Origin of the sequence: Bacillus thermozeamaize (genome assembly GCA_002159075.1) — a bacterium.
GTDB classification, from domain to species: Bacteria; Bacillota; Bacilli; order ZCTH02-B2; family ZCTH02-B2; genus Bacillus_BB; species Bacillus_BB thermozeamaize.
Window position 1 is genome coordinate 57672 of sequence record LZRT01000010.1, and the last position, 57671, is coordinate 115342.

The following is a 57671-nucleotide window of genomic DNA, read 5'->3' on the forward strand; positions in this document are numbered from 1 at the left end:
TTCCCTCGGTATGATACCATTAACCGAGAGGTGATAGAATGACCGCTCAGCGAATCCAAGGGCTCGTCTGGAACGAACAGGATGAAACATTTATCCCCGGAAGCCTGCAGATTGCCGGGGAACAGATCACCCGCTTGGAATGGGAAGAAAATGCTATGCTGCCCACAGCCCCCTATATCCTCCCAGGATTTTTCGACGCTTCCTGGACCGACGAGAGCAACCTGTTCGAAAACCGCCTGGCACAGGAGGAAAAGCTATCCAACGGGATCACGACGCTGGAGATGTTGACGCCCTCCGATCCGGAACTGTTGAAATATCTCCTGGAGTGGTACCCCGATTCCGGGCAGGAGTGGCAACACGTGCGGTTGATCCTGCACGTTGCCAATCCCAGCCTGGACACCTTGCGGCGGCTGTTACAGGAAGGGATGCGCGCCGGCTGTGGCAATCGCTGGGTGCGCATCGGCGGGGTTTACCTGGATGCGGATTCACCGGCCGGGGAATGGCTGCGTTCCCCCGATGAGCTGAAAGCGCTGAGCCAGATGGCGATTGCGGCCAGTTTTCCGCTATTGCTCCGCGTCCGCAACCCGAGGCATTTGCCGGAAGCCATCCGCTGCTATCCGCAGCCAACCGTAAACCGCAAAGCCTCTCAGGCCTGTTGTCACCGCCTGATCGAACCGCCGGTGATCAATGAATCGCTCCTGGCCGTCACCTGCCATTTGCAAGTGACCTTGCAACTGGCGGGAACATGGATCCAGCGGCGCTGGAAACCTTTACGCCAAAAAAAGCCCGACGGACATTACCTTTCCCTCACCCAGTGGCTGGCCAGCGGCCGCTGCCAGCTGGTCTCCGGAGGCGACTACCCGACAGGACTCGGCCTCTGGAAGACCGCCGTGGAACAACTCTTCCCCCTGATCCTTCAGGAGACAGGTTCGGATGAACCTGCCCGGCTGCTCCGCTGGGTGAAAGCCAAATGCCTCACCGCCATGACGCAGACACCCGCACGCCTGAACCAACAAGGCCACCTTCTGGGAACCCCTCGTCCCCAGGCAATCGCCGATCTTCTCCTCCTGGAGAGCGATCCGCTGGGAGATAACGAACAACTGAACCTGTACCCGCATCTCCAGCAGGTCATCATCGGCGGCCAAAAGGTGGACTTCTGGTGATGACGGCTGCCAATTACACCTTGCCGCCCACGGAGCAAAGCTGCCGAAAACGCTCATACAACAGCACAGCCGCCGCTGTCGCGACATTGAGCGACTCGGCCTCTCCGCCCATGGGAATCTGCAAGCAAACATCCGCACGCTGGCAAAGTTGGGGAGACACCCCCTGAGCCTCATTGCCGACCAGAAAAACGGTGCGCGCAGGAAACAAGCATCGGTCCAGACGTTCTTTTGCCCCAAGCTGGCTGGCAACCACACAGACACCTGCCCGCTGCATGCTCTCGATCCACGTCTCCAGCGCACCGTGATAAACCGGTACGCGAAACAGGGAACCCATGCTGGAGCGAACCACCTTGTCATTATACAGATCCACCGTACCCTTGCCGAGCAGCACAAAATCCACGCCAAACGCATCGGCCGTCCGGAGAATCGTTCCCAAATTCCCGGGATCCTGGACGGCATCCACCAACAATCCCGTCAATCGAGGCTCGTGCAAGCGTTTCTCCAGCGGTTTCCGCGGCTCCTCGATGCGGAGGACGGCCACCACGCCCTGCGGGTGCTGTGTCGCGGCAAGGCGCCTGAAAATGGCATCCGGAACCACGTAACAGGGAACGCCCCTTTCCTCCAATTCCTCGGCCCAAGCGGCCGGCAGCTCTTCCCCTTCGCGCAGGACAACCGCTTCAAACCGGGCACCGGTGCGCAGCGCTTCCTCCAGCAGGTGAACCCCCTCGATCAAATAGGCTCTTTGGGCATCCCGCCCCTTTCTGGTGTACAGCTTCTGCCATTTCTTGATCTTTGGATTGCTCGGGGAAACAATGGGTTCCATCAGGTGTTCTCCTCCAGCTCCTGCAAGTCATCATTGTGTCCGATCACCACCATGATATCCCCCTCGCGCAGCCGATCCTCCGCCCGCGGCGCAATATTGATGTTTTTGCCGTTCTTAATGGCGATGATGTTACAACCATAACGGGCGCGAATGTTCAGTTCGGCCAGGCTTTTTCCAACCATGGCCGGAGAAACGGAAATATCCACGATGCTGTAATCCTCGGCAAATTCGATGAAATCAAGGATGTTGGGCGAGATCAGGTTGTGCGCCACCCGGATGCCCATATCCCTTTCGGGGAAGATGACCTTGTTGGCGCCGATTTTCTGAAGCACTTTCCCGTGCAGCTCATTTCGCGCCTTGACGACAACGGTCGGCACCCCCATTTCCTTGACGATCAGGGTCGCCATGATGCTGGACTGGATATCCTCGCCAATCGCGATGACCACGACGTCAAAGTTGCGAATGCCCAGCGACTTTAACGCGTTCTCATCCGTGGCGTCTGCCTGAACGACGTGCGTCACGATGCCCGCATGCTCCTGCACCCGTTCCTCATCCCTGTCAATCGCCAGCACTTCATAATCCATCTTGGACAACGTCTTGGCCACGCTGCTGCCAAAACGTCCCAAACCGATCACCACAAATTGCTTTTTCATCAGCCCACCCCGTTGCTTGCATTCAGAAATGGAACTGTTCACCTTATTTTACATACTTGCCATGTGGAAGACCATACTAAAGAAAAAATGACGGGAGGGATTCTGTGAATCTCGACTTGCGACAAGCCATCATGCGCAACGTCCATGGAAAGTCTGTCGAAGAATTGCGCGAAATCATCCAAGATGCAGTGGGCCAGGAAGAAAAAGTGCTCCCCGGCCTGGGCGTGTTGTTTGAAATCATCTGGCAGCACAGCCCGACAGAAGAGCAAAACGAGATGATTGCCACACTGCATCAACATGTGTGACTGTCCCGCCATCGGTGCAACGCGATCGCAGGAACGTGAAACCGCCCTTCAGCTATACCAAAGCAAAAGGGCGGTTTTTCGGTGAATCCGCTTATCCGCAATTCCTCATCCGCGATGCAACTTTTCTACCGTCGCCCGATCCAATTTCTTGATCAGGGCAACCAGCAGCTGGACGCCATGCTCAAAATCATCCTCATGCAAAATGGAAACATGGCTGTGAATATACCGCGTGGGAATGCTGATCACCATCGTCGGGACGCCGATCCCCTGCAGGTGAAAACGTCCCGCATCCGTGCCTCCTCCGGCCATGGCGTCATACTGGAACGGTATGTTCAGCTCCTCCGCGGTCTCAAGCACCAAATTGCGCAATCCGAGATGGGGGATCATCGAGGCGTCATATAGCAAAATTTGTGGCCCCTTGCCCAATTTGCTTTGCGCCTCTTGCGGTTTGATCCCCGGGGTGTCACCGGCAATTCCCACGTCCAGCGCAAAGGCCACATCCGGCTGGATGGCGTTGGCCAAGGTTTGTGCCCCGCGCAGGCCCACCTCCTCCTGAACCGTCGCGCCGGAATAGACGATGTTCGGGTGGGATTCCGCCTGCAACCGCCTTAGAACCTCAATGGCCATTGCACAGCCAATCCGGTTGTCCCAAGCCTTGGCGAGAAGCAGCTTAGGATTTTTCATCACAGTAAACGGGGTCACCGGGATGACCATATCTCCCGGCCGTACCCCGAAACTTTCCGCCTCCTCCTTGCTGGAGGCCCCGATGTCGATAAACATCTCCTCTTTTTTGACCGGCTTTTTGCGCTCTTCGGCAGGCAAAATGTGCGGCGGTTTTGAACCGATGACACCGATGATCGCCTCGCCGTGGCGTGTATACACCTTGACGCGCTGGGCCAGCATGACCTGCTCCCACCAACCGCCCAACGTTTGGAAGCGAAGAAATCCTTCTTCCGTAATCTGCGTCACCATAAAAGCCACTTCATCCATATGCCCCGCCAGCAGGATCTTTGGGCCATTGGGATCGCCAATCTTCTTGCCCACGATACTGCCCAGGCGATCCGTCTCAAGGCCATCGCACAGCGGTTTCAGGTAATCAGCCATGATTTGCCGCACGCGCCCCTCAAAACCTGGAGCACCTGGCGCCTCCGTCAGGTCTTTAAACATCTTTAAGCGCTGTTGATCGGCCACGCCATTCTCCCCTTTCTCTCGATTGAGCAAATGATCATCCGTTTCTAGGGTTGGCCACTTCCGTCTTGATCCTCATTATACATCAATCGACCCGCTTCTCCATCCGTCTCGCCGACATCCCAGGCGGGCAGATAGGCCATCAGTTCGAAATGGGCATATTCGGTGTAGCTGTTCCATCCTCTTTTGATCCATTCCCAAAGCCGCATGCATGCCATCCTTTCGCCCTGTTTTGCTGTTCCTTCTTAGCTTCTCCAAATGAAACCCGTGCTAGACGGCGGCTTTGGATAGATACATCTATCTTATGTATACATCTACCTTAAATTTGCCAACTTGTGCTGATATAATGATTATTGTCATAAAGGTATGCTTACACTGAGGAGGAACGTTATGGCTCAACTGCAGATTGTCTCGATCCCCGTCACGTCGCCCGTACCGATGTTGGAATCGGAAGCCAACTGTTACTTGCTCGGCACCGAGCATGAAAGCATTCTGATCGATGCCGGCTACGATCAATGGAATACCGCTGAGGCGATTCAAAAAGCGGTGCAGGAAAGCCAGCTCGCCACCCCAAACCGGATCCTCTTGACCCACTCGCATCCCGATCACGCGCCAGGGGCCAAGCGGCTAAAGCACTGGGAAGCCACGTTGATGTTCCATCCGCAGGAGGAAAAGGGAATGAGAGAAGCCCTTTCCATCCCGGAAGACCACGACCCCATCCCGCTCCAACCGCTGGAAGATCAGGCCACGCTGTACGTGGATGGCCATCCCATCGTCGCCATCCATTCTCCTGGACACACCCGGGGCCATCTCTGTTTCTGGCTGCCGGAGCAGAAAATCCTCTTTTCCGGGGACAACGTTCTCGGGAAAGGGACCACCTGGATCGGTCCTCCGGATGGAAACATCCGGGACTACCTCCGTTCCCTGGAACAGCTGGAACAATTGCCCATCGAGAAAATCGCACCCGGTCACGGCCCCTGGATCGACAACCCTAAGGAGAGGATTGCCTTCATCCGCCAACACCGCCTGGAACGGGAAGCGCAGATTCTGTCGCTGATGAAAGCCCAGCCAAGCCGGCAGGCCAGCATCGCCGCATTGGCTGAGGCGATATACCAGGATACGATTCCGGCCTTTATCGTCCCATTTGCCGAGCGGACCGTCGAAGCCCACCTGCAAAAGCTGGAAGAGGACGGCAAAGTGCGCCGGCTCACACCGGATACCTACGAAGTGCTTTAATGCGGTCATGGCTGACAGCAGACGACTGTCAGCCATGATTGGCGTCACCCATGGGCTGTTCCGCAACGAGCTGCTACGAGGAGCGATATACCTGATCCTGCGGCCGATCCTGGAGCACCGGGTAAGGCCCCCCGCGATATTCCGCCAATGCCCGCAGGCTGGCCATGGTCGGAGATGCCATCTTCAGCCTTTGTTCCCTGGCCTCTTGGAGCGCCTCCTGCGGAGTCACCCAAAACCCTTTGTCAATTTCGTAAGGATCGGGGTCAGGCTGTTGCCCTTTGGGCAGGTGGGCCAGAAAAAACCGCGTGTTGTACCGGTACCGCGAGGTCTTCGGTGTCACGCGATGGCCAAAATAGGTCAACGCGGACAAGTCCAGCTTCCATCCGCATGTCTTGAAAATGGACGCGAAGGTGCCCGGCTGACTGTTCACTTCCCGCCGCCATGCTCGCCACATATGGGCGTCCACGTCTTTCCTCTCGCCTTGATACAGTAAAACGCCCACTTCTTCGAACAATTCCCGCGCTGCGGCAATATAGTAGGCCACTTCTACCGAACCGTTTATCCCTTCCGGTTCATGCAAATATTCTTTCGGAAAAAGGTAATCCTCTTGCTCCAATGCGCCGCCGGGAAAAACGCAATAACCTGGAAGAAAACGCATCGAGTCCGGACGCCGTGTCATAAACACCTGCAACGCATCACGTTCACCGGGACGAATCAGGATCACAGTGGCTGCCGGACGCGGGACTACCGGTTCTGATGGCGACATGTGAACACTCACACCTTTCCTCATGCTCCACTCTAATAACAAGTTTATCATAATTTTGACACCGAACATACCGATAAGAGATTACAGTCCGTACCGCTTTTTCTTTCGCATCAGCGTGGACAGATCAATCCCCAGCCGTTCGGCACACACCTTCAGCGGGCGGTAGCGCTGCAGATAATACGCCAACACTTCCTTCTCCAATCGTTCCATGATGTGTCTTAACCCTTCGGCATGCTGCAACTGTTGCATGGAAATCTGAATATCTGGCGCTCCTTGCGGCATCGCTTCCAGCGCCTCCCGTACGCCAAGGGGGCGAATCTCCTCCTGGATCGGCTCCGGCAAGTCGTCAAGGCCAATATGGTCGCCTTCCGACACCACAACCAGCCGCTCCACCGTATTGCGCAATTCGCGCACGTTGCCCGGCCAGGAGTACTCCAGCATGGCCTTGATGAGCTGGGCATCCATCGTCTTGTTGGAATGGTATTTCTGGTTAAATTCCTTCAGGAAAAACAGGATCAGCGCCAAAATGTCTTCCGGACGTTCGCGCAAAGGGGGGATGGAAATGGAGATGACATTGATCCGGTAATACAAATCCTTGCGGAAACGACGCTCCTGCACCAACTGGAGCAAATTGGCATTTGTCGCCGTAATCACCCGCGCGTCAATGTCGATCGGTGTCAATCCGCCCACCCGCTGTATCTTTCCATCCTGCAGCACACCCAAAAGCTTGACCTGGATGGATAGGGGAATTTCGCCGATCTCGTCCAGAAACAAAGTCCCCTGATGAGCGACCTCAAACAGGCCAGGCTTCCCCTTTTGCCTAGCTCCTGTAAACGCCCCCGCCTCATAGCCGAACAGCTCCGACTCCAGCAGGTTTTCCGGTATCGCTCCGCAATTGATTTTGACAAAACTTCCCGTCCGGCTGCGCTCACTCAGCTGGTGGATGAAGTGGGCCAGGACATCCTTGCCGACACCCGACTCCCCCAGAAGCAGCACCGGTGTATTGAAATTGGCGATGCGCATCGCCAGATCCACGATCTTTTCCATCGTGTCACTCTGATACACAAAGGACTTCCCTTCCTGTCCAGCCACCGTCACTTTTTCCAATGTTTGACTTTGGATGGCGCGGATTTGCTGGCTCCGCTCCAGCTCCCGTCTTAACCGGTTCAGCTCGGAGAGATCGCGGACGTTGGCAATCACGCGAATCAACCGGCCGTCATCGTTGTAAACCGGAACAGAGGTAACCAGGGCTTCCGAGCCATTGTAATACTTGATGATTTCATTGGCCGATTGCCCCGACTCCAGGGTCTTGATCACGCAGGAGTTAGGTATCCAGCCGTTGGCCAACAATTGATGCACCGTATGATTGTCCAGCTGCTCTGGGGAAAGACCCGAGATCCGCAAAAAAGCCTGATTGTACCACTCGGTTCTCCCCTCAGCATCGGTGATGTAGATGCCGTCATAGGCGTTTTCAATCAGTTGCTGCAAAAGAAGTTCAGCCTCGCCCGGCGTCATCTCATGCAAGCGGCGAACCATTCCCTTCACCCCGGCGATTGGCATCCATGGAAGTTGGCATGCATGCCTATATATGCAAAAATGCTATAGCCATTTTACAATAATGAACCGACGATTTGTACCATTTCCAACATATCTATTGTTCAAATTCTCGAAAGTACAACGCCGAATGAAATGTTGGCATGTCAATTGCTAGTCATACATGTGCCATGAATATGACAGATTGAACAAGGGGTGAGATGGTGACCAAAGCAGTCTGGCATCCAACCGAGGAAATCATTCGATCCAGCCGCTTATATCAATGGATGAACGCCCTCGGCTTTGACGATTACGACACCTTTTTCCAGGCCTCCATCCAGGACATCGCCTGGTTCTGGAGCGAAGTGGAAAAAGCGCTGAACATCTCCTGGTTTAAACCCTATCAAGAGGCACTGGATCTGTCGCGGGGGGCAGCCTGGCCCAAATGGTATGTCGGCGGCCAGCTGAATGTGACGCACAACGCCCTCGACAAGTGGCTGGCAGACCCTCTGATGCACCAACGCCTGGCCCTCGTATGGGAGGGCGAGGACGGCATGGTGCGCAAGTACACCTATCGAGAGTTGGCAATCTGGGTCAACCAGGTGGCCCAGGGGCTGATCGAACAGGGAATCCAGCGCGGTGACCGGATCGCTCTTTACATGCCGATGATCCCGGAAACGGTGGTGGTGATGCTGGCCGCCGCAAAGATCGGAGCCATTTTCACTCCCGCATTTTCCGGTTATGGAGCCGACGCTGTAGCCAAACGCCTGCAAGGCTGTGAGGCCAAGATGCTGGTGACCGCAGACGGCTTTTTCCGGCGCGGGAAGATTGTTCCGATGAAGGAAGAGGCGGACAAAGCCTGCGAAATGTCACCCAGCATCCAAAAAGTGGTGGTTGTCCGGCGTCTCGGAAGAGAGATCCCTTGGCGGCAGGGCCGTGATCTGGAGTGGCGGGAACTGGAAACCAACTGCCGTCACATGGATGCGCTGCCGATGGACAGCGGCGATCCCTTCATGATCATCTTCACCTCAGGAACCACCGGCCGGCCCAAGGGAGCGGTGCATACCCACAGCGGATTTCCAATCAAGGCGGCGTTTGACGCAGGCTTTGGCATGGACTTGAAGCCGGGAGAGGTGCTCTTCTGGGTGACCGATATGGGCTGGATGATGGGGCCTTTTCTGGTCTACGGGTCCCTGCTGAACGGAGCGACAATGGTGTTGTACGAGGGAACCCCCAACTACCCGGGCCCGGATCGCCTCTGGAAACTGGTTCAATCCCACGGCGTAACCCACCTTGGCATCTCACCGACATTGGTCCGTTCCCTGATGCCCTATGGGGAACATCTGGCCCACCAGCACGATTTATCCAGCCTCCGGGGAATCGGGACGACGGGAGAGCCCTGGAATCCCGAACCGTGGCATTGGCTCTTTGAAAAGGTCTGCCGGAAACGCATTCCCATTTTCAACTATTCGGGCGGCACCGAGATATCGGGAGGCATTTTAGGCAATGTTCTGTTGCGGCCGATCGCACCGGTGGGTTTCAACACGCCGCTGCCCGGTATGGATGCAGAGGTGTATGATACCGCCGGCAAACCGGTTCGCCAAGAGGTGGGAGAACTGGTCATTCGAAAGCCGTGGGTCGGCATGACCAACGGATTCTGGCAGGAACCGGAACGTTATGAGGAGACCTACTGGAGCCGCTGGCAGGACACTTGGGTGCACGGCGACTGGGTGATGCGGGATGAAGAAGGATTCTGGTATATCACAGGACGTTCCGACGACACGCTGAACGTGGCCGGAAAGCGGCTGGGGCCTGCCGAAATGGAGTCTGTCCTGGTGGATCATCCGGACGTCCTGGAAGCGGGAACGATCGGCGTCCCCGACGAAATCAAGGGAGAAGTCCCGGTCTGCTTCGTCGTCCTGAAGCCGGGCAAAACCCCAAGTCCGCAGCTGGCCGAGGAGCTCCTCAATCTGATCGCTGAACGGATGGGGAAAGCCTTGCGTCCAAAAACCATCCATTTCGTCGAGGACTTGCCCAAAACCAGAAACGCCAAAATCATGCGACGCGCCATCCGCGCGGCTTACTTGGGGAAAGATGCAGGAGATCTTTCCTCGCTTGAAAATCCCGATGCCGTACGTGCCATCCAGAAATTGGCCAAAACCCTTTCATGACAAGCAAGACCCCTTTTTGACGGGAAGACGCCCGCGACCGGATGCGGGCGTCTAGCTTTCTTCTGCGGCTTCCTCTTCTCCTTTGGCGAACGTTCTGTTTCCGTCCCAATACACCGCCACGACCCCATCCACATCTCTCAGTTGTTCAATCAAGCGAATCAGCTTTCTGGTATGGGTGGTTTGCACGACCAGTTCAATGGTGCGTTCTTCCTCGACCACCACCTGCTGAATCCGGATGAGTGATTGCCCCAATCGGTTCGCGATTTCATCCAGGGCCCCTGGTCTGTCTTTTAATTTGACAATCAAAATGCCTCTTGTCCGTTTCCCCCATTCGAACCGGGGAAGCACTCTTAACACGAGCAGGACGATGATGGTCGATACTACGGCCATCAGATATTGTCCTGCTCCCACAGCCAGACCGATGCCCATCGCAATCCAGACCGTCGCTGCCGTGGTCAGGCCAGAGACGACGAGATCGGGCCGCACCAGAATGGCCCCCGCCGCCAGAAATCCGATCCCGTTGATCACTTGCGCCGCCAGGCGCGCCGGATCAAAACGGGTATTGGGATGATCCAGCCACTCTTGAAACCCATAGATCGACAACAGCATCAAGAGACAGCTTCCGAGCGTCACCAGCATATGCGTGCGCAAACCGGCCTGCTTGTTGGCATATTCCCGTTCCCAGCCAATCATCGCCCCAAGCAAGGCAGAAAAGACGAGCCGCTGGATGTAGATCAGTTCGACGCTGCTGGACCAGTGCAACCCATGCAGCCAGGCAGACCAATCCATGATCCCATCACATCCTTTTGATCATCTTCGTATGAATGAAACCAAGCGGGAAAACCGCCCGCCATCACATCCACTTGTGCAAACCGTTGGTGAACATTTACCATAAATCTGGACGCTTCCTGAACCATGATTCCCATAAAAGGTGCAACTAAAGGCAGGTGACAACTTGCGGCTGATTGCCATCTCGGACATTCACGGCTGCAACGCCCAGCTTCAGCGATTACTGGAAAAGGTCAAGGCGCAACCGGAAGAACTCCTGTTTCTCGGAGACTATGTGGACAGCGGCCCGGACAGTGCAAAGGTGCTTCAGCGCATCGCCGCCCTGGAGCGGCAAGGCGCCGCTGCACTTTTAGGAAATCACGATGCCTTGTTCCTCGATTGGTTGAAGGGACTGGAGGATATTCGATACTATTGTGACGTCGGCGGGTTAAATACAATCAACAGTTTTCTGTCCTTGCTCGACATACCGCCCGTTGACGCGTTCACCATTTGCTACAACAGCCGCAAGGAAGCTGAGATCAGGACATTGATTCAGCGGGAATTTGCGGCAGAGATCCAGTTTCTCGCCACACGTCCGCTGTATGAAAAAAGAGATCAATTCCTGTTTGTCCACGCGGGAATCGACCCTGAGAAAGGACTCCTCCATACCAGCAAGGAGCAGTTCCTCAATATCCGCGAATCCTTTATTCACCGCTACCAAGGGGAAGAGATTGTGGTCTTCGGCCATACCCGCACCCGCCGCCTGCACGACACCGATCACATCTACTATGGTTCCAATCGCGTCATTGGCATCGATGGCGGCTGTGCCTATGGCGGGCAATTGAATGCCCTGATCATCCATGACGAGTGTGATGAATTATATGTTAGGCGGGATGGAAAATGGCATACGTGGCATGAACAAGGGGCCGATCATGAAAGGATCATCGGCAGGTGGCGGATGAATGAGGTGCATGTGCCTTCAACGTCGTCAAAAAGCCTGCAAGACCCGTAAGACATCAAACGTCGAACGGATATCACGTCAAGGACACTGGAAAGGATGATTCAGATGGATGTCATGACCGCGCTTTTCACCCGCAGGAGCATTGGCGTTGTCAAGCCGATGGAACCTCCCAAGGAGGTGATCATGAAATGCCTCGAAGCGGCCGTGCATGCCCCCAATCACTTTCGGACGGAGCCGTGGCGGTTTTTTGTCCTCACCGGCCAGGCCAGAGAGCGATATGGCGACGTGCTTGCGGCGATCCGAAAAGAGGAGCTGGAAGCAAAAGGCGAGGCGGTCGATGAGGAGAAGCTGGCCAAAGAAAAAGCCAAAGCTTTTCGCGCACCTGTCCTGATCACGGTAGCGGTGGTTCCCGACACGAGCAACCCGCGGGTCGTCGAGTTGGAAGAAATCATGGCAGGGGCGGCCGCCGTGCAAAACCTGCTCCTGGCCGTGCATGCCCACGGCCTGGCGGCCATCTGGCGTACCGGAGAGGTACACTACCATCCGAAGCTGAAGGCCTTTTTTAACCTGCCGGAAGAGGCTCATCTGATTGGAACCGTCTATATCGGCTATCCTGATATCACTCCGCCTGCGGCAAAGCGAACCCCCGCAACGGATAAGACAACCTGGCTCACAGAGTGAACCCAATGGCCGTGTCACGGTGGCCCAACGGGATTCATCCGGACACCTCGATCATCTTGTTTGCAATCTGTTCCAAAGGAACCACATAATCGACACACCCCAGCGCAATGGCCGCCTTCGGCATCCCGAAGACGACACAGGTTTCTTCCGATTCGGCGATCGTGGAGGCGGCCCCTTTTTGTTTGGCTGCCAGCATGGCCATGGCGCCATCGCTCCCCATGCCCGTCATCAGGATATAGTGAAGTTTCAGGTATGGCAGCCGCGAAACCGATTCAAACAGCACATCCACGGATGGACGGTGACCGTTGCGGGGGAGATCCTGATTCAGGGAGATGCGGTATTCGCGGGGTTCGCGAAAAATGGCTTCCATGTGGTATCCGCCAGGCGCCAGGTAAGCCACGCCACCTTCGATCAATTGCCCGTCAACCGCCTCCACGACCGGTATCTTCGCCAAGTGATCAAGTCTGCGGGCAAGTGAATGGGTGAATTTGGGCGGCATGTGCTGGACAATCAGGATCGGATAGGGGAACTCTTTCGGCAGCGCCGTCAGGACGGTCTGTAACGCTTTTGGCCCCCCTGTGGAGGTACCAATCGCAAACAGATGGTCAAACGTCCGTTTTCGCGCGATGACACGCGCGGGCGTGATTCCTCTCCCAGTCGCAGGTGCCTTGTCACTTGCGGGCGCTTGAAGCGCCTGAGCGGTTGGCCGGCGCACCTTCACTTGTGCGGCGGTTTTCAACTTGTGCAATAACTCCGCTTTCACGCGTTCCAGGGACAAAATGCCCGTCGGCTTGTGAATAAAATCGACGGCCCCAATTTCCAGCGCCTCAATCGTCACTTGCGCGCCTTTTTCGGTTTGGGCGCTGAACATGAGTACTGGAACGGGATGAGTCTGAAGAATCTGCTTTAACGTTTCCAGGCCATTCATTCCTGGCATTTCCACATCCAAGGTCACCACATCGGGGTTCAGACGCCGAACCATTTCGACCGCTTCAAAACCGTCCTTGGCCAATCCAATGACCTGCAAGGAAGGATCGGATTCGATCAGGTCGCTGATCAGTTTCCTCATAAAAGGCGAATCATCCACGACCAGTACTCGCCATTTCATCATGCGGGCCCCCTCTTTGGTGTTGCAAAATACACGGAAGTTTGGACATATCAAAGCGATTCGGTTCATGATCATTGATACGGTATATAATCATAGCTGAAATGTCAGGATTTGTTCAACCTGCCCAAAACGCAATCAGGCATCATCGTCCTGATGACAGCGCTTTTACAGGCATTGAAACGGCTCAGGGCGGATGAACGGATGATTCGGTCATTTGAAAAAATCATGGTGAATGGTCATTTGTCCTTTTGGATACTGGCAGTCGTCACTTACTTTATCTCCCTGTTTTTCTGGCCGACTCCAGCAGTGCCTCTTGTCGCAGCCATCCTGATTCCAGCGGCCCTGGTGCAGATGGGACACACGTTCATCCCTGAAAATCCGTTTTTTGGCGCCTTTGGACTGCTGATTATCGGGATGCTGACCGGACTGGACGGTTCTGGATTTTCCGGCTTGCCGCTCACGGAGGCTTTATCCGGCGCGCTGGGACAATCCCTGGTAATGGACCCGACAACGCTTGCAGCCATTGGGCAAATGGGCGCCATCTGGGTCGGTGGCGGCACGTTGATCGCATGGTCATCCCTGGTGGCCGTAGCCGGCTTTACCCGCGTCCCCGTCCTGGACTTGGCGCGGAAAAATTTTCTGCCCGTCATCGCCGGACTGGTTCTGAGCACGTTGTTCGCGATCCTCTTTTACTAAATGAAAATGTTCTTTATTTTTCTAGAAATTTCGGAACGGATGGATTATGATGATCTCAGACAACTTTCAAGAAGGAGGAAATGCGAATGTACGAAACGATCCGATGTCAGGTTTCCGATCAGATCATGACCATCACCTTGAACCGTCCGGACCGACTGAACGCCTTTAACCATACGATGATGAACGAGCTCATCAACGCCCTGGATCAAGCGGATGCCAATGATGAGGTCCGGGCGGTCATCGTCACCGGGGAAGGAAGGGCCTTTTGCGCCGGCGCCGATCTGGAAAAGGGCGGCAGCACCTTTGCCAGGGAAACTCCCATCGATGAACATCGCGACGGCGGCGGCATGCTGTCACTGCGGATCTTCGAATTAAAAAAGCCTATCCTTGCTGCCATCAACGGCCCTGCCGTGGGAGTTGGGGTGACGATGACGCTGCCCATGGACATCCGGATCGCCTCATCCAACGCACGGTTCGGATTTGTCTTCGCACGCCGGGGGATCGTCCCCGAAGCGTGCAGCGGGTGGTTTTTGCCACGCATTGTCGGCATCAGCCAGGCGCTTGAATGGATCTATACCGGACGCCTCTTTTCGGCCGAGGAAGCCTTGGCTGCCAGGCTGGTCAGCCGCGTCGTCCAGCCGGAGGAACTGTTGCCGACGGCAAGGGCCCTTGCCAGTGAGATGGCCGAGAATACGTCGGCCATCTCCATCGCCCTGTCCCGCCAGCTGATGTGGCGGATGCTGGGTGCCGACCACCCGATGGAATCCCACCGGATCGAATCGAAACTGATCCATTGGACCGGACGGCAAGCGGACGCCCGTGAGGGAGTCACATCCTTCCTGGAGAAGCGGAAACCCAATTTTACCATGAAAGTCAGCAGCGACATGCCTGAATTTTATCCCTGGTGGGAAGAAAAACCGTTTAAACCGAATCCATGAACCAGAGATTCATGAACCAAAGGGTGTCTCCGGCAGGTTATCCGCCTTGGCGGACACCCTCTTCTTTTCACTCTAAAATCTCGCAGAACAATATACATATTACGTAATATAATTGACATTAACGTAAATTGACTTTATATTGAATAATTAAGAGAGGGGGGAGTTGATGGCTGGAACCGACGACCGAAGGGAATACATGATGTCCGACTTGGTGCAGGAATTCAACATCAGTCCAAGGACGATCCGTTACTACGAAGAACTCGGACTGATCAGTCCAAGGCGAAACGCGGGAAACCACCGCATCTATTCCAGGCGTGACCGGGCACGCATCAAAATGATTCTGCGAGGAAAAATGCTTGGGTTCTCCCTCAAGGAAATCGCTTCGCTTCTGAAACTTTACGATATCGATCCGACACAAAAACGCCAGTACGAACAGGGCATCTGCTACGCCCGCCAACATCTGGAGAGAGTACGCAACCGGATCGAGGAATTGAAAATGTTGGAACAGGAACTGGTGGATGCGATCGAAGAGGCTGAACGCCAATACCAGTTGCTGAAAAATAAAGAAAAAAGGGAGACAACCGGATCCGGCAAGAAGTTGGCCGTTGAAGACCATGATGGGTGAACCCCGCCGCCATTGGGCCGGTTTTCAGATAAACAGGCATGTTCCGAAGATGCGATGTTTTTTTGCATGGAAATGGAAGCGGTTTCTCATGACGAAGGTGCCGCGAAATCTTCCGGCAATGTCATGAATCGGTGCGTTTCAGTTTAAACATATTTAACTAACGCAGAACCCAATCAACAAGAGGAGGAAGCGAATGAACCAGGTCTATCGTCCCCAAACCCCCTACTCCAACAACCTTGTCAGCAGCATCCGCATGAATGCCGGCAAATTTGCCGACCAGCCAGCGATCATCTGCGAAGACCGCTCTGCCACATGGAAAGAGATGTGGCGGCGAACCAATCAACTTGGACATGCCTTATACGGACTTGGTATGCAAAAAGGCGACCGTCTCGGCCTGCTTTTGAATAACTGTTTTGAGTTTGCGGAATCATTTGTCACTTCTACAAAAAGCGGTTTCATCGTTTGCCCTCTCAACCGCTATTTGAAGGCCGAGGGACTGGCCTACCAATTGCGCGATTGCGGGGCAAGGGCAGTGATCACCAATCCGGAGTATGTGGATCTGCTTCGTTCCATTCGTGACGGCCTTCCCGATTTGGAGCACATTATCGTCACAGGAAATGAAGCGTTCCCCGGCACCTTAAGTTATGAAAAGATTTTGGCGGAAGCCGCCGATCGGGAACCGGAGGTCGAAATCACCCCGGAAGATCTCCACATGATCCTTTACACGTCCGGAACAACCGGACGCCCGAAAGGAGCTGTCCGGGGGTACATGGAAAACTATCATACCGCAGCCGGAGTGTGCATGGAATGGATGATTCGATCCGGCGACGTCCAACTGGCGGTCACCCCTCTGTACCATGCTGCTCCCATCGCCTGGTTCCTGGCCACCCTGATCTCCGGCGGCACATACGTGATTTTGCCGCAATTCGTGCCGGAACAGGTATTGGCCGCCATCGAAAAACACCGGGTTCATTGGATGATGATGGTGCCCGTCATGTACGACAGGCTGCTGAGCATGCCGAAAGAGGTGTTCGAGCGCTATGATCTGGGGTCCCTGCGCACCTTGATTTCGGGCGGAGCCCCGCTGCACACACAAACGAAACTCAACATCAAAAAGCAATTCCCCGACTGTCAACTTTACGAGTTTTACGGCAGCACCGAACTGGGCGTCTCCACCAGCCTGCGAGACGAGGATCAACTCCGCAAGGAACGCTGCGTCGGCCGGCCGATGCCGGATGTGGAATTGAAGATTCTTGACCAAAATGGCAATGAGGTGCCGCGGGGAGAAATCGGCTTGCTTTATTCCCGCGGTCTGAGCGGGTTCAGAGGCTATTGGAACGACCCGGAAAAGACCGCGGAGGCGTTCTTGGACGGCGGATGGGCAACGGTGGGCGATATGGCGCGCCAGGACGACGAAGGGTATTACTACATTGTTGACCGGGCCAAGGATATGATCATCACCGGTGGCGTCAATGTGTATCCGGTAGAGATCGAGGAAGTGATCCACCGGATCGAAGGAGTGGTTGACGTAGCCGTGATCGGCGTCCCCGATGAACGCTGGGGAGAAGCGGTCAAAGCGGTCGTCGTGCCGGCGCCGGGAGCCGCGATCAGCGAATCGGATATCATCGCTTACTGCAAAGAAAAACTGGCTGCTTTCAAAGTGCCCAAGAGCGTCGATTTTGTCGAACAAATCCCCCGTACGCAAACCGGAAAAATTTTGAAAAGGGAACTGCGCAAGAAATACTGGGGGGACAGCGACATTCAAATCTCGTGAATGAGCGGCTTTCACCAATGCAAATACGAAATGGAATCAGCATGAATGAACGACTCGACGGAGGGAAGATGCCTGATGAAAGTGGACGACATTCGAAAAATTTGTGTGGTCGGCAGCGGTTCCATGGGACATCAAATCGCGATGTTGTGCGCCCTCGGAGGGTTTGAGACGGCGCTTCAGGATATCCAGCCAGAAGCGCTGGAGAATGCCCGGCGCAAACTGGAAACCATCATGGATGAATGGGTGAGGAAGGAAAAAATATCCGCTTCGGAAAAGGAGGCGGCTTTCTCGCGCCTCAGCTTTTCCACCGACCTGACGGAAGCTGCAAAAGATGCGGATTTCGTCATCGAAGCGGTGGTGGAAAAACTGGATGTGAAACGGGAGGTGTTCAAAAAGCTGGATGATATTGCGCCTCCCCACGCTATCCTGGCCACCAACAGTTCAACCATCGTCAACTCTTTGATCGCGGATGTAACCTCACGGCCTGACAAAGTGTGCAACATGCACTTCTTCTATCCGCCGCTGGTCATGGATTGCGTAGAAGTGGTGATGAGCGACGCGACCTCTGAAGAAACGGCACAGGTCACCCTGGATCTTTGCAAACGGATTGGCCGGACCGGCGTATTGTTGCGGAAGGAGATTTCCGGTTTTGTCGCCAACCGCATCCTTGGCGCGTTACAGAAGGAAGCGATGAGATTGTACGAGATGGGCATTGCCGACTACCGGGACATCGATTTGATTGTCACCAAGGCGTTGCGCCATCCCTTGGGGCCTTTCCAATTGATGGATCTGTCGGGAATCGATGTCATCTATTACGTGATGCAACAACAATATGCGGAAACGAAAGATCCGAAAGATCGCCCGCCCCGGTTTCTTGAAGAGAAAGTGGAAAAAGGGGAACTGGGACGCAAAACAGGCAAAGGGTTTTATGTTTACGACAAATGAGACGGTCATCACCCAAACGATGATAACCCAAACAAAGATTGCGGGGCCACGGTAAACGGTGGCCCCTTTTCTAAGGTTATCTTCTATAAAAATGTGCGGCTCAAATTTTTGAAAAGCGATTGCCTCCATAATTGCGTATGACCAATTCATTGACAGGCCCCCGCCTGTCCGCCCTACAGTTGATGGCACGTCTTGCGGAAACGGTGGTCATATGGAAACCGTCATAAAGCTCCCGTATGAATGGTGTGTCAGAGTTGCTTACCATGACGAGGCATCCCATTCTGTCGAGCTCGCGGCATACATCTGCCAAACGCCGTTGATCATCTTCATTGAAAGCGTCAGCCGTATAACTGGTAAAGTTGGCTGTTTGAGACAGCGGATGATATGGCGGATCCATGTAGATAAACATGCCTGGTTTTGCCACATCCAGGACACAGGCAAAATCGCAACAGCGTATGTCAGCATTGGCCAAGATTTCACTTGCCTTTCTCAAATTGTCTTCATCCAAAATGCGCGGATTTTTGTAATGGCCGTAAGGCACGTTATGCTTTCCCTGTCTGTTCACGCGCCATAAACCGTTATACCCCGTTTTATTGAGATAAAGGAACCTGGAAGCCCTTTCTACATGAGATAGCTCGGCAGGATCCAAAGCCCTGATACGATAATAATATTCCTCTGTGTTTACGTGCTTTTTTAGATCATCCATCAGGTCTTCGAGATGATCCCTGACAACGAGGTAGAAATTGATCAGCTCTTCGTTGTTATCCATCAGGAATGCCTCGGAAGGCCGTAAAGCAAAAAACACGGCGCCACCGCCGAGGAACGGTTCGGCATAGCTATCTATATTAGGCGGGAAAAGGGGAAAAAATTGCTTAATCAGCTGTGTTTTTCCCCCTGCCCACTTAATGGGCGGCTTCATGGATTGGTCATCAGTCGAATGCTTGATTGTAGCCGCTTTGGACATAGCAAAAAAACTCCTTTCTGTTTGTGTTTTCCAACTGCGGACATATCCAAATCGGCCACCATTTGGCGATAAGAAAATGGAAGATCTATCTATTGTTCTGCTTCTGCATTTCATATGAGTTCATTGTACCAAAAAATAACCCGGCCTGTGTGCCGGTCTTCCACAATCGACTGCGCCAATTGTGCAGCGGCTGTCACCCCCCATTCCTTCCACCCGCACCCGGTGCAGAGGGTGCCGGCCCACCCGTACACCGCATGAGCCAACACCTCCATGCCGTGCGTAAGCAAAAGGCTTACTGAAGAAATCTGAGCAGGGCGGCGTTGAATGCATCCATCTCGTCAATGACCACGCCGTGGCCGCTGTTGTAGAACGGGTATAGGTGTGATCCCGCAATTTCTCGTTGCAACACCAGGGCGCTCGGAAACGGAACGATACGGTCATGCACCCCGTGAAAAATAGCTGTTGGCACGTGTATCTGCCCAAGATCGCTCCGCAAGTCCTCATCCCTCAGCGAGACCAGGCATTGTATCGTGGCGTGGGAAGAGCCTTCGAGACCGAGATTGTGGAACCAGTCCAAGAGGTCAGTGCCAACGTTCCGGTTAAAGAATATTCTGCCTAAACCGGTCAGCATTTGTGGACGATCTTGATAGGTTTGACGGATCAAATCATTCACTTGCTCCACCGGAAGCCCGTACGGATAATCTGGCCGTTTCGTAAAAACGGGGGCAGCCGCATCCACCAACGCGAGCCTTCCGATCCGGTGCCCACCATGACGCGCCATATATCGGATGGCGATCGCCCCGCCGATCGAAAATCCGACCAAGGCTGTATCCTCCAGTTGCAACGCTTCGAGCACAGCATGCAGATCGTCAGCAAGACGATCGTACGAATAGCCGTGCCAAGGCTTGTCTGACTGTCCGAACCCGCGTTGATCAATGCCGAGGCAACGAAACCCATACCGGGGCAGCACGTTGTACTGGTATTCAAACATTTTATGATTTAAAGGCCAGCCATGGGCAAACACCACCGGACGGCTTCCCATGCCGGGGTTTAAGTCTTGCACGAAAATGCGAACTCCCTTCTCGACCTCAATGTACATATGTGTATCCACCTTTCTGATTCAGTTGGCATAACCTTTTGATACAGATATATATGCCTATATGGGCTTACTACCACCTCTAAAACATGTTTGTCGTGCTACAGGAGAGCGAGAGTTCAATAAGAACAAAACAAACCACCCTGAAGGTAGGGTGGTTCTTCATTCTATTAATCTATTCAAACCCGTGTAGTTTTACTCATGGATCGCGCATTTATTTATCATATTACTCATAAAAAATGAATAAATAAATCAAATTATCATTGACAATCGCCTTATGTTTAAATTATTATCATTATTGATAATTAAATATTATTTTAACAATATTTAGATGACGTTTCACGACATGAGTCTGGAATGAGTTGACGACAGAAAAAACAAGGGGTGAAGCCTGTTTTGGATTACCGGAGTTTGGCCGAATCGTTTTCATGGGATTCCGTTCGACCATTTTTTGACTGGGACTGGAACGAAAAATTGAATATGGCTCATGAATGCTGCGACCGTTGGGCGAATGATCCGCATCGCATTGCCGTGTATTGGGAAGATCAAACAGGCAAACAAGAGGTCTGGACGTTCCGGCAACTCAAAGAACATTCAGACAGGATGGCCAATGCATTTCGTTCCCTCGGGGTAAAAAAAGGAGATCGGGTTGCTGCGTTGCTGGGAAAAGACATGGAATTGATCATGACAGCCCTGGCAACATGGAAATTGGGCGCGATTTATGTACCCCTGTTTACCGCTTTTGGACCTGAGGCCATTCGGCACCGGTTAACCAATGCCGAATGCAAAATCCTTGTGACGAATGAGGAACAGGTTCGAAAACTTGAGGGGCTGGACATTCCGGCTCAACTCATCCTGACAAATGACGCCAACGGCATCGGCCTCAGTTTCTGGGAATTGTTGCATTCGGCTCCGCCGGATTTTGAAATCGAACAGACAAAGATGGACGATCCATGTGTCATCCAGTATACATCTGGAACGACCGGATTGCCGAAAGGCGCGGTAGCAGCCCACAAAGGTTTGATAACGGCATACCCATACATGAAATTTGCGATTGGTCTTGAACCGGACGACATCTTTTTGGGCGGTGCCGATCCGGGATGGGCGTACGGCCTTTTCGCTTGCATTTTTTATCCATTGAGTTTCGGGGTAACCATCGTGGTATACAAGGGACCGTTTGATGCCGAAAAGTATTATCAGTTGATGGAAAAGTACAAAGTGACCAATTTTACGTACGCGCCGACCGCTTACAGAATGATGATGGCTGGCGGGCCGGAACTGGCAAAGAAGTACCGGTTTTATGTGCGAAAATTTTCCAGCGCGGGCGAGCCGCTCAATGCGGAGGTTGTCCGTTTCTTTAAAGAGCATTTTGGCCGTGAAGTTTACGACCATTATGGGGCAACCGAAGCAGGAATGATTGTCAACAATTTCAATGCCACCGACATGATCATTAAGCCTGGCTCGATGGGACTGCCGACCCCTGGCTTCCATGTGGCGTTGCTGGATCCGGAAGGACGTCCGGTTCCTGACGGTGAAGTGGGTGAAATAGCGGTTGATACGAGCGGTTTCGCCTCCGGTTTCTTGGGATATTGGAAAGATCCGGACAAAACCGCGGAAAAGATGAGAGGAAAATGGTTGCTGACAGGGGATCTCGCCTATCGCGATGAAGACGGTTACTTTTGGTTTCGGGGCCGCTCGGATGACATTATTTCAAGCGCGGGATACCGGATTGGGCCGTTTGAGGTCGAGAGCTGCTTGCTCGAACATCCGGCCGTGGCCGAAGCGGCCGTGATCGGGAAACCGGATGAAGAAAAGGGCGAGATCGTCAAAGCATATGTGATCCTTCATCCTCAGTATGCGCCTTCGGATGAATTGGCGGATGAACTGAGTCAATTTGTGAAAAGCCGGCTTTCAAGACATCAATACCCGAGAGAAATTGAATTCGCAACAGAATTGCCGAAAACGCCGAGCGGGAAGTATCCTGAGGGAAAAGGAACGGAACAGAGCCGGGTAACACGATACGCGACCGTCAGCAATCTCTTTAATTTCTAGGAATGATGAGGGATGAACCATGTTCCGAAACAGATTTTCCTATATCGGCATTCTTTTCATCTGTGTTCTGCTTGTCGCCTTGACGGCATGCGGCGATACCCAGCCTGCCGGTTCCACTTCCGGCGATGGCGAATCCCCGTCGCTTGCTCAAGGCGTTACGGATACGGAAATTTTAGTCGGGCATTTGGGACCGCAGACAGGCGCAACGGCCGAATATGACAAAGTGCGCCAGGGCATTCAGGCCTATTTTGATGTTGTGAACGAAAATGGCGGTGTGTTTGGAAGAAAATTGACATTGATCGCGCATGATGATCGATATCAACCATCCGAGACGGTAAAAGGCGCGAAACGGCTGGTCGAAGAAGAAAAAGTGTTTGCGATTCTTTATCCGATAGGCACCGCAAATGTGAATGCGATGAAACCATATCTTGAGGAAAAGGGGATTCCGGTCGTTGGGCTCGGAACGGGCGCCAACATGTTTGTGGAGCCCCCGATACGGAATTTCTTTGGGTACCAGTTCAACTACATGATCGAAAGCAGGATTTACGTCGATTACGCCATTAACCAGTTGGGTGCGAAACGGATCACATTGGTCTTCCAAAACGATGATTTCGGCAAACAAGGACTGGAAGGGGCAAAAAAAAGCCGTTGCGGAATATCCCGGTGTGGAAGTGGCAGCTGAAATTCCGTTTTTGGCAACCGATCAAGATTTCAGTTCCCAAGCACAATGAATCGTTGCATCAGACCCGGATGCCGTCATCATGTTTACCACTCCCAAGCCGGCTGCTTCCCTCCGCAAAGAAATGTACAAGATTCATGCGACTGGGTTGCCGTTTTTGGTGTCAAGCACCGGAGGTTCTGATCCGAATCAATTCAATATTGCCGGAAAAGAAGTTTGGGAAGGGGTGATCACGTCCACTACATTGCCTTCGCCGGAGCAAAGTGATGATCCCGAGATGAAACAATATTTGGAGCGATTTCGACAAACCCCTCAGCTCATTGGTTCTTTGACGCAGAGCGGTTGGGCGGTGGCACAAATTTTCGTTGAAGCTTTAAAACGGACTGGTGAACAGCTGACTTGGGACAACTTCATTCAAGCTTTGGAAACATTTGATCATTGGGATGGCTCGATTTTGCCCAGTGTGACCTATACTTCAGAAAACCGGTATGGTGTCACTTCATTAAGGATGATGAAAGCCGAAAATGGGCGCTACGTACCGATCACCGGATTCATCCGCTTTGATCCAGAGACGAAGGAAGTGATTTATGAAAACAAGTCATGAACGTCAAAGATGGTTGTTGGGGTTTAACCCAAAGCCTTCGAAAGGTCATATGCGCTGAAATCAAGTTCGGTCGGCTGACCCTGGACCCACTTGGCTATTTCGGATCCGAGATACGGGCCAACGGTTAAACCGAACGCTCCTAGTCCATTTGCTACCACAAGCCCCTCATAGCCCGGAAGCCAGCCAACGGCCGGAAGCGCACCGGGAGTGTAAGGCCGTAGGCCAACCCGGGTTTCCAGCCAGGTGCTTGAATATAACCCAGGGGCCACATCCAAGGCTTTTTTCAATAATTCCCACATACCGCCTGCAGTAACACGGGTATCATAACCTGCCTCATCTTCATGGGTGGCCCCGACCACGATCCGTCCCCCATCGAATGCCAGAAGATAAGGGCCGTCAGGCGTCCGTACCACCGGCCATCGGCTGGTATCGGCATCAGGCATCTTCAGATGAACGATCTGTCCTTTCTTCGGCCGAACGGACATTCTCACCCCCAGGGATTCGAGCACATCGTTCGCCCACACCCCTGCCGCTAAGATCACCATCTCCCCACTGATCCGTTCCCCATTGATCGTCACACCGGTGACCCGTCGGTCTTGATGGACCAGACGGGCATCGCCTTGTTTATAGGAAGCACCGTATCGCTTGGCCGCATTGATCAGGGCGTCGCGCAACAACCGTCCATCCACTCGTGCGCCACCGCTGATATGGAGGGAAGCATATCGCTCGGACAACGGGGGAAATAAAGCCTGCGTCTCTGCCGGAGATAATCGGGCGATTTCTCCCATTTCCGGCGCCTCCCGTCGGCGTCGTTTCGCCCGGTCTTCCATTTCTTTCAGTCGGGTGGCATCCGTATGCAGATAAATGGCACCGACTTGAGCAAATCCGGTATCTGTCTGCCCATCGGCGGCCAAAGCTCTGATCAATTTCGGGTAAAAGCGGGCCCCGCCTTGGGTTAAGCGATGCCAGGACCGGCTGCGTCGCTCGGAAAGCCAGGGGCATATGATCCCTGCCCCTGCATCTGTGGCCTGTCCGCAATCATGGCGGTCTACGATGGTCACGTCAACCCCCGCTTTTGCCAAATGATAAGCGATGGACGCGCCAAGGATACCTGATCCGATCACGACACATTGACCCATACGAAACACCTTTTCTCAGTGGATTTTCTTAAACGAAAAAGACATCGGAAACGAAGGAGACATCAGAAAGGCTCGATGTCACATTGCCGCAGATTCCAGACTTGTCGCGTCAACTTTTCTTGAAAACGTGCAAGATGCGGGCGGGGCGTCTCTTTTGGTATCGGCGTCATTCCTTCGGCAAACGTATGCTCACTATTGTGCCATTGTCGCTTTCGATCCATACCTTTCCACCATGTGCTTCCACCAGCTTTTTGACAATTGTAAGCCCAATGCCGCCACCCCCGGACTTCCTGTTCCGCGACTTGTCCGCGCGATAAAACCGTTCAAAAACATAGGGCAAATCCTCCGGCGCGATGCCCGGCCCCGTGTCTTGCACGGTGATGAGAACCGAACCGTTCTCATCCTCTACCCGTATTTCGACCTTCCCGCCTTCGGGAGTAAATTTGAGGGAATTGCTTAAGACATTGACCAGAATCTGAATCAACCGATCCCGATCCACGTTCAAACAGAGGGCAGGGTGCGGTTGCACCGCAAGCCGGACGCCCTTTTCCAGGAAAGCTGCCGATACAATGCGGACGCTTTGTTCGATGAGCGCCGCAAGGTTTTCCGGTTTCCGGTGAAGGCGGAAATGGGGAGAGTCCATTTCCGTCAATTGCTCCAAGTCGGCAACCAACGTGATGAGACGTTCAGTTTCTTCATAACAGGAACGCAGCCGTGCGGGTGTCGGTTCCCAGATTTGATCCAGCATGGCCTGCATATGACTCTTTAATGTGGCCAGCGGCGTCCGCAAATCATGGGCGATATCCTGCGTCATGGTGACGCGAAGCCGCTCTTGTTGCTGCAATTGCTCCGCAAGGTGGTTTAGTGCTCTCCCCAGTTCGGAGAGTTCATCGCTTCCAGGAACATGTATGCGTACAGATAAATCCCCACGCGTGATTTTTTCCGCCGCCTGTTTCATTTCTATCAGAGGGGCGGATAGGCGTTTCGCCAGATACAAGCTGATGACGGCAGCGAGAACAAACGCACCGAGGAGCGTCCACATCATGGATTGAAGCAAGGCTTGTTCCAGATGAAAAGTAAGCCCTTGCAGATTGTGATCCATCCCATATTGTTCTTGATAAAGATGAAAATGGTAATGGGTTTCTGCCATCAGGCTGATCCCGGCGAGAAGCAACGTTCCGACAACGGCGCTCAGCAACACGAGCGACAAGCGATAGCGCAATCCGAATTTCATCGGGAGCCTCCCGTAAAGCGATAACCGATTCCGTATACGGTTTGAATGTACGTGGGTTGTTTCGGATCCGGTTCAATTTTCTGGCGCAAGTTTTTGACATGTTGGTCAATGGCGCGAACGTCCCCCTCGAAATCCAACCCCAACACTTTCTCCACCAGTTCTTCCCGGTGAAAATGCCGTTGCGGATGCCGGGCCAGTACAAGCAGCAATTTGAATTCGCTGGGGGTCAAATTGACAGGCCGGCCGCGAAGAAACACAGCATGATGGACCGAATCGATCACCAACTCCCCATTGTTGAAGGAAATGCGATCGGCAAGCAGGTCATGATCGTCGCTCCGGCGGAGAATCGCCCTGACTCTGGCCACCACTTCGAGGGGATCAAAGGGTTTTATCACGTAATCGTCGGCCCCAATGGTCAGCCCGCGAATCCGCGAGGCTTTGTCCACCTTCGCTGTAAGCATGAGAATAGGAACCGACGACTCTTGACGGATTTTCTCACACACTTCTTCCCCTGGGAGGTCAGGCAGCATCAAATCGAGGATGACCAGGTCGACCCGGTCCCGGCGGATGGTTTGCAGCGCTTCTGTTCCTGTTCCGGCTTCCAGCGTGCGAAATCCGTGCTTCCGGAGATAAGAAACAACCACGTCCCGGATTTTGTCTTCATCATCCACCATGAGGATGGTTTTCATCAACATTCACCCTTCGCATGGCCTTTACCGTAATTATAATGAGACGAATGGTGTCATCCAAACATAAACGGGAAATGGCGGCCCTGCCGTTTCCCGTCATGCGCAGATGATTATTCCGGTTTGTTCCCGGCCCCTGGATCCGGAACAAAATCGGTTTTGTAATCCGTATATTTCAATTCCGTCACCATGCCGGCGGAGGCATGGTGCAGATCGTGGCAGTGGAACATCCAATCGCCCTTGTTGTTTGCTTGGAAAGCAACGACGTATTCTTCTCCCGGTTTCAGATTCAACGTATCCTTGATGAGCGGAGCCCCTTTCAGCGGTTTGCCGTTCTTGCTTAGTATTTGAAAGAAGTGCCCGTGCAGGTGCATCGGATGATCGTCGGTCTTGGAACGGTTGACGAGACGCACCTTGACGGTGTTCCCTTTCTTGACTGTAAGCGGTTCGGTGTTCGGAAACACTTTTCCGTTGATAGTGTAGACTGTTGCGCCGTTCTTGGTTTCCGTGTCCAAATTCATCGTGTATTCCAGCGTGTACTTTTGATCCAGCGTAAAGTTCATCTTTCCGGCCTGTCCGTAACTGCTGAGGTCCACCGCCGCCAACTGCGCCTTTTCGTTCGGCTGATCCGCCCCACCGGCAGATCCTTCATAGGCGATAACGGCCTTCATCCCTTTGACGGCTTCCTTGTCCCCGTGATCTTCAATGAACCATTGGCCGGGATTGTTGGCTTCGAATTCAATATCATAGCGTTCTCCGGGGGCGATGGCGACAACATTGTCTTTGAGTACGCCCGGGTTGTTCAGCGGCTGGCCGTCGACAGCCGTGATTTTAAATTCATGCCCGTGCAGGTGAATGTGATGCGTCAGGAAGCCTGCGTTGATGAGCCGGATGCGAACTTTTTCCCCGTGTCTGACGGGCAGTTTCTCCACGAGCGAACCGGATTTCCCGTTGATCGTGAACAAATCGTACATATTCATGTCATGTCCGCCGTGATCCGAGTTCGTTTGACCATGGCCGGTTGATTTGCCGTTATCGGAGCCGCTCATATGCATATGGTCATGGTCCATACCGGACATATGCGATGCTGGCATGTTGCCGCCGGACATGTGGATGCCGGCGCTCATCCACTCGTCCAAAACCAGCGTGTAATCGCGATCAACCCCGGGTCCGTCTTTGGGTTCCACGATCAATGCCCCGTACAGGCCGCGGTCGAGTTGATTGACGCTGTCTTGATGCGAATGATACCAGTACGTTCCGGGCACGGTGGCTTTGAATTCATATGTGAAAGATTGCCCCGGTTGAACCGCGTTTTGCGTGACACCCGGAACGCCATCCATCGCATTCGGAACCGGATAACCGTGCCAGTGGATGGAGACCGGTTCGGGCAGTTCATTTCTCAAGGTGATTTTGACGGTCTCTCCTTGCTTGACCCGGATTACCGGACCAGGGACAGAGTTGTTGAACGTCCAGACGGGAAGCGTAACCCCCGGCGCCAGCTCTTGTTGGCTGACTTTTGCCGTCAAGGTAAACTCTTTGCCGGTCAACACGGCCGTTTTTGTGGTTGTGCCGGTTTGGTCCGGCACTTGTTCCTGCTTTTGATCCGTCGTCTTGTTTGCGTGATCCATCCCGTGCATCGTATGTCCGCCCGCGTTGACGCATCCCGTCAACAAAAGGGCGATGGCACCGGTGATGAGTGCGGTCCTGATCTTCCTTCCGTACATCAAGGTATACCCCCAACTTCTTCGTAAAGATCCTTTTCAAAAATATCTTAGAATGTGATTATGTAGAAGTTGTGAGCAATGAGGGGGATATCTGACTGGAAGATTTCATGCAGGGGCATAGATGATGACCGCCATCAATCAGGGTGTTCCGCTTTTAGTTTAGTAAGGATATATTGTATCCTGCCTCGGTGCATCGCGATTGTTTCCCCAAGTCTTGTATGAAAACATCCTTGCGAACGGTTTCTCCAGAAAATCCCGATCATCGGGAATGTTCACAGAATGTTAACCGATTTGTCAAGATAACCACCAATAATCGACAAAAAGTTACAAAACATACTCTTGAAAAATATACACCTTTAAATACTCTTTATAATTAATGATCAGAGCCAAAGTCAAATTTATAAAATTTTTCATGCCGGTTAAAGATTCGCTTGATAAAAATTAATATTCAAGACGTCGATTTAGACACCCTGCTACGTTAAATACGGAGGCACCCGGCATGCTTATTGATTTTGACGGATATACCTTGATTGGAGCGGTTTTATTATGGGGATTCCTGGTGCTAATTCTTAAATTCAAATGTAAGAAATCGGTCACTTATCTGTTTTTCTTTTCGATTTTCTATGTTTATCTCTGCAAAGTTTTGGATTATACCCAATTCCCAATCATTTTAAGCGAAGATACAAAACGGGAAATCGGCCAAAACGTATGGAGGGATGCTAATTTTATCCCCTTTCATCCCCATGCATTTGCGGTAAAAACATCATTGCTCAATATTTTACTCACGATGCCATTCGGTTTCGGACTTCCTTTTATTGCCAAAGTGAATTGGAAGAAAATCTCCATACTTGGAGTTTTGTTAGGCGTTCTTTTAGAAATGCTTCAATTGGCCATCGCACTCATCGTTGGATTTACTTTTCGCTATGTAGATATCAACGATGTCATCTTCAATTTTTGCGGCGTCATTTTCGGATACGGCATATTTAAGGCGGTGATGATTGTTTTCAGATGCCTGGTACATATTGAAAAACAATCGCAATCATAGGATGACAAATTGGAGAAACAAACGCATGAACGACGGGGTGCACAATGATCATTGAATTCAGGAGACTGTTCAAAAATAAAATCACTTACAAAAGCCTTTGTACGTTGCTCATCATTGTCATTGGGAATGTGTGGGCAGGCATGACAAGGACTTTTTCGTCGTTTTACTACTTTATCTTTCCGCTGCTCATCGCCCTGCCGATCGTTGATGCGATTTACAGGGAAAGAACCACCGGCAATCTGCATTATCAGATCATTCGAATGAGCCGCTTTTCGTATTACCTCAGAAAATTTTTGTTTATTGAAGTTCAGAATACCGTCTTTTGCAAAAAGACATGTTCAAATTGATCCCGTCCACTGTTCTGCTGTCGATTTTAGGCATCTTAATTTCTGCGAAAAGCCTTCTTCAGGGGAAGTATCCGTTTTTGGAAAAAGGTTACATAAAGAGATCTCCTTCCCGAAGAATACCAGTGTGGTTTTTGAAAAACCCGGATTCCTGGAGCAGTATTCCGGATTCGACAATTTGAAATTCCTGGCCGATATTCAAGGGAAAATCAACGACGAGCAGATCAAGTCAGCCATTCAGCGTGTGGGACTGAATCCGGAAGACCATCGCACGGGTAAAAGCCTATTCGCTGGGCATGAAACAGAAACTGGCCATTGCCCAGGCCATCATGGAAGCACCGGACTTGATTTTGCTGGATGAAGCCACCAACGGATTGGACGAAGAAGCTGTCGAAAATCTTTACCGCATCGTAAGACAAGAAAACGAACGGGGCGCGACCATACTAAAATCACTTCCCATCATAAAACGGATATTGAAACCTTGTGTCATGAAGTGTACAGGGTGAATTCGGGCCTTGTCTCAAAAATCGGGTAACTGCGCGATTAACAGAAAATCAATGATTGTCTAGTATCTTTTTAACAATTTCACGGATGGTAAGGCCTTTCCTTTTAATACGAATGTCCAAAACTAAACCACAGATAAACCAAACGAAGCAACCCAAATAAAAACCGGAAAACTTGTTAAAATTAATTTCAGGAGGAAATACATTGCCATATATCAAAAAGGTGTACAAAAGGGACATAAAAATCGGAGTTCCCCATAAATAAAACGAATCAGCGAATTTTTCCCCTTTTTTCATCTTCAATCACCATTGCCGGAAATTAATAAATTGATGAATAAATGGATACAAATAGTATACCGTTGCAATGAACCAGATGCTATATGTGATAAACCGCACGGACTTCAACCCGGCACGCATATGGACTCTTTTCAGGTATGCCGTTTCCGCAACCAACGAAAGGAACGCAAGCGCTAGGATGATCAAATGAGCCATGCCGAGTTGCGACGACCCATAGTGGGGATAAGGTCCGTCAATGGCCAGGATATATATTTCGTAAATGTTCCTGACAAAAAAATAACAACCGGAATACAGGAACAGCAATGCCGTAAAAAAGAAATGGATGTTTCGGTGCTTCACACATAAAACCAGGCACAAAACAAGGGCCAAAAAAGATACCCAGAACAACAAAGGCAAGTTGGACAATACATAGTTCACGTCCAGGTCTTTTGTTCCAGCATCGGGAACATGGGCAATGAGGAATTGGTTGATCAGCGGTTTAAAAGTGATTAACAGAAAAAATAAAGCAAGCAAAGTCAATGCATACCGCCACATGACCGAAAAATATACTTTTGAAAAAATTGAAAAAAGTTTATTCAGGGCAAGTGTCTTTTTCACCTTGATCATCCACTCTGTAAAAGTTTTTTCCATACAGAAAGAATCCATACAGAAAGAATGGAGAGGTGACCTGAAATAAAAAAGGTAAAAACTCTATCTTTGTCACTGTTGGTTATAGTGGGCGCTTTTTTCACTCTGGTCTTTTCATTATTCTTTATCGTTGGGGTTGTTGGTTTTGGTCCTGGGCCAACTGATTACTCTTATGATTTACCTGGTGGGTATCAGTTGGTTAGAAGTTCGGCACATGAAATAGATATTATCCCCAAAGAGGGATGGGATCCACGCAATCCGCCTTTGATAATACCAGCCAAAGTGGTCGAAGTGGCATTTGATGATAGATATATTTTAGCAAAACGGTATAAACTTAAACCTGCATATCCCGGAAGCAGCAACAGTTATGAAATTCCGGACGAGACAAAGGTTGAATATTACATTTTGGATACTCTTACCCAAAAAATGTACGTGTGCCTCAATGCAGATGAATTCAATAACTTTAGGGATATCTTGAAAGTCCCTGCGACTCTAAAGTTAAAAGATGTTGCATCTTTTAAAGCCCATGGGAAGTGATAGTTTAAGACAAATTGCAGCGCGGCTTCTTTATTTCCACCCCGTTAGGCAACTACAATCCCGATAGGGCTATTGTGTTAGCAGGCAATCGCCAACATCGACAAAAAATTACAAAAACAACCTTGAACAATTTCCAGATTTCAGTACTCTTAAAATATAGAAATTCACAGATAGCAAATCATGGAATGACCGGAATGGTTTCCAGTGCCGTAACGGCTTCCGGTGTCACTTGGCAGCGGTAGGCGTAAGCCTCGACACCGTTGGCCACGGCAGTGCGCAAGGCAGCAGCAAAGGCGGGATCAGACCCAATATTGGGACGCAAGAGGCTCGCGTCGTCCCGCTGAACAAACCAAACCACCGCAGCACGGATGCCCCGCTGCACCGCCGAGGTGAGCACCTCCAAATGACGCGTGCCACGCGCGGTAGGCGCATCAGGGAACAGTGCCACCCCGTGCTCGACCAGATTACAGGATTTGGTTTCCACGAAGCAATGCGCACCTTCGGAATCCTCCAGCAAAAAATCAAGCCGTGCACCGTCAACAACAAATTCACTCCGCCACCGGGTAAAATCGCGAAACGGAGCCAAGGCGCCGGAGGCCAGACCGCGGACAAACAGGCGGTTGGGCAGGTGTGCATCGACGGAAACCCAACGGCCCTCATGGCGTACAAGCAATAATGTCCCGGCGGTGCGCCGGCTGGGCAAGCCGTGAAGACGGGCCAAGCCCTGCGCGCCGGAGGCCAGAAGTTCGGACATGCGACCGGAGTTGGGCAGGTGAAGATGCAACTTTAGGCCGTCATCGGTCACGACTTCAACCACGAAACGGTTGGCTCGCCTTAATATTTGCACCGGCGTGAGCGGCGAAGGAAGCGGCACCTGGAATGGTGTGATAACCGTTCTGTCGTGATGATCGCACATGAGTTACTACTTCCCTTCTGGACATACCATTGTACCAACCCGCTCCTGGAAGCTCATCTTTGATGAATGAAAAGGGGAAAATCATGAGAAAAATACATCTGTTTTTTCTAATAACTTTCTTGATTGTTTTCATTTCATCCTGCTCCAGCACATCAAGCCCGTATGATGATCATCAACTTCCAATAGCGAAAGGGGCAGAAGGATTTTCAATAGGTTTATATAATCCGGATGATACAATAGAGGCAAAAAGGACTTTTGTATTGAACGGAAATAAATTCAATAAGAAAATTGTATTTGGAAACATGGTCTCCCATCAAGGAGAATTCCTATTAACCGTATTTGATCGTGGTCAACAAATCCCATTCAAAGTAGATGGAAAAGAATATACCGTTTTCCGATTTTCGGCAGAAGCCAAAGAATATGTTCCAATTGAAGTATCGCTGGAAAATCTTAATGAGGATTTTCATTCCATCAACTTTATTGTTTTCAAAAGCCCTGATTCAGCTCCTGACAACGTTAATGGCGCTTTTGAATTCATCCAACCCTTCTACGTTCGAGTGAATTTATTGAATGAGAAGCAATCACAAGAATTGTCCCCAATCGATCCCCAGAAACTTGGGCCTTCAATTAATCCAGGACGAATACATGGCGTTTTCTTGAGTCAATCAGATGATAAATATAAATCATGGTTTAAAGGAACGGTACCTGAAAATGGAGTTTTAGAACATCATGTAACAATCGGAAACAAAGAAATGGAAAGGATGGATTTCTTTCTTGTGGCTTTATTAGATTGGAAACAGATACCCTTTAACGATGCTCCTTATTTATATAGTGAACTTAAACCAGGTGAAGAAGTCACATTTACTGCAAAAATAAAACCGACAAATAAAAGCAAGCAAATTTTAAATTACTTGCTGTTGCCAAGCCCGTTTGTTGATTTGCCTGACCACAATCCCTATCCGCTATTTTCTCCAATGGCCAGTTTTAGGGTTCAATTGAACTGATTGACCATCCAATCTATTGACACTTAAAACCAACCACTCTGCGAATCTGGTGAGCCGTTTTTCGAAAAACAGTTCCGTGAAGACTCCGGACCAGCATTTGTTCCGATTGCGGCACTGCTTCCGGAAAACCGCTCGAACCGCCGGAGATACTCCTCCAAGCCACCCCTCCAAGCCGCTGTTCACCGGGCGGCCAATGTTGTACAATGCTGGCAGCAGATCATCACAGCGGCGGCAGGTCCGCCCACTCATCAGGAAAGGAACTGATCCGAACATGTATTATGTCGCGCTTTTGACCATCATCGATGCCGACTTGAACGCCAAAGTGCGTCCGGCCCACCTGGAGTACGTGAACCGGCTGTACAAGGAAAACAAGGTCCTCATGGCCGGGCCTTTCACAGACGGAAAGGGCGGCATGGTCATCTACCGCGCCGATTCGTTCGAAGAGGCGAAGCGGCTCGCCGAAGCCGACCCGGTCGTCGCCGAAGGCGCGCGCACCTTGGAATTGCGCGAGTGGAATCCGCTGCAGTTTCCGCTTGACTGAAAAACATGCCCTTGAATGGAGTCTTTTGCCGTCAATTCCTCATTTTTCTCCCCATTTCCCCATTACTATATCAGAACTGAATGGATGGGATGTATCGCCGTGCCGTGCCCTTTGATGAACACCGCAGGTTTTCAGAAAACTCGTTGCCGCTTGCGACGGAGTATGCCGGAAAATGCAAGCATATACTAACAGTGAATCGGTACAAGTCTAGATGAGGAATGAAGGAGGCTTCCTTTTGACGACCCAACCGGGAAAAAAACCAAACCGTCTGGCGAACGAAAAATCACCCTACCTGCTTCAGCACGCGTACAACCCCGTTGATTGGTATCCGTGGGGTAATGAAGCCTTTACGAAAGCCAAAGAGGAAGACAAGCCGATTTTTCTCTCCATCGGCTATTCCACCTGCCACTGGTGCCATGTGATGGAAAGGGAGTCGTTTGAGGATCCGGAAGTGGCCGGCATCCTGAACCGGCATTTCGTGCCGGTCAAGGTGGACCGGGAGGAGCGTCCCGACATCGATCACATTTATATGACCGTTTGCCAGGCGCCTTTCCCGCCTACGCCGATGACTATGCCTATTTCTACCTGCAGGAAACCAAGGAAATCGTTTTTACAGGACCCAGGGACGAATCCGGGTTGCCCGTGATCGGCAGGAAATTGCAGCCCTTGTTTCTTCCCGAAGCGGTGCTCATTTATCATGATGAAACGGTGGATGAAGCACTTTGGCGGCGCCTTGCCCCGTATATACCGACTCACCGAAGCATCGGCGGAAAGCCGACCGTTTACCTGTGCAAAAATTTCGCCTGCCAGGAACCGGCAACCGATTTCGACAAAGTGGCCGGCCAGTTGTCATGGAAAGGGGAAAACTTTTCGACATTCATGTAGACATTCATGTAATGGAATCCTAACGGAAGGCGTGCCATTACTCTCTAGCCCGATTTGCAAGAAGAGGCAAGGTTCACCATTCTGCGCTTTTTAAGTTGAGCATAAGAGTTGACAATGCCGGCCATAATATATAATAATAATTATGTCATTAAAATAATTCTATTCAGCCTGCCTCGGCAGCCAGCTTACATATCTTTGTGCCGGGGCAGAGGATACGCAAAAAAAAAGGAGGAGGAATAACCATGTCATTGGTTGGCACTGAAGTAAAACCATTTAAAGCAAAGGCTTATCACAACGGGCAGTTCATTGACGTGACCGAACAGGATCTGAAAGGCAAATGGAGCGTCATTTGTTTCTATCCGGCAGATTTTACCTTTGTTTGCCCCACTGAACTTGAAGATCTGCAAAACCATTACGAGGAGCTGAAAGCGCTGGGTGTAGAAGTTTATTCCGTCTCGACGGACACGCATTTCACCCACAAGGCGTGGCATGACAGCTCTGAAACGATCAGGAAAATCACTTATCCGATGATTGGTGATCCGAGCCACACCCTTTCCCGCAATTTTGAGGTTTTGGATGAAAAAGAAGGCCTCGCCCAGAGAGGCACGTTTATTATCGATCCCGACGGCATTATTCAGTTCGTTGAAATCAATGCCGGTGGTATCGGCCGTGATGCCAGCATCTTGATCAACAAAATCAAGGCTGCCCAATACGTACGCAACAACCCTGGCGAAGTTTGCCCGGCCAAATGGAAAGAAGGAGAAGAAACATTAAAGCCCAGCATCGATCTTGTGGGCAAAATCTAAGGATCCTTGTGGGCAAAATCCAAGGATCGTTTTTGTAAAAACCCAGTCAAGCCTTTCCTGAAGGGTGCCGCCCTTCAGGAAAGGCTGTTTTGTAAAACTTCCAATTGACTTGGGGGAACGGGACATGGTGCTTGATCAAGAGACGAAAACACAATTAAAACAATACCTTGACCTTCTTGAAGGGGAAGTTGTTTTGAAAGTGTCAGCGGGGGACGACGACCTTTCCCGCAAAATGCTTGACCTCGTTCAAGAACTGACGGAAATGTCTCCCAAAATCAAAGTTGACCGTACACAGCTGGACAGAATCCCCAGCTTCAGCGTCAATCGACCCGGTGAAGAGACGGGTGTTGTCTTTGCCGGTTTGCCTTTGGGACACGAATTCAGCTCGTTCATCCTGGCGCTTCTGCAAGTGAGCGGCAGACCGCCAAAAGTGGATCAATCCATTATTGAACGGATCAAAAACATTAAAGACGAATACCGCTTTGAAACTTATGTCAGCTTAAGTTGCCACAACTGCCCGGATGTGGTTCAGGCCCTTAATCTGATGAGCATCCTCAATCCTAATATTTCCCACACCATGATTGATGGCGCTGCTTTCAAGGAAGAAGTGGAAAGCAAAAATGTAATGGCGGTTCCAACCGTGTTTTTGAATGGGAAACCCTTTGGCAGCGGCAGGATGTCTCTGGAGGATATTTTGTCCAAATTGGGCAGCGAAGCGGATCCGACTGAACTGAGCAACAAAGATCCGTTCGATGTACTGGTGATAGGAGGGGGCCCGGCGGGAGCCAGCGCCGCCATTTATGCCGCCCGCAAAGGAATACGCACGGGCATTGTAGCCGAGCGGTTCGGAGGGCAGATCCTGGATACATTGACTATTGAAAATTTCATCAGTGTCAAACAAACCGAAGGACCCAAATTGGCTGCCGGTCTTGAAGAGCATGTCAGAAATTATAACATCGACATTATCCAGCCATACCGTGCCAAACGTTTGGAAAAGAAAGAACTCATCGAAGTCGAATTGGAAAACGGGGCGGTACTGAAAAGCAAGACGGTAATCATCTGCACCGGCGCCCGCTGGAGAGAGCTTGGTGTACCAGGTGAACAAGAATTGAAAAACAAAGGGGTGGCGTATTGTCCCCATTGCGACGGTCCCCTCTTTGAAGGCAAGGATGTGGCCGTAATCGGCGGAGGAAACTCTGGTGTTGAAGCGGCCATCGATCTGGCAGGTATTGCCCGTCATGTGACCTTGCTTGAATTTTTGCCGGAGTTGAAGGCGGACGCCATCCTGCAGGAACGGTTGTATAGCCTGGATAATGTCACGGTGCTGAAAAACGTTGAGACGAAGTCGATCAACGGAACGGAACGTGTCCAGGGCCTCACATATGTTGAACGGGACAGCGGTGTAGAAAAAGAGCTGAAAGTGGACGGCGTTTTCGTCCAAATCGGACTCGTACCGAACACCGAATGGCTGGCAGGCACGGTTGAACGGAACCGTTTCGGGGAAATTCTTGTCGACAAGTATGGCGCGACGAATGTTCCCGGTGTTTTTGCCGCCGGTGACTGCACGGATTCCGCCTACAAGCAGATTATCATTTCTATGGGCAGCGGAGCGACAGCAGCTCTGGGGGCTTTTGACTACCTGATCCGCCATTGAGGCCATGTTTTTGCCTTATCCTGCCGTGGCGGTCCCATAGCTCCACTGAGAAAATCTATCATCGCAATGCTACACCCGGCTTGTAGGCCAAGTACGAAGAGTCAGATGGCCTGCAAGCTTTTTTCCATTGTTCATCCCGCATCGAAAGTATCAAAGATACTCTCAATAAAGATCGTAATAATAAAAGGACGATGATTCACGATACCAACCCATAATCCGTACCGATCATAGATACAGCCCCAAAAACCGCAGCATCCCGGTAAAGTTTCTTTCGAAGCAATCCCAACATCGGTAAACCGATCAGAGGCACCAGCAGGATGTGAAGCGTCAACATTTTCAATTTAACCTCCTTTTGATTTCATAGAACAAAGGATTTGAGGGGTATTCAAGTGATAAAAAAAAAAGATTTTCCCCAAAAACGTGGGAAAATCAGGTTGAATGTGACAACGCCATTAATGATATGATTCCGAAATATCTTCTGGCTCCCATCGGATCCATTTCCCGTGTTCAGGTTCAATGGATACAAGGCGTAGCCAACCGTTTTTTACCTTTCTGCGAAAATGCCGATCTTGCTCCAATAACCGTGCGATGTAATGCTGTGGCGCTTCTACGATGACAAGCAACCGGAGAGGGGAATGAAACGCCTCCTGATCCAATGCCACGACCGACTGCCACGGCAATCCGGAAAGCAAATCGCTGGCGTTCCCTTGCATGACTCCGATGCCCGCCGTCACGGTCTGTGTCGTTTTGTCGCCACTGCCGTAATAATGCGGGGCAACCGTGGATGCGTAATATTGCAAGTTGATCCATTGCGCCACCGTTACCGGGCCGGCAACAATCTGGGCCAACGATTCGCCGTCCGGATCCTGGCGCCAGTCGTAACTGTGCAAGAACACCTTTCCTTCCAAATGGCAGTCCTTTGTCAGCCGGCGCTGTCCGATGACCATGGCCATATTCCCCGCCAATCCCCATTCCGGCCGGATTTCACTCCAATCGACGGCTCGACGGCAAGCTTCAGCGAAAGGATCGTGCACCCGGTTGCGGACACCGGGCAACTTCGACATCTGTTCCAGATTAACCTTGCGGCTTACTTCCCGGAGTTTCTCCTGCAATAAAACCAACGCCTTTTGCGCGGGTTCAGAAAGGGCCGGCACGTGCAGCCAGCGAAGTTGGTTCACTGTCGTATTGTGCTCCGCCGCTACAAAAACCGTATCTTCCGGAATGACAATGCCCTCCTTAGTAAGACCCTCCCGGACTTCTTTTGAGTTGCACAGCTCCGCCAACAGGCGTGCGTTCAATCCGCCGGCCGCTCCTCCGCAAGCGCCGCAATCCAGTGCGGATGCGTACGGATTGTTGGTCGTTTCGCTGCCATGTCCGCACACGACCACAAGTGGCGCAAAGGAAGCGGTCAATCCGATACTTCTCAACAAATCGCTCGCATAACCGATTTTTTCCTCCAGGGAAAATCCCACCGGCAATTGGCCATTTTCGCCAGAACCGTCGCGATGAAGTGTCAGACGGGTTTCCGGTTTGCGTAAAAACCGTTGCCGCTGATGGAGAAGAAAGCGTGGCGCCCAGTCGGGCAAAAAGGTTCTGGCCAACATTGCCAGCCCCAGAAACAGTCCGCTCATTTCCGGCAGCAATAGGCTCGGCAACAGCTGTTGTTTCATTTTTTTGAACGTCTGTTGCATCATCAGCAGGGTATGATGGCGACGGAGATACGCCTGAATCTCCGGCGTCGGCGCGCATTCACGGATCTCATGTTGCGGTTTGACAATCGGCGGACAGGAAGCATGTGCTTCACCGTTGCCCAATTGCCGCGTTTGTACAGGCAGTCCAAAAAAACCGGCGCATCCGAACGTTTCAAAAGGCCCTTCACGCTCCAAATGCCGGCGAAACGGTTCCGAACGAACATCGATGCAAAACAACAGCTGGGCCGCCAACTTTTGTGACCTGCCGGCTTCATAACGGTGGGTCAAACGATTCTTTAATTTTGCTTCCTGGGTATCTTCCCAAGCTTCCAGCCATAGTTGTTGCCTGACCACTTTGTCAAACCGCTCGGCCAGCGACAGGCGGATACGCTGTTGTGCCGGAGGCAGCTGCAGCCATTTCTCAGTTGTCCATCCCCCCCATTTCATCCATGCCGCAAGCGTCGGAAGGAGTGTCTCCGCGGCGTCATCTCGTCCTTGGGACACCGGCAAATACGGGGCAACCAGCGCCCATTCCAGCGACAAACGAATGGCCAAATAATCAATCAGCAATTTGTGGTCCAGGCCGGCTGTTTGCGAGCGCCACAAGAGCATGCCCGCCCAGCCAGGCAACGAAAGCAGATGCGCCCTTAAGTACCCCTCCATCTCCTCTCGCTGAATGCCCAGATGGCGCAACACTAGCTGCAAAGCCTCTTCCGCATCATCAGGCAGCTGTTCCAGCCTTTTGCGTTGCTCCCGGCGCAAAAGGGGATCGCGGCACACGAGCTTCCACCATGCGTGATAAAACCCCTTTTCCCGGTATGGCATGGGCCATAAAGCTTGCGATTCATCCAAAAACAGTTTGCACCACTTGATCATTTGCTGATCCAAGATCCGCGGCCACGGCGTTTTATGATGCTCTTGGAGGAGTGCGCTTTTCGGTATGGCAATCCAAGGATTGTTCAAACATGCCGCTCCACTTTCTTTGATACAGGCCAAAAAGCGTTCCTTTTCCGAAGCTGTTTCCGTTGCAGGAAGTTTGTCGTTCCAAAGCATCTGGCGGAAGAAATGTTCCGCTTCCGACCTCGGAATGGCCAGAGCATGTTTATCCAGCCAGCGCTGAAAGCGCATTTCCAGAAACCCTGGATCCAGTTCCCCGCGATGCAGAGCCGCACGCAACATGGACATGGACGGAAAAAGGTCGAGATGTTGCGTGGTTTTGAAGCGATACGCCACTTCCTCAAACGTCAGTGCTTCCAAATTCATCCACGGATGCCGCGCAATAAAAGTGCGAATGGGCCAAAGAGGAGCGATGGCCCCACTCGCCCTTGCGACGAGCTTATCAACTTGGATTTCCTCAGACGCCGTTTTTTCTCGTTGTTCCTCGGTACGCTCTGGCAAAAGGGTTAATGGGCTCATTTTTGTTTACCTCCTTTGCCGCACATATGCCATGAGATAACGCGGAAGGCTCTCCACAAAGTCGGGATGCGGTTCGCCCCAATGGACAAGCCGCATGTACAATGTCTCCGAAAAATCGGAGCGCAAAGAAGCAATCCAGCGACCAGCGTATCCTCCAACGATGAAAAACAGAACCACCGCGATTTCGTGGAACGCCGTCACGCCGTGTTTCTGCGGCAGAGCCAGCCCCAAAAAACGCATCAAACCGCTGTGAAACGTTTCGGAAAGCATCGCCAATCCCGCCAGCAACGTAAATCCCGCCCAACGTCCGTTACGAAAAACGATCATCTGCCCCCACGCAAACGCCAGCGACCAGCCAAGAAGTAAGGCTCTCAACAGTCTCGCGTTCTCGTGGGGATCGAGCATCCAATATCCCCAGCCTAACACACCCCCTAAGGCCACGCCGGCCAACAGCCAGCCTTTTGCCGATGTCGCCGGCGCATCCATGATCGGTTTTGTCCGCGGCACCACTGAACCGGATTGCAGAAAGAGGAAAGCCTTAAACCAACCGTGCAGCATCAGATGCAGGACGGCCAACCCGTATGCCCCCAAAGCGCATTGGACAAACATCATCCCCATTTGCGCCATCGTTGAAGCCACCAATTGCCGCTTGTAATCCACATGAACCGTGAGGATTCCCGTGCCGATCAACACGGAGACGAGTGCAAATAACAACAGCAACGTTTGCGCCGTGCTGCCGGAAAACAACGGCGCAAATCTGGCCAGCAGGAGCGCGCCGGCATTGACCAGACCGGCATGCATGACGGCTGAAATCGGAGTCGGTATCACCGCCGACGCCAACAACCAGCGGTGAAAAGGCCACTGTCCTGCCGGAATAATGGCAGCCAGAAAGAGCAACACGTTCACCGCAAAGATTGTCTCGCCTGCAAGAATAGACAAGTTTTCCGTCGAAAAGACTAAGGAAAGTCGCCATTCTCCTGTAGCATTCCATAGCCATATGACAGAAACGAACAGCGAGAACCAACTTGCCGCGAACATCTTGGCCATCAGCCAGGACAGCCGTTTGGCCGGTTCCCATTCCTTTTTTTGCATCACCAGTGCCACAAAACTGAACAACGACAGTCCCCAACATAAAACGATCCAGCGCATGTCATCCCCGAACCATGTCACGGAAGCCACACTGACCGTCAGCGTCAACAGTGTAAAAACCTTCCGCCAGGATCGATCACCCTGGAAAAAGCGGAAACTAAAACGCTGGACCAGCCACCCTAGCAGCAAGATATAACAGGACATGAGCCAACCGAGACGATCGGAACGCCACCACCCAAACGCCGCCTGTTGTTCGGCAAAGAAAAGTCCAACCACAGAAACCGCCAGCGGAATCGCAAACAACCGGATGTGGATGCGAAGATAGTCACTCGAAATCCGCGGATGCAACAATAATCCGGCACTGATCAACATCAAGGCATGTCCTGCAAACAAAGCCAGAAATAATGATGAGCCCATGCCCATCCTCCTTATTCCTTGCCACAATCAGCCTGGGAATCCTTTGCACCAGAATCATGTACCCTGGATCAACAGTCAATGGGGGCCATTTGCCCGTTTTTTAGAAGAAAGCCCTGGACTTGAACACTGACCGGAATCAAGGGATGCATGCGGATCGCCCGCACGCTTTGCCGTACACTTTCCGTGGCCGAGGGGCAACCGCTCAACCATTGCATGAGATCTCCGAAAGGAAATTCAGGACGGCAGTATTGAAACATGTAATCCAACGTCTGCCTTTTTTTCGCCATCGCTTCATCGTCAAGACAATAGAACAAGCTATCTGGAACAGCTGGATGTTGCTCTTTCTCCGTCCCGACGACAAAAATGTCGGTTACTTGTTCTCCGTAAACGGCCAAAATAATGGAGCGCATGACATCGCCGAAAGGATGCAAAATGATGGGACCGAAACACTTCAAAACGAACATTTTTCCTTGAACGGGATTGTCACCTGCGAACAAAAACTGTTCCAATTCCTCTTCCATTCCCAGAACAAACAAGCTGTTTTTACTGCTTCGTTCATTCGACGGAACGGAATGCTCCCTGCCCCACGGGAAATGGTTATTTTGGAGCAAATCCGGTAAAAACATTTTTCTTCCTCCTTGTAAGTTTGCTTCGCTTGAAACACGGAGGTTGGCTTCATTAAAAAAACCGGCCTTTTCAGCGTGCACAAAGGTCATTGCGTACCCTTGCGCTTCTGAAAAAGCCGGTTTATCTTCAACGAACCATCAAGTTTTTTGAAGATCTCCCGGGTTTGTCCAAGATTTTACGCAGAAAACATTTTTTCCAGATTGTTTGCCAAACGGAAAACCATCACCCGTTCACCCGTGCGTGTGCTGAGATCGGTATGAAACGTAATAACTTCTTCGCCGGTAATGTCAAAAATCATGTTTTTCAACGTTTCGACACCGGATTCCACCAAATCGGAACGGGTCCTTTTAATGGTCAACAATCCTTCCTTGGATTCACAAAGGGAATATTCTGCGGGAGTCAAAACTCCGCGCAATGTCACAATGATCATATCCCGTAAAATGTCCGTTTTCACAGACACCGAACCACGTCCAAGGTAATCTTTTTCCCATTGCGTCAATGCTTTGCTGATCTCGGCTTCTACCGATCCTTTCGTCCTTCGCAAGGCCAGCTCCTTCAAACATTTCCCTCCTCTCATAATAAAAAACGGTACGTTTCTTGCCTTCTCCCAACAAGAAACATACCGATTTACCTGGCTTTGGCCTACGGCATTATCGGCAGCTTGTTCAAACTGTCCATTTTTCCTAATGGACAGCTTGCTCAGGCGACCGATAACAAGTCCGTGAACCCAAGCCCAATCTCTCGGTCGGATTATGATATAGCTGTTGAAATTATATCCTCAAGATTGGCACACGTCAACAGTTTGATGAAGAGGCCGAAACATCGCTTGATCATAACCATATTCTGCGGATTAACCCCTGCAGATTGGAAACCTGCTCCCGATATTGCGCTGTTGTGCAGTCTTGCTACGGCCTTTGCTCTCATCTAGAAATTACCATCGGTCGTCGGGCCGTCAAGGATCGCCGTTGCTGGACCTTCGGTCCTCCTTGACAGCTCTTCCCCCCGCTGGCGTGTGGGCCGTTAAGGGGCAAAGATCCATACTACGTACCGCCGTACGTCATACTCGAACCGGTCGACTTGGTTGTAACCATGTTTCGATGTGACGGCGGTTAAACTCGACCGGCGAGAGGTAGTGCAAACTCGTCCGCCGGCCGTCGTATGCGGCTTGGGCTCATGTGTCAATTGGTAATAATAAGTGGATCGAGAGACCCCCACGATGCGCAGCACGAGAGTTGCGTTGTATCCGGCTGTGAGCCACTTGTGCGCAACGGCTACTTTATCCGCAAGTGAGGGTTGGCTTTTTTTAGCAGGTCACGCAAGATAGCGATTTCGAGGTCTTTCTCACCCAACAGCTGTTTGAGATGGGCGTTCGTGCTTGTCCAATTCACGATTCTCGGCGACGAGCCGGTCATGTTCCTGCTGGGTTACGTGGGTGGCATTTCCTTTTGGACTGCTGCCCTGCATGGATTGACCAGCCTTATACTGACGAACCCACTTGCTCACCACATTCGGGCGAATGTCGTACTTGCGCGCGACCACGGTGTTATTCCCAGCAGCAATCGCCTGCTCAACAACTTGACGCTTGAACTCTGGAGTAAATTTGCGACGTTCCATTTGAACAACCTCCTGACTTCATAAGTCTCAGAAATAATTAGGGAGGCTGTCCAATCCAATTTCGAGGCTTAAGAGGTACTCTTTGAAGAACGCCATTACCATAGATTGGAGTTGATCTGGATGCTGAGCATCACGTATCATGTAGGAAACATCCTCTCTTTTTGGCGTAGATTCTGGTCTTGGTAACTCCAGCCTACCAAAAGATGAGGATGTTTTGCTTATCTATGACTCAAAAACTCAGTGAAATCAACAATCTACAGGTTCATGCTGGGTGCAAAACTTGAGTGACGATCTTTTAGAGACCGTCAATAACCTGGCAAAGCTGGGCAGCACCTTCCATGAATTGTCGGAAAAGACAACTGAACTCCATAAAACGGCGCAGTCCGACCTTGTGAATAATATAATATCCTTCAGAGAATGCAGTGGGTGGAGAATCGATATCTGGAACTTGACATTGGTCAGAAAGTTTTACGCAACTCTCTCCACAAACTAAAGAGTGATCTGAAATGACCAATTGTCGAGCATCCAAGCCGCTGTTGCAGCCGGTGCGGAAGAGTTCAAAAGTTATCGCATAGTGACAGCGATCGCGATCGCCATCGATGTGATCAACCTCGCCTGGATCCTCGCCTTTTTGTGGCTACACGCAGAGATAAAGAGGTTCCCCATAATGAGCTATAGCCATGTCGATTGATTACTGGAAACATGACCCTATGAGCTCATTGTTGAATGGTGGGCGCGCAAGGCATCCCGCAACATACTTCTGGGAACTGCGGGTCTTCACCATCTGGTCGCTTCAGGACCGTAGGTATATCTGGGAAGATCGCTTGCTAGGGGTGGGATTCTTTTTCCGTAAGGCGGATGAACTCGCTCAGATCGCCTGGGTGGATGAAATTCCCGATTTCATCGGTTCATACCTAGATTTGATCGACCGGGATGACCTACACGAGCAGTTCACAGTCCATCCCCTCCCAATCCTCCCTTCAACGGCCGGATTGAGGGCTTGCTCAGAGACAATAGCTTTGCCACCCTGCCATACATGGCCACTTGATCAGGAATTAAAACCGCCGAGGATCGATCGTGCAACAGTGGTCCCCTTTTATGTTACCGTAGACAACGTCCAAGCGAAATAGCGCTGGTCGACCTCGTCTGGGTCCTGGCTACCTCGCGCTGCCAGGTTCGCCGTAGGTCAGTGCGAACACCGTATCCGTTAGCCAGCGCCGGAACCCTTCGTTGTCGCTGAACTGCTTAAAGAGTTCGGTGTCATCCTGCAGCAATGCGATCATAACGCGACCGAGCGCCTTGTCGTGCTCAATCCGTGCGTTCTGTTTGTCGGAATACTTGCGTGCGTTCTGGTAGGCGGTGTCGGCCGCCACACGTGCCGGAATCTCCTCGGTGATGAGTTTGCGCACCCGATCGGCGTCGGTCCAGGGGATGTTGCCAAACTGATCGTTAAAAGCCTTGATGATGTTCGAGAGGCGGTCCAGCTCCGGTTCGGGCTTATATCCCCCGCCCCCCGCGGGCAGCGGTTCGATCTCCGCATCCGCATCGGCAAGCGCGATCCTCATGGTCGCCTGTTTCTCGACCCGGTAGCTGTCCATGTCGATCGCCTCGAGGATGCCCTTCGAAAGGTCCTCCTCTATCGGCGCCGGCAATTTGGGCACCAGGAAGTTGAGGAAAATCGACAGCTTCTCCCACTCGGCGTTGGTGTAGGGGAGGATCGACGACAGAAAATGATACGTTCGCAGAAACGCCTTGGCCTTGCCTTTGAAGTCGACCTGACCGTCCTCATCGAGGTGCTCCATGTAGGTGGTCACACAGGCGTCAAGGATCGGGTCGAGACGGTCGCGATCGGCGCCGTCCAGGTACAGCCGTACCAGTTCATCCACCTCTTCGAGCGCGTACACCTGGTACCCGTCGAGGTCGGCCTTGAGGTCGTGCAGCTTGTTCGGGTCGGTCTCGTCCGCGAGGATGGTCGTCCGGTAGTAGGGCTCGAAGGCCTTCCGGATCGTCTCCGGGTCGTTGACGAAATCGAGGACGAAGGTATCGTGCTTCTGCGGGTGGGCGCGGTTAAGGCGCGAAAGTGTCTGCACGGCCTTGACCCCGGAGAGCACCTTGTCCACGTACATTGTGTGCAGGAGTGGCTCGTCGTAGCCGGTCTGAAATTTGTCGGCGCAGATCAAAAACCGATACGGGTCCTCCCGGATCTTGTCGGCGATCTGGTTCGAGGGAAAGCCGTTGAGGATGGCTTCGGTGACCGGTTGCCCGCCGTACTCGTGCTCCCCCGAGAAGGCCACAATCGCCCGATAGGGGCTTTTGCGCTCGGCAAGGTACGCCTTAAAAGCATGGAAGTACTGGATGGCCCGCTCGATGCCGCCGGTCACCACCATGGCCCGCGCCCGGCCACCGATCTTGCCCTTGGCAATCACTTGCTCGTGAAAATGGTCCACCATGATCTCGGCCTTGAGCCGAATGGCGTGCTCGTGCCCCTCGACGAAGCGACGCAGCTTCTTCTGCGCCTTTTTGACGTCGAATTCCGGGTCGTCCTCAATCTTCTTGATGAGCTTATAGTAGCTCTTGACCGGTGTATAGTGGGCCAGCACATCCAGGATGAACCCTTCCTGAATGGCCTGTTTCATGGTGTAGCTATGAAACGGCCGGTGTTTGACCGTGCCGTCGGGCTGCGGGTCGGGTTCACCGAACATCTCGAGCGTCTTATTTTTCGGGGTGGCGGTAAAGGCGAAATAGCTGGCGTTCGGCAAAAGCTTCCGGGTCTCCATGAGCCGGTTGATCCGGTCCTCGAAGGTTTCCTCTTCGTCCTCCGCGCCGGCTTCCGACAAAGCCATGCTCATTTTGGCCGAGGTACGGCCCCCCTGCCCCGAATGCGCCTCGTCGATGATGATGGCAAAATGGCGCCCGCGGTGCTCGCCGCCGATTTCGTCGAGGATGAACGGGAACTTCTGCAGCGTCGTGATGATGATCTTTTTGCCGCTCTCGATGAAGCGCCGCAGATCGCCGGAATGTTCGGCGTGCCCAACCGTAGCGCTCACCTGGGCAAACTGCTTGACCGTGTCCCGGATCTGCTGGTCCAGGATGCGCCGGTCGGTCACCACGATAATGGAATCGAAAATAGGCCTGCCGTCCCTCGCGAGACCGATCAACTGGTGGGCCAGCCAGGCGATGGAGTTGGACTTGCCGCTGCCGGCCGAATGCTGGATGAGATACCTCCGCCCTGCGCCATGCTCCCGGGCATCTGCAAGTAGCTTGCGCACCACGTCGAGCTGGTGATAACGCGGGAAAATCTGCTTGCGCGACTTCCTTCCGCTTTTTGGGTCCTTTTCCACGACGAGTTGCGCGTAGTTTTCGATGATATCGGTCAGGCTCTCCCGGGTGAGAACCTCCCGCCAGAGATAATCGGTCTTGAGCCCCTGCGGATTGGGCGGATTGCCCGCGCCGTTGTTCCATCCCTTGTTGAAAGGCAGAAACCACGACGCCTTGCCCGCAAGGTGCGTGCAGAACCACACCTCGTTGTCGTCCACCGCAAAATGCGCCACGCAGCGGCCCAGCTCGAAGAGCTTTTCGCGCGGGTTGCGGTCGCGCCTGTACTGCTCGATGGCGTCATGCACCGTCTGTTTGGTCAGCCTGTTTTTGAGCTCGAAAGTAAAAACCGGCAGGCCGTTGATAAAGAGCACAAGATCCAGCGCCCGCTGCGTCTCGTCACGGCTGTAGCGGAGCTGGCGCGTGACGGTGAAGCGGTTCTGCTCATAGAGCGCCCGCGCTTGCCCGTTTCCGGGGGAAGGCGTGCCGTAGAAGAGCTCAATGCGGTAAGGCCCGTGCTGGATGCCGCCTCTCAGCACGTCCACCACCCCGCGCTTGCTCACCTCGCCCTGAAGGCGCGCCAGAAACTTGCGCCGCGTGGGGCTGTCGTGATCCAGATCGAGCGCTTTGGCGACCTCAGGCTGTGTGGCGCGCAGAAAGGCCGCAAACTGAGCCAGATCGACGCAGTATTCCCGGTCATAGTCGGCCGGGTCGCCGGGGAGCCAACCCACACCGCCGTAGGGTTCCGGCGTCTCGGCAACGACCGCCTGGGTAACGGCAGGCCGGGGCGCACAGTCACTGCCCGTCAGCGCCCGGCAGATCAAAGTTTCGAGCCCAGCTTCGCTGGTGTCGGTGGGTTTCATGGTTCAGCCTCCTCCTTCAGTGTTTCCGTACCCCACAAAACGTCAAAGCTAGTCTTCTTTTTAGCGAAGTAACTAACTGTATTGCTCGAGATACTTCCACTTGCGTATAGTTGTGTATTTGCCCGTCGACATATAGGCTGTTTGACCCATGCTTTGGATGTGCCAAGATTCCTTCCGGTCATGTTTCCTTTTTCCAATATGCATTACCCAATATCCATTGCCATCAACAAGCCTCCATCGGAACGACCATATGGATCAAACGACGCTCGTTCGCCGTTATGGTCGGATCAAAGTACAGTCTATGATTGGGTAATTTACTGACGAAATCGTATCTATCAGTTAGATAGAAATTCCGCAGGACGAAATCGACGAACCAGCGTGGGGTCAGCGGTGCCGAAACGGGAATGCGACAGCCTTTGACATCTCCCAAAGTGAGATGACACATGGGATGAACGACATCCCGAGCAGCCGTTTCATCGAAGTCGAATCGCAGAGGGAAAGGAACGATGCGTCTAGATACGATGTCGAGGAACAGTTCATCATGCAGGTACGATTCGGGGTCTTCCTGGAAAGGCCGAAGTTCAGGTGAAGGGTAGTATGCCAAGCGATGCCGGACGAGGCGCTCGTCTTCAAAGCGGTACATCAGTTGCAACAGTCCACCGTCGATCAGTTTTGCAGTATAAGAGCGCTTCTCCGAAAGTTCTTTATAGATTGCTGCGTAATCGATATCACCCATCGCAATCGACACATGCTCGGCGCCGGCGAAAGTAACCTCCCATACATTGTTCGATGCAGGGCGCAGCACCGGAAAGTTCTGATCATCTGCGATCCCGCGCTCTATCAATGATGTGAGCAGTCCTTCCAAGTCGCGCTTGATAGTCTCCGCCTTCTTAGGAGGCTTCATCATTTGCCACCTCCGAGCAGCTTAATCAGTTTTTGCTTGATTTCGGCATCCAAGTCATCCGGTGTGATTTCGCCTCGCTCCAAGGCATTTACTAACTCGCGAGCACCAGTCTGCCTTTGCTCTAAGCGCTGCTTTTCATGCGGCGATAGGTCGCGGTGCACGATCCTCAGTTTTTTAAGGACCTCATCGGTCGGGTACGTGAAGTCGAGTCTAAAGTTGCGTTGTTTTAAACGCTCGAACTCGCGAATAAGATTAGCCATCCCCTGCCCGTAGCCGATTACCCGTACCCAGGCTTTGCTGCGGGTGATGGCAGTAAACAAGCGATTACGTATGCTGGCCAACCCCACCCCAGTGCCATCGCAGTCTTGCGCATTGACCACATAGACCATGCCCGCCTCGTTACCTTTGGCCCGGTAAATACTGGTGAATGTCACGGAAGGTGTCTCGGTCTTAAAGAACACGTCGGGATCTGTGTCGACGCCCGCGAGATGGTTCTGGATACCCATCTCGAACAATGCCTTACGGATCGGCCCCAATCGCTCTCGGGCAGTGAGAGGGTCAGGATGGATAACAATAATGTCATCATGCCGCAGTTCGTCTTTTTCAACGTTTTTCTTGATCTGCTCGACCAACCACGCGTTCTGTTCGGCTTCGTCACCGAACTGCAGAAAAACGACGAGATCGTCGATCGGGGAATGGTCCTCTAGAAACCTGGGGCTGGTCTCGTCGGTTCGTTCGAGGACGACGTGCTCTCCCTTAGCCAAACGTCCCTCTCGCACCCTGTATCCGATTTCTTCCCACAAAGCAGGTTGGTCGAACATCTGTACCAACCCCGTCTGGGAGTCTTTTGGCGGCTCACGGTAGATGCCGAAGCCGAGGGCGTGGGCCGTCACCAACACGGGCCGCGAGTTGCGGTAGCACTTCTGTAAGATCACGTCCCGGCGCGGGTCGCCCTCAAGGGAAACAACTGGCTGCCCTGCAGTGTCTGTACCAAAAATCTCTTCAGGTGGCGGCAGTGAGGTCCCCGATAGATTCTGGAGTTCGTCGTAGGCATAAACGAGCCGCTTCGGCGGCTTGAGCATCGCGTAGCACAAGCGCAGAAAGCTCGGGGCAAAGTCTTGTGCTTCGTCAACCAGGATCGCGTCGTAGAGCTCTGGGGGATTAGCAACCGCACTCAAGGCTGCTTGGCAAGCCCCATCGAACGCCCTATCGCCGCCACCGAATCGATAGCTGGCGGACCTGAAATCATGGAACTCCTGCCCTGTGACGCGGCAGAACTCGTAATAAATTCCGTCACGCTCATCACCACCGGGCGCGCCCCACGCGTTGACTATTCGTATCTTTGTCCAATCCGGCTCCTCGCCACTTTGCTCGACACAGAAATTGTTGATGAGCCGCTTGAATTGTCCCTTCAGCGAACGAGTGTGGAAGGTAACGGCAATCCGCCAATCAGGATACTGGGTGTGGAGATATGCGGCCTTGAGAGCCAGTACGATGGTCTTGCCGGAACCGGCCAGACCACGAATGCGCTGCACGCCCTCGACTGTTTCAATGACGGCCCGGTTTTGCCGATGATCAAGCGTGGCAATCGAGTCCTCTATTTTCTTGAGCTTTCCGCCTCGCGAATCAGGCTTTCTCACCTCGCGCTTGGAGCGACTTTTGCGGATCGACGACAAACTCTCGATGGCCGAAAGTGTCATTCGATACAGGTCGTCCGAGCTATCTTGCCAAGAAAAGGCCGAAAGGATTTTTGCGAGGTTCCTTTCGTTGGCGAGCGGATAGTCCTCTTTGGCCAACCTCTCGACGGCGTCGATGGCAGGTGCAAAGGTGATGACGTTTAACGGCGGGATCAGACGTCGCCCTTTGACCAGCTCCTTGTGTAGCTTCAGCTTGGCTTCGATCTTGTTGGCAAGATCATCCTGCCGCGCCGCATAGTCGCCTACATCCGTACCTTCAACCAGGTCGAAGAGGACGACACCCTTTTCGCGGCTCACCAACGTCGCATCGACGAAATACCTCCCTTCCGGCGTTGCGATCAATGGGTAACCAAAAAAGCACTCTCCCGAGAGCCCCTCGATGGCGCCGAGCGCTTGCTCGAGCAACTGGGTGGCGGCGGGCTTTCCATTGATACCGCGTGTGAAGTTGATTTTATTCATGTTCGTCCTCCGTTTGAGAATTTGTTTAGGGGAAATCTATCTTGCAACCAGCGTTTCCCCCTATCCTGAGATTTGACAAGGTAATGTTCTGAATATACATGATATCCATTATTCATCCTCCTCTGATATAGCAGCGTGATCATCCTCTCCATTCAAGGTCTCGCCTTGCGCTCTCTCCTCATCGTCCATCCAGGGGGCGTCTTCTTCGTCTGGCTCCTCCGGCAGCCGCGCTGCAACCTCGCGCACATCCACCTTGCCGGTGACCACATCGGAGATCAGCCGCTCGCGGTACTCGCGCAGCAGCTCCATTTCGCGGCGGGCGGCGGCAATGGCGGCATCGATCTTGGCCGTCTGGGCGTCAAGGTATTCGACGATGGCGGTTTGTTCGGGCGCCGAGGGCAGGGCAACTCGTATCTCCCGCACTTCCCCTTCGCTAATAGCAGGTACTGGCCCTGGTTTCGCAATCTGCCCGAGGTCGATGTAGCTCATTATTAAGAACAAGAAGTCTCGATTGCCGTTCCGCGCAACGCACCCCATCATATTGTTATCAATGCAACATTGGTTTGCAGCGATGCGTCGTTTGTTCGTTAAGAGTGCGCCGCCCACCTTTGGAAACACAATCGTCCCTGCTGGCAACACGGTCGCTCCGAGGTCCTGCGCAACGGTCATCGAAACCGTGTTAGCGCAAACATGAAGATACTTCTCGTTGCCCGGGATATTCATGTCGGAGACCTTGAAGAATGGAATCTCTGCGCTCGTATCACCTTGGTAATGAACCGGAAAGCCCGCGCCGCTCTTGAACCAGGCTAATCGCTTCAGAGGCACAACCTCCCAATGCGCCGGCACCTCGCCCAGCCACTCCACGCCGGAGTCCTTGTAGGCGGGGTAGGGCTTACCCGTGCGGACATCGATACTCCCGGTGACGGCCTGGTGGATGAGGGCCTGCTTGTATTCCTCCAGCAAGTTGATGCGTTTTTTCCGAGCCCGGATCACCCGCCGGATCCGCCGGTCCACATAGTCAAGGAAGCGGACGATGGCGGTTTGTTCGGTAAGGGGAGGAAATGGGATCGGGAAATTCGCTATAAAATCGACAGGCACACGCTGTTGTCCAGCCGCGCCAGTCATCTCGTCGGCACCAAGCCGCCGGAATTCTGAAAGCGTAGTGACGCGATAAAGATAGGCTGAAACAATCGCCTTGGACGGCCGGATGACGTGAAATTCGGTCGAACCGAACCCGAGAGTTGTCGGTAGATTCTCAAGGCAAGCACCCTTACCGTTCTCAAAGCACGGCGTGATTTTCGCGACAATAACGTCGCCCCGCCGAAAGTAAGTAAACCCGTTCCACAGTTCCGAAATGGGCCGTACCTCCGATGCATCAAATCGTCCGTCCGATCCCACGCGGTCCATGGGTAGGAATACGGCTCGACCGTCCCGCATCATACATGGAACTTCGGACTTACTAGGGTTGAGTCTTGCAATCCGTTTAAGCCGCCGCACCTTCCAATGCGCCGGTACCTCACCCAACCAGGATACGCCGGAGTCTTTGTAGGCGGGGTAGGCAGTCAGGGTGCGTATCATGGCTGGCCTCCTTCACGAACTAGCGCGGCATCATCCAGCTTGCGATGCAACAAAGAGAGGAGTGTAAGATAGTCTACAGCGTCGTCTTCTCCTTTCCACAGAATCTTTGGCTCATGAGCCCGTGGGTTTCGGATTGCACCAAAGCAACCTTTCAGCAGCAACGCGAATCCCTTGTGCTCTGACTTCTCGCTTTCTGTTCGGAGCGAATTCAGAGCGAGCAGGGGTCGGTCGATGGCGAAAACATGGTCAATGAGTGCGGCGCCGTCCAACTGAACGCCCGTCATGTCCCGGATACGTTGGGCAAGTCCTTTCGTTGCTTCGAACACGGCGTGGAAGTAGTTGTCCTGCATCAGTTCAGTTCGGCAATACTTTAAGACCTCTGGGTGGACACTACGGCCTTTTAACTTCGCTCGGATGGTCTGAACACGTTTTTCTGCCTCATCCAGTGTCGTCACTGCCTTCACTTGTCGGAACTGCCCATCGGGCCCGTACTCCAGTCCAGAGAAAACCAAGATCTTGTTGAGATCTTGTCGGTGCTCCTCGAACTTCTCGGGCCGATCAACGAATCGCGCCGGGGCAAGAAATGCGCGTATAAAATCAAGCACGTGATTGGCACACTTGTACTCATACTGGTAATGTTGAAATATCCAGTAAAGGCGCCGCCACTTCGTGGATTCGCCAGAATGGTCAACCAGTCCTCGATCCTGAAGCACTCTGGAAATCTCACTTCCAGTGCCGCATTCACCTAGAAAGCGCGCAAGTGCTTCAATCTGGGCTCTATCAAATGGTGGAATCGTGCTCAACTTGTTCTCCCCCCAAAATTTCCTCCAACAACCCCTCGGACGCCTTCTCCACCGCCAACAGATCCGCGCGGATCTCCTCCAGAGTGCGCAGGGCCTTTGGCTTGTAGAAGTAGCGGTTGAAGTTAATCTCGTAGCCGACCTTGACGCTCGCCGGGTCGTACCAGGCGTCCGGCGCGTAGGGCAGCACCTCGCGCCGCAGGAAGGTCTCGATGGCCGCACGCCGGTCTTCCGGCCCCGGCAGGTAGCCGGGCTCATGGCAGGCCGGGCACTCGAGGAACGGGATCTGCTCGTTGTCGCGCAGCTCCGTGTCCGGTTCATACTCCACCACGCGGGGCTTGCCGGCGATGACAACCTCAAACAGCCCGTGCAGCGGGTCGGGCGCGGTGCCGGGTTTGTGAATCTTTTTGATCACCGGCGGTGCGTCCTCGGCCCTCTCGGCCGTTTCCCGAAGCGCCTTGATCTCCTTGGCGGTGTAGGCGCGCTCGGGGTCGATGCCTTTCAGGCGCAGGGGGCGTTCCACCGTCACCTTCCAGTAGCCGAAGGCCGCGTTGGGGAAGATCTTGGACTGCTCGGTCTCCTCAAATTTGAGGAAGGTGTCGAGGACGCGACGGATGTCCTCTTCGGACAGCTCACAGTTCTTCTTGCCCAGGTTCTTGCGCAGGGGCTTGTACCACTGGGTGGCATCGATGAGCTGCACGCGGCCTTTGCGGTGCCCGGGCTTTCTGTTCGTGAGCACCCAGACGTAGGTGGCAATGCCGGTGTTGTAGAACATGTTCAGCGGCAGGGCGACGATCGCCTCAAGCCAGTCGTTCTCGATGATCCAGCGGCGGATGTTGCTTTCGCCCTGGCCGGCGTCCCCCGTAAACAGCGACGAGCCGTTGTGCACCTCGGCGATGCGACTGCCGAGCGGGGTATCGTGCTTCATCTTGGAGAGCATGTTCACCAGGAACATCATCTGGCCGTCACTCGAGCGAGTGATGAGCGACAGCTCCTCGCCCCGGTGTTGCACGACGAAACGGGGATCCTTGATGCCCGCCTTGCCGCCCATGCGCTCCATGTCACTCTTCCAACTTTTCCCGTAGGGCGGGTTCGAGAGCATGAAGTCGAATTCGTGGCCGGGGAAGGCGTCGTTGGAGAGCGTCGAGTGCTCCGGTCCGCCGACGATGTTGTCGGCGGCGTCACCCTCACCCTTGAGCAGCAGGTCGGCTTTGCATATGGCGTAGGTCTCGGCGTTGATCTCCTGGCCGAAAAGGTGCACCGAGACCTGTTTGCCGCGTTCTTTCGCCAGCTGCAACAGGGTTTCCTCGGCCACTGTGAGCATTCCGCCCGTGCCGCAGGCGCCGTCATAGAGAAGGTACGTGCCGGATTCGATCCGGTCGGCGATCGGCTCGAAGACCAGATGGGCCATCAGCCTCACGGCGTCGCGCGGCGTCCAGTGCTCACCGGCCTCCTCGTTGTTCTCCTCGTTGAAGCGGCGCACCAGCTCCTCGAAAATGGTGCCCATGGCGTGGTTATCGAGGCCCGGCAGGCGCACGCTGCCATCGCTGCCCAGGACCGGCTGCGGGCTCAAGTTGATCGAGGGGTCGAGGAACTTCTCGATCAGGGTGCCCAGGGCGTCGGCTTTGGCCAGGCGGGGGATTTGGTTGCGGAACTCGAAGTTGTCGATGATCTCCTGCACGTTGGGCGAGAAGCCATCGAGGTAGGCACGAAAATCCGCCTCCAGTTGCTGGCGGCTGGCACGCGTCTTGAGATCGCGCAAGGTGAACGGCGAGGTGTTGTAAAACGCCTGTCCGGCCGCCCTGCGCAAGGCGGCGTCCTGGTTCGTTATGCCCGCCTTGTCAAGGGACGCCTTCATATCGAGCACCGCCTGCTTGGTGGGCTCCAGCACCGCATCCAGCCTGCGGATAACGGTCATCGGGAGAATGACATCGCGGTACTTGCCGCGCACATAGAGATCGCGCAACACGTCGTCAGCGATGCCCCAGATAAAGTTCGTGATCCAGGTCAGTTGGCCGTTCTCCATGTCAAATTTCCTCCACAGAAGTCGCATACTTTCTCGTGACGGCAAGCCACACTTCCGGCGCTTGTCTTCCCGGAAGCCCTCGCCGCCCCAATCGCCCATGTTAAAGGGCAGATTGGATAGGGATGTAGTCGGCCTTCAAGTCTTGGAAGGCATCATGGTGAAACGGGTCGCCGCGGACACTCCGGTGTCCATTCCGCGGATAACCACGTTCTTCTTCCAGAGCTGCCAGGTGGGCGCAGTTGGATTCCTGGCCCCATTTCAAAATGTCACTCCTAGCCTTGCCCCCGGTGTCGTTGCCGTTGGCATGGACTTCGGAGAACCGGACGGGCTGTCCGGTGCGGTGGATGTGGCCGAAGCACCGCTCGATGCGGCTCCGGTTCCACGGCAGGTCGTCGTTCATCATGAGGTGCGCACGCTGAAGGTTGATTCCCTCGCCCGCCGTGTCGGTTGCAACCAACACCTGGACTCCGGGATCATGTAGGAACGCCTCCTGCGCCTTATGCCACTCCTCACGGTCTATGCCGCCCAGGATGGTGCCACGGCCTGTGGGCGGGTGTCTTCGATCCTCATTTATAGCGAGCACCTCTCCCTGCCAGTAGGCGCGTTATCCCAGGTTTCGTAGAAATTTGAAGGTGACGGTCGCCTGAACCCGTCTGGTGACGGGATCGGAAACGACGAAGAAAGGAGAACGCTACCTATAAAATCAAAGTTACACCAGATTGTGCGAAATGACCAGAGCCTGTTTTCGGCACTCGACGCCTCTCAGCCGTTGACCATCCATCTGTCTCTTCTCGACGTCATGGAAACGGTGAGGGAAGGACTCATGGTCCTAGCGGTTCTCAAAGGCAAACATCATCCGGAGCGCAAGGCCGTCGACACGGAGCGGACGAGACCACCCTGCAGGTGTTGCGGGAGCCGGGGCGAGCCGCAGAGACGACGTCGTACCTATGGCTGTACCGCACCGGACGCTACAGTCCGCCCATCGTGCTGTACGAGTACCAGAGGACTCGAGCGGCGGAACATCCGAAGGCGTTTCTGGCCGGATCTAAAGGATACCTGCATGTGGACGGGTATGCGGGGTACAACGGACTGGCGGACGTGACCTTGGTGGGGTGCTGGGCGCACGCCAGGAGGAAATTTGACGATGCACTCCTATCCCTGCCGGTAAGGAAAACGGGCTGAATCCATACGAATATCTTCGGTATCTGTTTGAACGATTGCAACGTGGATACGAACGATGCCGATATCTTGGATAGACTGTTGCCATGGTTGCCTGATCTGCCGGACTCTGTCCGCCGATGGCCATCCGGCGCCACTAAACATTGAACTGAAGAGCAGGCCCCATCGAGCAGATGCGGTGGGTCTATTTGGCGTGCCCGGAAAGCCGATAGCCACCGGCCTCGTTTGACGATTACTTTGCAACTATTTCCCAAATCCATTCCCAATTTTCTTCAACCACTCCCTTGACATTTCACTACTGGGCTTAAAGTCGATAATCGCATCA

General features: G+C 52.9%; 54 protein-coding genes and 2 pseudogenes. 27 read left to right on the plus strand and 29 right to left on the minus strand.

The features are described 5' to 3' along the window. Nucleotides 1–38 precede the first annotated feature (38 nt). Entirely contained in the window at nt 39–1163 is a 1125-nt protein-coding gene (locus tag BAA01_07265; protein ID OUM90770.1) for a hypothetical protein, read from the plus strand. A 13-nt stretch (nt 1164–1176) separates the two neighbouring features. On the opposite strand, the gene BAA01_07270 is transcribed toward BAA01_07265, so the two are convergent. Both BAA01_07270 and BAA01_07275 read right to left on the minus strand, forming a co-directional pair. Then, nucleotides 1177–1986, minus strand: a complete 810-nt coding sequence (locus BAA01_07270; protein ID OUM90771.1) for a hypothetical protein — start codon at nt 1984–1986, stop codon at nt 1177–1179. Next, entirely contained in the window at nt 1986–2642 is a 657-nt protein-coding gene (locus BAA01_07275) for a potassium uptake system protein (GenBank protein ID OUM90843.1), read from the minus strand. Before BAA01_07275 ends, BAA01_07270 begins: the two co-directional genes overlap by 1 nt. 101 nt (nt 2643–2743) lie before the next feature. Here BAA01_07275 and BAA01_07280 point away from each other — a divergent pair, with 101 nt between their 5' ends. Beyond that, nucleotides 2744–2944 carry a small acid-soluble spore protein SspI gene (locus BAA01_07280; protein OUM90772.1) on the plus strand — a complete coding sequence of 67 codons (201 nt, stop codon included), beginning with the start codon at nt 2744–2746 and terminating at the stop codon, nt 2942–2944. A gap of 105 nt (nt 2945–3049) precedes the next feature. Here the strand turns inward: BAA01_07280 and BAA01_07285 are convergent, their stop codons facing one another. After that, entirely contained in the window at nt 3050–4135 is a 1086-nt protein-coding gene (locus BAA01_07285) for a peptidase M28 (GenBank protein ID OUM90773.1), read from the minus strand. 387 nt (nt 4136–4522) lie between these two features. On the opposite strand from BAA01_07285, the gene BAA01_07290 reads away from it, so the two are divergent. Beyond that, a complete protein-coding gene (locus tag BAA01_07290) occupies nt 4523–5368 on the plus strand; it encodes a hypothetical protein (GenBank protein ID OUM90774.1) in 846 nt (281 codons plus the stop codon). Between the two features lie 73 nt (nt 5369–5441). On the opposite strand, the gene BAA01_07295 is transcribed toward BAA01_07290, so the two are convergent. Further along, a complete protein-coding gene (locus BAA01_07295) occupies nt 5442–6134 on the minus strand; it encodes a hypothetical protein (protein ID OUM90775.1) in 693 nt (230 codons plus the stop codon). 81 nt (nt 6135–6215) lie between these two features. Next, entirely contained in the window at nt 6216–7670 is a 1455-nt protein-coding gene (locus BAA01_07300) for a hypothetical protein (GenBank protein ID OUM90776.1), read from the minus strand. 218 nt (nt 7671–7888) lie between these two features. Here BAA01_07300 and BAA01_07305 point away from each other — a divergent pair, with 218 nt between their 5' ends. Then, on the plus strand, nt 7889–9838 hold the full coding sequence (locus BAA01_07305) for an AMP-dependent synthetase (protein OUM90777.1): 1950 nt from the start codon (nt 7889–7891) through the stop codon (nt 9836–9838). Nucleotides 9839–9889: 51 nt separating this feature from the next. Here the strand turns inward: BAA01_07305 and BAA01_07310 are convergent, their stop codons facing one another. Beyond that, nucleotides 9890–10600, minus strand: a complete 711-nt coding sequence (locus BAA01_07310) for a hypothetical protein (protein OUM90844.1) — start codon at nt 10598–10600, stop codon at nt 9890–9892. Nucleotides 10601–10793: 193 nt separating this feature from the next. Here BAA01_07310 and BAA01_07315 point away from each other — a divergent pair, with 193 nt between their 5' ends. Together BAA01_07315 and BAA01_07320 are read left to right on the plus strand one after the other, a co-directional pair. Then, the gene (locus tag BAA01_07315; protein ID OUM90778.1) at nt 10794–11618 is read left to right on the plus strand and encodes a hypothetical protein; all 825 of its coding nucleotides are present in this window, start codon (nt 10794–10796) and stop codon (nt 11616–11618) included. Between the two features lie 54 nt (nt 11619–11672). After that, complete coding sequence (locus BAA01_07320) at nt 11673–12248, plus strand: hypothetical protein (protein OUM90779.1); 576 nt, start codon at nt 11673–11675, stop codon at nt 12246–12248. Between the two features lie 34 nt (nt 12249–12282). Here the strand turns inward: BAA01_07320 and BAA01_07325 are convergent, their stop codons facing one another. Continuing rightward, nucleotides 12283–13359, minus strand: coding sequence for a chemotaxis response regulator protein-glutamate methylesterase (locus BAA01_07325; GenBank protein ID OUM90780.1), 1077 nt, complete (start codon nt 13357–13359; stop codon nt 12283–12285). 108 nt (nt 13360–13467) lie between these two features. Between BAA01_07325 and BAA01_07330 the strand changes: the two genes are divergently transcribed. The 5 genes from BAA01_07330 to BAA01_07350 all read left to right on the plus strand — a co-directional run bounded on the left by BAA01_07330 (nt 13468) and on the right by BAA01_07350 (nt 18334). Further along, on the plus strand, nt 13468–14052 hold the full coding sequence (locus tag BAA01_07330; protein ID OUM90781.1) for a hypothetical protein: 585 nt from the start codon (nt 13468–13470) through the stop codon (nt 14050–14052). An 86-nt stretch (nt 14053–14138) separates the two neighbouring features. Then, the gene (locus BAA01_07335; GenBank protein ID OUM90782.1) at nt 14139–14990 is read left to right on the plus strand and encodes an enoyl-CoA hydratase; all 852 of its coding nucleotides are present in this window, start codon (nt 14139–14141) and stop codon (nt 14988–14990) included. Nucleotides 14991–15156: 166 nt separating this feature from the next. Beyond that, nucleotides 15157–15615: a MerR family transcriptional regulator gene (locus BAA01_07340; protein OUM90783.1), complete on the plus strand. Its 459-nt coding sequence runs from the start codon at nt 15157–15159 to the stop codon at nt 15613–15615. 253 nt (nt 15616–15868) lie between these two features. Continuing rightward, entirely contained in the window at nt 15869–17389 is a 1521-nt protein-coding gene (locus tag BAA01_07345) for a hypothetical protein (protein ID OUM90845.1), read from the plus strand. A 75-nt stretch (nt 17390–17464) separates the two neighbouring features. After that, nucleotides 17465–18334, plus strand: coding sequence for a 3-hydroxyacyl-CoA dehydrogenase (locus BAA01_07350; GenBank protein OUM90784.1), 870 nt, complete (start codon nt 17465–17467; stop codon nt 18332–18334). Between the two features lie 100 nt (nt 18335–18434). Here the strand turns inward: BAA01_07350 and BAA01_07355 are convergent, their stop codons facing one another. Next, nucleotides 18435–19298 (minus strand): modification methylase, encoded by an 864-nt coding sequence (locus BAA01_07355; GenBank protein ID OUM90785.1) that lies wholly within the window; start codon nt 19296–19298, stop codon nt 18435–18437. Nucleotides 19299–19590: 292 nt separating this feature from the next. After that, the gene (locus tag BAA01_07360) at nt 19591–20397 is read right to left on the minus strand and encodes an alpha/beta hydrolase (protein ID OUM90786.1); all 807 of its coding nucleotides are present in this window, start codon (nt 20395–20397) and stop codon (nt 19591–19593) included. Between the two features lie 393 nt (nt 20398–20790). Between BAA01_07360 and BAA01_07365 the strand changes: the two genes are divergently transcribed. The 3 genes from BAA01_07365 to BAA01_07375 all read left to right on the plus strand — a co-directional run bounded on the left by BAA01_07365 (nt 20791) and on the right by BAA01_07375 (nt 23729). Continuing rightward, nucleotides 20791–22446 (plus strand): acetate--CoA ligase, encoded by a 1656-nt coding sequence (locus BAA01_07365; GenBank protein ID OUM90787.1) that lies wholly within the window; start codon nt 20791–20793, stop codon nt 22444–22446. Nucleotides 22447–22465: 19 nt separating this feature from the next. After that, nucleotides 22466–23128 (plus strand): hypothetical protein, encoded by a 663-nt coding sequence (locus tag BAA01_07370; protein ID OUM90788.1) that lies wholly within the window; start codon nt 22466–22468, stop codon nt 23126–23128. Between the two features lie 79 nt (nt 23129–23207). Then, nucleotides 23208–23729 (plus strand): hypothetical protein, encoded by a 522-nt coding sequence (locus BAA01_07375; GenBank protein ID OUM90789.1) that lies wholly within the window; start codon nt 23208–23210, stop codon nt 23727–23729. Between the two features lie 23 nt (nt 23730–23752). On the opposite strand, the gene BAA01_07380 is transcribed toward BAA01_07375, so the two are convergent. From BAA01_07380 to BAA01_07395, 4 genes are all read right to left on the minus strand, one after another. Beyond that, nucleotides 23753–24868, minus strand: a complete 1116-nt coding sequence (locus tag BAA01_07380; GenBank protein ID OUM90790.1) for an oxidoreductase — start codon at nt 24866–24868, stop codon at nt 23753–23755. Between the two features lie 166 nt (nt 24869–25034). Continuing rightward, entirely contained in the window at nt 25035–26102 is a 1068-nt protein-coding gene (locus tag BAA01_07385) for a two-component sensor histidine kinase (GenBank protein OUM90791.1), read from the minus strand. Further along, nucleotides 26099–26791, minus strand: a complete 693-nt coding sequence (locus tag BAA01_07390) for a DNA-binding response regulator (protein OUM90792.1) — start codon at nt 26789–26791, stop codon at nt 26099–26101. The genes BAA01_07385 and BAA01_07390 overlap by 4 nt, the downstream gene beginning before the upstream one ends. Before the next feature lie 110 nt (nt 26792–26901). Continuing rightward, nucleotides 26902–28512 carry a copper oxidase gene (locus BAA01_07395; GenBank protein ID OUM90793.1) on the minus strand — a complete coding sequence of 537 codons (1611 nt, stop codon included), beginning with the start codon at nt 28510–28512 and terminating at the stop codon, nt 26902–26904. A 499-nt stretch (nt 28513–29011) separates the two neighbouring features. On the opposite strand from BAA01_07395, the gene BAA01_07400 reads away from it, so the two are divergent. The 3 genes from BAA01_07400 to BAA01_07410 all read left to right on the plus strand — a co-directional run bounded on the left by BAA01_07400 (nt 29012) and on the right by BAA01_07410 (nt 30407). Continuing rightward, nucleotides 29012–29557, plus strand: a complete 546-nt coding sequence (locus BAA01_07400; protein OUM90794.1) for a teicoplanin resistance protein VanZ — start codon at nt 29012–29014, stop codon at nt 29555–29557. 44 nt (nt 29558–29601) lie between these two features. Continuing rightward, entirely contained in the window at nt 29602–29904 is a 303-nt protein-coding gene (locus BAA01_07405) for a hypothetical protein (protein OUM90795.1), read from the plus strand. Between the two features lie 293 nt (nt 29905–30197). Further along, nucleotides 30198–30407 (plus strand): hypothetical protein, encoded by a 210-nt coding sequence (locus BAA01_07410; protein ID OUM90796.1) that lies wholly within the window; start codon nt 30198–30200, stop codon nt 30405–30407. A 48-nt stretch (nt 30408–30455) separates the two neighbouring features. On the opposite strand, the gene BAA01_07415 is transcribed toward BAA01_07410, so the two are convergent. Together BAA01_07415 and BAA01_07420 are read right to left on the minus strand one after the other, a co-directional pair. After that, nucleotides 30456–30701: a hypothetical protein gene (locus tag BAA01_07415; protein ID OUM90797.1), complete on the minus strand. Its 246-nt coding sequence runs from the start codon at nt 30699–30701 to the stop codon at nt 30456–30458. Nucleotides 30702–30707: 6 nt separating this feature from the next. Beyond that, the gene (locus BAA01_07420) at nt 30708–31331 is read right to left on the minus strand and encodes a hypothetical protein (protein ID OUM90798.1); all 624 of its coding nucleotides are present in this window, start codon (nt 31329–31331) and stop codon (nt 30708–30710) included. Nucleotides 31332–31397: 66 nt separating this feature from the next. Here BAA01_07420 and BAA01_07425 point away from each other — a divergent pair, with 66 nt between their 5' ends. Next, on the plus strand, nt 31398–31865 hold the full coding sequence (locus tag BAA01_07425; protein OUM90799.1) for a hypothetical protein: 468 nt from the start codon (nt 31398–31400) through the stop codon (nt 31863–31865). A 178-nt stretch (nt 31866–32043) separates the two neighbouring features. On the opposite strand, the gene BAA01_07430 is transcribed toward BAA01_07425, so the two are convergent. Continuing rightward, the gene (locus BAA01_07430) at nt 32044–32781 is read right to left on the minus strand and encodes a hypothetical protein (protein ID OUM90800.1); all 738 of its coding nucleotides are present in this window, start codon (nt 32779–32781) and stop codon (nt 32044–32046) included. Between the two features lie 83 nt (nt 32782–32864). Between BAA01_07430 and BAA01_07435 the strand changes: the two genes are divergently transcribed. The 6 genes from BAA01_07435 to BAA01_07460 all read left to right on the plus strand — a co-directional run bounded on the left by BAA01_07435 (nt 32865) and on the right by BAA01_07460 (nt 37671). Continuing rightward, nucleotides 32865–33785, plus strand: coding sequence for a hypothetical protein (locus BAA01_07435; GenBank protein ID OUM90801.1), 921 nt, complete (start codon nt 32865–32867; stop codon nt 33783–33785). Between the two features lie 271 nt (nt 33786–34056). Next, the gene (locus tag BAA01_07440; protein OUM90802.1) at nt 34057–34326 is read left to right on the plus strand and encodes a hypothetical protein; all 270 of its coding nucleotides are present in this window, start codon (nt 34057–34059) and stop codon (nt 34324–34326) included. 235 nt (nt 34327–34561) lie between these two features. Further along, entirely contained in the window at nt 34562–34972 is a 411-nt protein-coding gene (locus BAA01_07445) for a hypothetical protein (protein OUM90803.1), read from the plus strand. Then, nucleotides 34963–35211: a hypothetical protein gene (locus BAA01_07450; protein OUM90804.1), complete on the plus strand. Its 249-nt coding sequence runs from the start codon at nt 34963–34965 to the stop codon at nt 35209–35211. The genes BAA01_07445 and BAA01_07450 overlap by 10 nt, the downstream gene beginning before the upstream one ends. Before the next feature lie 242 nt (nt 35212–35453). Further along, nucleotides 35454–36017 (plus strand): peroxiredoxin, encoded by a 564-nt coding sequence (locus tag BAA01_07455; protein OUM90805.1) that lies wholly within the window; start codon nt 35454–35456, stop codon nt 36015–36017. Between the two features lie 124 nt (nt 36018–36141). Then, nucleotides 36142–37671 (plus strand): alkyl hydroperoxide reductase subunit F, encoded by a 1530-nt coding sequence (locus tag BAA01_07460; protein ID OUM90806.1) that lies wholly within the window; start codon nt 36142–36144, stop codon nt 37669–37671. Between the two features lie 131 nt (nt 37672–37802). Here BAA01_07460 and BAA01_07465 read toward each other — a convergent pair. The 6 genes and pseudogenes from BAA01_07465 to BAA01_07490 all read right to left on the minus strand — a co-directional run bounded on the left by BAA01_07465 (nt 37803) and on the right by BAA01_07490 (nt 44525). Next, a pseudogene (locus BAA01_07465) lies at nt 37803–38005 on the minus strand (hypothetical protein). Nucleotides 38006–38123: 118 nt separating this feature from the next. Further along, nucleotides 38124–40778 carry a hypothetical protein gene (locus BAA01_07470; GenBank protein OUM90807.1) on the minus strand — a complete coding sequence of 885 codons (2655 nt, stop codon included), beginning with the start codon at nt 40776–40778 and terminating at the stop codon, nt 38124–38126. A 6-nt stretch (nt 40779–40784) separates the two neighbouring features. Then, nucleotides 40785–42284, minus strand: a complete 1500-nt coding sequence (locus BAA01_07475; GenBank protein ID OUM90808.1) for an NADH dehydrogenase — start codon at nt 42282–42284, stop codon at nt 40785–40787. Between the two features lie 68 nt (nt 42285–42352). After that, nucleotides 42353–43000, minus strand: a complete 648-nt coding sequence (locus BAA01_07480; GenBank protein ID OUM90809.1) for a hypothetical protein — start codon at nt 42998–43000, stop codon at nt 42353–42355. 86 nt (nt 43001–43086) lie between these two features. Then, a complete protein-coding gene (locus tag BAA01_07485) occupies nt 43087–43488 on the minus strand; it encodes a hypothetical protein (GenBank protein ID OUM90810.1) in 402 nt (133 codons plus the stop codon). Nucleotides 43489–44182: 694 nt separating this feature from the next. Then, nucleotides 44183–44525 (minus strand): annotated as a pseudogene (locus BAA01_07490) (transposase). A gap of 271 nt (nt 44526–44796) precedes the next feature. On the opposite strand from BAA01_07490, the gene BAA01_07495 reads away from it, so the two are divergent. Together BAA01_07495 and BAA01_07500 are read left to right on the plus strand one after the other, a co-directional pair. Beyond that, complete coding sequence (locus BAA01_07495; protein OUM90811.1) at nt 44797–45018, plus strand: hypothetical protein; 222 nt, start codon at nt 44797–44799, stop codon at nt 45016–45018. A 187-nt stretch (nt 45019–45205) separates the two neighbouring features. Continuing rightward, a complete protein-coding gene (locus BAA01_07500; protein ID OUM90812.1) occupies nt 45206–45655 on the plus strand; it encodes a hypothetical protein in 450 nt (149 codons plus the stop codon). Between the two features lie 27 nt (nt 45656–45682). On the opposite strand, the gene BAA01_07505 is transcribed toward BAA01_07500, so the two are convergent. The 7 genes from BAA01_07505 to BAA01_07535 form a co-directional block, all read right to left on the minus strand. Continuing rightward, complete coding sequence (locus tag BAA01_07505) at nt 45683–48703, minus strand: DEAD/DEAH box helicase (GenBank protein ID OUM90813.1); 3021 nt, start codon at nt 48701–48703, stop codon at nt 45683–45685. Between the two features lie 223 nt (nt 48704–48926). Further along, nucleotides 48927–49610, minus strand: a complete 684-nt coding sequence (locus BAA01_07510) for a hypothetical protein (GenBank protein ID OUM90814.1) — start codon at nt 49608–49610, stop codon at nt 48927–48929. Further along, complete coding sequence (locus BAA01_07515; protein ID OUM90815.1) at nt 49607–51763, minus strand: helicase; 2157 nt, start codon at nt 51761–51763, stop codon at nt 49607–49609. The genes BAA01_07510 and BAA01_07515 overlap by 4 nt, the downstream gene beginning before the upstream one ends. A 108-nt stretch (nt 51764–51871) precedes the next feature. After that, entirely contained in the window at nt 51872–53341 is a 1470-nt protein-coding gene (locus tag BAA01_07520) for a hypothetical protein (protein ID OUM90816.1), read from the minus strand. Then, on the minus strand, nt 53338–54144 hold the full coding sequence (locus BAA01_07525; GenBank protein ID OUM90817.1) for a TIGR02391 family protein: 807 nt from the start codon (nt 54142–54144) through the stop codon (nt 53338–53340). The genes BAA01_07520 and BAA01_07525 overlap by 4 nt, the downstream gene beginning before the upstream one ends. Next, entirely contained in the window at nt 54122–56167 is a 2046-nt protein-coding gene (locus BAA01_07530) for a restriction endonuclease subunit S (protein ID OUM90818.1), read from the minus strand. Before BAA01_07530 ends, BAA01_07525 begins: the two co-directional genes overlap by 23 nt. Before the next feature lie 100 nt (nt 56168–56267). Further along, complete coding sequence (locus BAA01_07535; GenBank protein ID OUM90819.1) at nt 56268–56750, minus strand: hypothetical protein; 483 nt, start codon at nt 56748–56750, stop codon at nt 56268–56270. 323 nt (nt 56751–57073) lie between these two features. Between BAA01_07535 and BAA01_07540 the strand changes: the two genes are divergently transcribed. Continuing rightward, nucleotides 57074–57349 carry a hypothetical protein gene (locus tag BAA01_07540; protein ID OUM90820.1) on the plus strand — a complete coding sequence of 92 codons (276 nt, stop codon included), beginning with the start codon at nt 57074–57076 and terminating at the stop codon, nt 57347–57349. Nucleotides 57350–57671 lie beyond the last annotated feature (322 nt).

Coding starts and splice junctions, on each gene's coding strand:
- BAA01_07265 (OUM90770.1), top strand. CDS start 39: ATGACCGCTCAGCGAATCCAAGGGCTCGTCTGGAACGAACAGGATGAA.
- BAA01_07270 (OUM90771.1), bottom strand. CDS start 1,986: ATGGAACCCATTGTTTCCCCGAGCAATCCAAAGATCAAGAAATGGCAG.
- BAA01_07290 (OUM90774.1), top strand. CDS start 4,523: ATGGCTCAACTGCAGATTGTCTCGATCCCCGTCACGTCGCCCGTACCG.
- BAA01_07295 (OUM90775.1), bottom strand. CDS start 6,134: ATGTCGCCATCAGAACCGGTAGTCCCGCGTCCGGCAGCCACTGTGATC.
- BAA01_07300 (OUM90776.1), bottom strand. CDS start 7,670: ATGGTTCGCCGCTTGCATGAGATGACGCCGGGCGAGGCTGAACTTCTT.
- BAA01_07305 (OUM90777.1), top strand. CDS start 7,889: ATGGTGACCAAAGCAGTCTGGCATCCAACCGAGGAAATCATTCGATCC.
- BAA01_07320 (OUM90779.1), top strand. CDS start 11,673: ATGGATGTCATGACCGCGCTTTTCACCCGCAGGAGCATTGGCGTTGTC.
- BAA01_07325 (OUM90780.1), bottom strand. CDS start 13,359: ATGATGAAATGGCGAGTACTGGTCGTGGATGATTCGCCTTTTATGAGG.
- BAA01_07335 (OUM90782.1), top strand. CDS start 14,139: ATGTACGAAACGATCCGATGTCAGGTTTCCGATCAGATCATGACCATC.
- BAA01_07340 (OUM90783.1), top strand. CDS start 15,157: ATGGCTGGAACCGACGACCGAAGGGAATACATGATGTCCGACTTGGTG.
- BAA01_07345 (OUM90845.1), top strand. CDS start 15,869: ATGAATGCCGGCAAATTTGCCGACCAGCCAGCGATCATCTGCGAAGAC.
- BAA01_07350 (OUM90784.1), top strand. CDS start 17,465: ATGAAAGTGGACGACATTCGAAAAATTTGTGTGGTCGGCAGCGGTTCC.
- BAA01_07355 (OUM90785.1), bottom strand. CDS start 19,298: ATGTCCAAAGCGGCTACAATCAAGCATTCGACTGATGACCAATCCATG.
- BAA01_07360 (OUM90786.1), bottom strand. CDS start 20,397: ATGTACATTGAGGTCGAGAAGGGAGTTCGCATTTTCGTGCAAGACTTA.
- BAA01_07370 (OUM90788.1), top strand. CDS start 22,466: ATGTTCCGAAACAGATTTTCCTATATCGGCATTCTTTTCATCTGTGTT.
- BAA01_07375 (OUM90789.1), top strand. CDS start 23,208: ATGTTTACCACTCCCAAGCCGGCTGCTTCCCTCCGCAAAGAAATGTAC.
- BAA01_07380 (OUM90790.1), bottom strand. CDS start 24,868: ATGGGTCAATGTGTCGTGATCGGATCAGGTATCCTTGGCGCGTCCATC.
- BAA01_07385 (OUM90791.1), bottom strand. CDS start 26,102: ATGAAATTCGGATTGCGCTATCGCTTGTCGCTCGTGTTGCTGAGCGCC.
- BAA01_07390 (OUM90792.1), bottom strand. CDS start 26,791: ATGAAAACCATCCTCATGGTGGATGATGAAGACAAAATCCGGGACGTG.
- BAA01_07395 (OUM90793.1), bottom strand. CDS start 28,512: ATGTACGGAAGGAAGATCAGGACCGCACTCATCACCGGTGCCATCGCC.
- BAA01_07400 (OUM90794.1), top strand. CDS start 29,012: ATGCTTATTGATTTTGACGGATATACCTTGATTGGAGCGGTTTTATTA.
- BAA01_07405 (OUM90795.1), top strand. CDS start 29,602: ATGATCATTGAATTCAGGAGACTGTTCAAAAATAAAATCACTTACAAA.
- BAA01_07410 (OUM90796.1), top strand. CDS start 30,198: ATGAAACAGAAACTGGCCATTGCCCAGGCCATCATGGAAGCACCGGAC.
- BAA01_07415 (OUM90797.1), bottom strand. CDS start 30,701: ATGAAAAAAGGGGAAAAATTCGCTGATTCGTTTTATTTATGGGGAACT.
- BAA01_07420 (OUM90798.1), bottom strand. CDS start 31,331: ATGGAAAAAACTTTTACAGAGTGGATGATCAAGGTGAAAAAGACACTT.
- BAA01_07430 (OUM90800.1), bottom strand. CDS start 32,781: ATGTGCGATCATCACGACAGAACGGTTATCACACCATTCCAGGTGCCG.
- BAA01_07435 (OUM90801.1), top strand. CDS start 32,865: ATGAGAAAAATACATCTGTTTTTTCTAATAACTTTCTTGATTGTTTTC.
- BAA01_07440 (OUM90802.1), top strand. CDS start 34,057: ATGTATTATGTCGCGCTTTTGACCATCATCGATGCCGACTTGAACGCC.
- BAA01_07455 (OUM90805.1), top strand. CDS start 35,454: ATGTCATTGGTTGGCACTGAAGTAAAACCATTTAAAGCAAAGGCTTAT.
- BAA01_07460 (OUM90806.1), top strand. CDS start 36,142: ATGGTGCTTGATCAAGAGACGAAAACACAATTAAAACAATACCTTGAC.
- BAA01_07470 (OUM90807.1), bottom strand. CDS start 40,778: ATGAGCCCATTAACCCTTTTGCCAGAGCGTACCGAGGAACAACGAGAA.
- BAA01_07475 (OUM90808.1), bottom strand. CDS start 42,284: ATGGGCTCATCATTATTTCTGGCTTTGTTTGCAGGACATGCCTTGATG.
- BAA01_07480 (OUM90809.1), bottom strand. CDS start 43,000: ATGACCTTTGTGCACGCTGAAAAGGCCGGTTTTTTTAATGAAGCCAAC.
- BAA01_07485 (OUM90810.1), bottom strand. CDS start 43,488: ATGAGAGGAGGGAAATGTTTGAAGGAGCTGGCCTTGCGAAGGACGAAA.
- BAA01_07500 (OUM90812.1), top strand. CDS start 45,206: ATGTCGATTGATTACTGGAAACATGACCCTATGAGCTCATTGTTGAAT.
- BAA01_07505 (OUM90813.1), bottom strand. CDS start 48,703: ATGAAACCCACCGACACCAGCGAAGCTGGGCTCGAAACTTTGATCTGC.
- BAA01_07510 (OUM90814.1), bottom strand. CDS start 49,610: ATGATGAAGCCTCCTAAGAAGGCGGAGACTATCAAGCGCGACTTGGAA.
- BAA01_07515 (OUM90815.1), bottom strand. CDS start 51,763: ATGAATAAAATCAACTTCACACGCGGTATCAATGGAAAGCCCGCCGCC.
- BAA01_07520 (OUM90816.1), bottom strand. CDS start 53,341: ATGATACGCACCCTGACTGCCTACCCCGCCTACAAAGACTCCGGCGTA.
- BAA01_07530 (OUM90818.1), bottom strand. CDS start 56,167: ATGGAGAACGGCCAACTGACCTGGATCACGAACTTTATCTGGGGCATC.